General features: G+C 59.7%; 53 protein-coding genes (1 of these 53 cut by a window edge). 19 read left to right on the forward strand and 34 right to left on the reverse strand.

Going from position 1 to position 56,176, the window contains the following annotated elements; genetic code table 11:
- Positions 1-146: 146 nt before the first annotated feature.
- From KGB21_RS24385 to KGB21_RS24400, 4 genes are all read right to left on the reverse strand, one after another.
- A complete protein-coding gene (locus KGB21_RS24385; RefSeq protein WP_223506970.1) occupies positions 147-1,100 on the reverse strand; it encodes a hypothetical protein in 954 nt (317 codons plus the stop codon).
- A 17-nt stretch (positions 1,101-1,117) separates the two neighbouring features.
- Positions 1,118-2,833 carry a proline--tRNA ligase gene (locus KGB21_RS24390; RefSeq protein WP_034146790.1) on the reverse strand — a complete coding sequence of 572 codons (1,716 nt, stop codon included), beginning with the start codon at positions 2,831-2,833 and terminating at the stop codon, positions 1,118-1,120.
- A gap of 143 nt (positions 2,834-2,976) precedes the next feature.
- Complete coding sequence (locus KGB21_RS24395; protein ID WP_223506971.1) at positions 2,977-4,536, reverse strand: AmpG family muropeptide MFS transporter; 1,560 nt, start codon at positions 4,534-4,536, stop codon at positions 2,977-2,979.
- Positions 4,537-4,580: 44 nt separating this feature from the next.
- Positions 4,581-4,934, reverse strand: coding sequence for an MGMT family protein (locus KGB21_RS24400; protein WP_034146788.1), 354 nt, complete (start codon positions 4,932-4,934; stop codon positions 4,581-4,583).
- A gap of 163 nt (positions 4,935-5,097) precedes the next feature.
- Here KGB21_RS24400 and KGB21_RS24405 point away from each other — a divergent pair, with 163 nt between their 5' ends.
- On the forward strand, positions 5,098-6,105 hold the full coding sequence (locus KGB21_RS24405) for a DUF481 domain-containing protein (protein ID WP_034146787.1): 1,008 nt from the start codon (positions 5,098-5,100) through the stop codon (positions 6,103-6,105).
- 159 nt (positions 6,106-6,264) lie between these two features.
- Here KGB21_RS24405 and KGB21_RS24410 read toward each other — a convergent pair whose 3' ends face one another.
- The gene (locus KGB21_RS24410; protein WP_002554837.1) at positions 6,265-6,474 is read right to left on the reverse strand and encodes a cold-shock protein; all 210 of its coding nucleotides are present in this window, start codon (positions 6,472-6,474) and stop codon (positions 6,265-6,267) included.
- A gap of 353 nt (positions 6,475-6,827) precedes the next feature.
- Between KGB21_RS24410 and dcd the strand changes: the two genes are divergently transcribed.
- Both dcd and KGB21_RS24420 read left to right on the forward strand, forming a co-directional pair.
- A complete protein-coding gene (gene dcd / locus KGB21_RS24415; RefSeq protein ID WP_007904652.1) occupies positions 6,828-7,394 on the forward strand; it encodes a dCTP deaminase in 567 nt (188 codons plus the stop codon).
- Between the two features lie 107 nt (positions 7,395-7,501).
- Entirely contained in the window at positions 7,502-7,711 is a 210-nt protein-coding gene (locus tag KGB21_RS24420; RefSeq protein ID WP_017336784.1) for a hypothetical protein, read from the forward strand.
- A 49-nt stretch (positions 7,712-7,760) separates the two neighbouring features.
- Here the strand turns inward: KGB21_RS24420 and pdeM are convergent, their stop codons facing one another.
- A complete protein-coding gene (pdeM, locus tag KGB21_RS24425; protein ID WP_223506972.1) occupies positions 7,761-8,417 on the reverse strand; it encodes a ligase-associated DNA damage response endonuclease PdeM in 657 nt (218 codons plus the stop codon).
- Complete coding sequence (locus tag KGB21_RS24430; protein WP_223506973.1) at positions 8,414-10,903, reverse strand: ligase-associated DNA damage response DEXH box helicase; 2,490 nt, start codon at positions 10,901-10,903, stop codon at positions 8,414-8,416. Before KGB21_RS24430 ends, pdeM begins: the two co-directional genes overlap by 4 nt.
- Before the next feature lie 276 nt (positions 10,904-11,179).
- On the opposite strand from KGB21_RS24430, the gene KGB21_RS24435 reads away from it, so the two are divergent.
- Positions 11,180-11,557: a hypothetical protein gene (locus KGB21_RS24435; RefSeq protein WP_223506974.1), complete on the forward strand. Its 378-nt coding sequence runs from the start codon at positions 11,180-11,182 to the stop codon at positions 11,555-11,557.
- A 44-nt stretch (positions 11,558-11,601) separates the two neighbouring features.
- Here KGB21_RS24435 and KGB21_RS24440 read toward each other — a convergent pair whose 3' ends face one another.
- The 8 genes from KGB21_RS24440 to KGB21_RS24475 form a co-directional block, all read right to left on the reverse strand.
- Positions 11,602-12,366, reverse strand: a complete 765-nt coding sequence (locus KGB21_RS24440; RefSeq protein ID WP_034146783.1) for an ABC transporter ATP-binding protein — start codon at positions 12,364-12,366, stop codon at positions 11,602-11,604.
- A 13-nt stretch (positions 12,367-12,379) separates the two neighbouring features.
- Complete coding sequence (locus KGB21_RS24445; RefSeq protein WP_223506975.1) at positions 12,380-13,516, reverse strand: succinylglutamate desuccinylase/aspartoacylase family protein; 1,137 nt, start codon at positions 13,514-13,516, stop codon at positions 12,380-12,382.
- A 24-nt stretch (positions 13,517-13,540) separates the two neighbouring features.
- Complete coding sequence (locus KGB21_RS24450) at positions 13,541-14,251, reverse strand: ABC transporter permease (protein ID WP_223506976.1); 711 nt, start codon at positions 14,249-14,251, stop codon at positions 13,541-13,543.
- Complete coding sequence (locus KGB21_RS24455; protein WP_150704500.1) at positions 14,248-14,976, reverse strand: ABC transporter permease; 729 nt, start codon at positions 14,974-14,976, stop codon at positions 14,248-14,250. The genes KGB21_RS24450 and KGB21_RS24455 overlap by 4 nt, the downstream gene beginning before the upstream one ends.
- A 56-nt stretch (positions 14,977-15,032) precedes the next feature.
- On the reverse strand, positions 15,033-15,815 hold the full coding sequence (locus KGB21_RS24460) for a transporter substrate-binding domain-containing protein (RefSeq protein WP_034146779.1): 783 nt from the start codon (positions 15,813-15,815) through the stop codon (positions 15,033-15,035).
- Positions 15,816-16,167: 352 nt separating this feature from the next.
- A complete protein-coding gene (locus tag KGB21_RS24465) occupies positions 16,168-17,856 on the reverse strand; it encodes an ATP-dependent DNA ligase (protein WP_223506977.1) in 1,689 nt (562 codons plus the stop codon).
- Complete coding sequence (locus tag KGB21_RS24470; protein ID WP_223506978.1) at positions 17,853-18,887, reverse strand: ligase-associated DNA damage response exonuclease; 1,035 nt, start codon at positions 18,885-18,887, stop codon at positions 17,853-17,855. Before KGB21_RS24470 ends, KGB21_RS24465 begins: the two co-directional genes overlap by 4 nt.
- 161 nt (positions 18,888-19,048) lie before the next feature.
- Positions 19,049-21,499: a penicillin acylase family protein gene (locus tag KGB21_RS24475; RefSeq protein WP_223506979.1), complete on the reverse strand. Its 2,451-nt coding sequence runs from the start codon at positions 21,497-21,499 to the stop codon at positions 19,049-19,051.
- A gap of 179 nt (positions 21,500-21,678) precedes the next feature.
- Between KGB21_RS24475 and KGB21_RS24480 the strand changes: the two genes are divergently transcribed.
- Positions 21,679-22,230, forward strand: a complete 552-nt coding sequence (locus KGB21_RS24480; RefSeq protein WP_223506980.1) for a cysteine hydrolase family protein — start codon at positions 21,679-21,681, stop codon at positions 22,228-22,230.
- Between the two features lie 131 nt (positions 22,231-22,361).
- On the opposite strand, the gene KGB21_RS24485 is transcribed toward KGB21_RS24480, so the two are convergent.
- The 4 genes from KGB21_RS24485 to KGB21_RS24500 all read right to left on the reverse strand — a co-directional run bounded on the left by KGB21_RS24485 (position 22,362) and on the right by KGB21_RS24500 (position 24,154).
- Entirely contained in the window at positions 22,362-22,562 is a 201-nt protein-coding gene (locus tag KGB21_RS24485; protein ID WP_034146774.1) for an SEC-C metal-binding domain-containing protein, read from the reverse strand.
- A gap of 5 nt (positions 22,563-22,567) precedes the next feature.
- Entirely contained in the window at positions 22,568-23,053 is a 486-nt protein-coding gene (locus KGB21_RS24490; RefSeq protein ID WP_223506981.1) for an LEA type 2 family protein, read from the reverse strand.
- Between the two features lie 122 nt (positions 23,054-23,175).
- Positions 23,176-23,652, reverse strand: coding sequence for a YchJ family protein (locus KGB21_RS24495; protein ID WP_223506982.1), 477 nt, complete (start codon positions 23,650-23,652; stop codon positions 23,176-23,178).
- A 4-nt stretch (positions 23,653-23,656) separates the two neighbouring features.
- The gene (locus KGB21_RS24500; RefSeq protein WP_223506983.1) at positions 23,657-24,154 is read right to left on the reverse strand and encodes a DUF6231 family protein; all 498 of its coding nucleotides are present in this window, start codon (positions 24,152-24,154) and stop codon (positions 23,657-23,659) included.
- 190 nt (positions 24,155-24,344) lie between these two features.
- Between KGB21_RS24500 and KGB21_RS24505 the strand changes: the two genes are divergently transcribed.
- From KGB21_RS24505 to KGB21_RS24520, 4 genes are all read left to right on the forward strand, one after another.
- Positions 24,345-25,034 carry an OmpA family protein gene (locus tag KGB21_RS24505; protein ID WP_034146770.1) on the forward strand — a complete coding sequence of 230 codons (690 nt, stop codon included), beginning with the start codon at positions 24,345-24,347 and terminating at the stop codon, positions 25,032-25,034.
- Between the two features lie 89 nt (positions 25,035-25,123).
- Positions 25,124-25,840 (forward strand): OmpA family protein, encoded by a 717-nt coding sequence (locus tag KGB21_RS24510; RefSeq protein WP_034146769.1) that lies wholly within the window; start codon positions 25,124-25,126, stop codon positions 25,838-25,840.
- Positions 25,841-25,988: 148 nt separating this feature from the next.
- A complete protein-coding gene (locus KGB21_RS24515) occupies positions 25,989-26,267 on the forward strand; it encodes a DUF1145 domain-containing protein (RefSeq protein WP_034146768.1) in 279 nt (92 codons plus the stop codon).
- On the forward strand, positions 26,260-27,018 hold the full coding sequence (locus KGB21_RS24520) for a collagen-like protein (protein WP_034146767.1): 759 nt from the start codon (positions 26,260-26,262) through the stop codon (positions 27,016-27,018). The genes KGB21_RS24515 and KGB21_RS24520 overlap by 8 nt, the downstream gene beginning before the upstream one ends.
- Positions 27,019-27,140: 122 nt before the next feature.
- Here the strand turns inward: KGB21_RS24520 and KGB21_RS24525 are convergent, their stop codons facing one another.
- Positions 27,141-27,605: a CopD family protein gene (locus tag KGB21_RS24525; RefSeq protein ID WP_034146766.1), complete on the reverse strand. Its 465-nt coding sequence runs from the start codon at positions 27,603-27,605 to the stop codon at positions 27,141-27,143.
- Between the two features lie 99 nt (positions 27,606-27,704).
- On the opposite strand from KGB21_RS24525, the gene dinG reads away from it, so the two are divergent.
- From dinG to pdxH, 5 genes are all read left to right on the forward strand, one after another.
- Positions 27,705-29,849, forward strand: a complete 2,145-nt coding sequence (gene dinG, locus KGB21_RS24530; RefSeq protein ID WP_034146765.1) for an ATP-dependent DNA helicase DinG — start codon at positions 27,705-27,707, stop codon at positions 29,847-29,849.
- 95 nt (positions 29,850-29,944) lie between these two features.
- Positions 29,945-32,446 (forward strand): beta-galactosidase, encoded by a 2,502-nt coding sequence (locus KGB21_RS24535; RefSeq protein ID WP_223506984.1) that lies wholly within the window; start codon positions 29,945-29,947, stop codon positions 32,444-32,446.
- A 201-nt stretch (positions 32,447-32,647) separates the two neighbouring features.
- Entirely contained in the window at positions 32,648-33,793 is a 1,146-nt protein-coding gene (locus tag KGB21_RS24540; protein WP_223506985.1) for a serine hydrolase domain-containing protein, read from the forward strand.
- 114 nt (positions 33,794-33,907) lie between these two features.
- Positions 33,908-34,999: an OmpA family protein gene (locus KGB21_RS24545; protein WP_223506986.1), complete on the forward strand. Its 1,092-nt coding sequence runs from the start codon at positions 33,908-33,910 to the stop codon at positions 34,997-34,999.
- A gap of 25 nt (positions 35,000-35,024) precedes the next feature.
- Positions 35,025-35,672: a pyridoxamine 5'-phosphate oxidase gene (gene pdxH, locus KGB21_RS24550; protein ID WP_223506987.1), complete on the forward strand. Its 648-nt coding sequence runs from the start codon at positions 35,025-35,027 to the stop codon at positions 35,670-35,672.
- A 5-nt stretch (positions 35,673-35,677) separates the two neighbouring features.
- On the opposite strand, the gene KGB21_RS24555 is transcribed toward pdxH, so the two are convergent.
- Positions 35,678-35,914, reverse strand: a complete 237-nt coding sequence (locus KGB21_RS24555) for a hypothetical protein (RefSeq protein ID WP_034146760.1) — start codon at positions 35,912-35,914, stop codon at positions 35,678-35,680.
- A 166-nt stretch (positions 35,915-36,080) separates the two neighbouring features.
- On the opposite strand from KGB21_RS24555, the gene KGB21_RS24560 reads away from it, so the two are divergent.
- Complete coding sequence (locus tag KGB21_RS24560) at positions 36,081-36,545, forward strand: glycine zipper 2TM domain-containing protein (protein ID WP_034146759.1); 465 nt, start codon at positions 36,081-36,083, stop codon at positions 36,543-36,545.
- A gap of 64 nt (positions 36,546-36,609) precedes the next feature.
- Here KGB21_RS24560 and KGB21_RS24565 read toward each other — a convergent pair whose 3' ends face one another.
- From KGB21_RS24565 to nhaA, 3 genes are all read right to left on the reverse strand, one after another.
- Entirely contained in the window at positions 36,610-36,885 is a 276-nt protein-coding gene (locus KGB21_RS24565) for a pyocin S6 family toxin immunity protein (protein WP_317846742.1), read from the reverse strand.
- Positions 36,882-38,081: a colicin E3/pyocin S6 family cytotoxin gene (locus KGB21_RS24570; protein WP_034146758.1), complete on the reverse strand. Its 1,200-nt coding sequence runs from the start codon at positions 38,079-38,081 to the stop codon at positions 36,882-36,884. The genes KGB21_RS24565 and KGB21_RS24570 overlap by 4 nt, the downstream gene beginning before the upstream one ends.
- A gap of 121 nt (positions 38,082-38,202) precedes the next feature.
- Complete coding sequence (nhaA, locus tag KGB21_RS24575) at positions 38,203-39,390, reverse strand: Na+/H+ antiporter NhaA (protein WP_223506988.1); 1,188 nt, start codon at positions 39,388-39,390, stop codon at positions 38,203-38,205.
- Positions 39,391-39,628: 238 nt separating this feature from the next.
- Here nhaA and KGB21_RS24580 point away from each other — a divergent pair, with 238 nt between their 5' ends.
- The gene (locus KGB21_RS24580) at positions 39,629-40,723 is read left to right on the forward strand and encodes a PLP-dependent cysteine synthase family protein (RefSeq protein ID WP_223506989.1); all 1,095 of its coding nucleotides are present in this window, start codon (positions 39,629-39,631) and stop codon (positions 40,721-40,723) included.
- Between the two features lie 126 nt (positions 40,724-40,849).
- Here the strand turns inward: KGB21_RS24580 and KGB21_RS24585 are convergent, their stop codons facing one another.
- The 3 genes from KGB21_RS24585 to KGB21_RS24595 all read right to left on the reverse strand — a co-directional run bounded on the left by KGB21_RS24585 (position 40,850) and on the right by KGB21_RS24595 (position 43,974).
- The gene (locus tag KGB21_RS24585) at positions 40,850-42,463 is read right to left on the reverse strand and encodes an NAD(P)/FAD-dependent oxidoreductase (protein ID WP_223506990.1); all 1,614 of its coding nucleotides are present in this window, start codon (positions 42,461-42,463) and stop codon (positions 40,850-40,852) included.
- Between the two features lie 95 nt (positions 42,464-42,558).
- Positions 42,559-43,215, reverse strand: coding sequence for a COG3650 family protein (locus tag KGB21_RS24590; protein ID WP_034146754.1), 657 nt, complete (start codon positions 43,213-43,215; stop codon positions 42,559-42,561).
- A gap of 159 nt (positions 43,216-43,374) precedes the next feature.
- On the reverse strand, positions 43,375-43,974 hold the full coding sequence (locus KGB21_RS24595) for a short chain dehydrogenase (RefSeq protein WP_223506991.1): 600 nt from the start codon (positions 43,972-43,974) through the stop codon (positions 43,375-43,377).
- A 105-nt stretch (positions 43,975-44,079) separates the two neighbouring features.
- On the opposite strand from KGB21_RS24595, the gene KGB21_RS24600 reads away from it, so the two are divergent.
- A complete protein-coding gene (locus tag KGB21_RS24600) occupies positions 44,080-44,988 on the forward strand; it encodes a LysR family transcriptional regulator (RefSeq protein WP_034146752.1) in 909 nt (302 codons plus the stop codon).
- Between the two features lie 206 nt (positions 44,989-45,194).
- On the opposite strand, the gene KGB21_RS24605 is transcribed toward KGB21_RS24600, so the two are convergent.
- The 5 genes from KGB21_RS24605 to KGB21_RS24625 form a co-directional block, all read right to left on the reverse strand.
- The gene (locus KGB21_RS24605; protein ID WP_034146751.1) at positions 45,195-45,896 is read right to left on the reverse strand and encodes an ABC transporter ATP-binding protein; all 702 of its coding nucleotides are present in this window, start codon (positions 45,894-45,896) and stop codon (positions 45,195-45,197) included.
- Complete coding sequence (livG, locus tag KGB21_RS24610; RefSeq protein WP_034146750.1) at positions 45,897-46,664, reverse strand: high-affinity branched-chain amino acid ABC transporter ATP-binding protein LivG; 768 nt, start codon at positions 46,662-46,664, stop codon at positions 45,897-45,899.
- On the reverse strand, positions 46,661-47,917 hold the full coding sequence (locus tag KGB21_RS24615) for a high-affinity branched-chain amino acid ABC transporter permease LivM (protein WP_034146749.1): 1,257 nt from the start codon (positions 47,915-47,917) through the stop codon (positions 46,661-46,663). Before KGB21_RS24615 ends, livG begins: the two co-directional genes overlap by 4 nt.
- On the reverse strand, positions 47,914-48,837 hold the full coding sequence (gene livH, locus KGB21_RS24620) for a high-affinity branched-chain amino acid ABC transporter permease LivH (protein ID WP_034146748.1): 924 nt from the start codon (positions 48,835-48,837) through the stop codon (positions 47,914-47,916). Before livH ends, KGB21_RS24615 begins: the two co-directional genes overlap by 4 nt.
- Before the next feature lie 232 nt (positions 48,838-49,069).
- Positions 49,070-50,197 (reverse strand): branched-chain amino acid ABC transporter substrate-binding protein, encoded by a 1,128-nt coding sequence (locus KGB21_RS24625; RefSeq protein WP_034146747.1) that lies wholly within the window; start codon positions 50,195-50,197, stop codon positions 49,070-49,072.
- A gap of 349 nt (positions 50,198-50,546) precedes the next feature.
- On the opposite strand from KGB21_RS24625, the gene KGB21_RS24630 reads away from it, so the two are divergent.
- Entirely contained in the window at positions 50,547-50,852 is a 306-nt protein-coding gene (locus KGB21_RS24630) for a DUF2288 domain-containing protein (protein WP_034146746.1), read from the forward strand.
- Positions 50,853-51,161: 309 nt separating this feature from the next.
- Here KGB21_RS24630 and KGB21_RS24635 read toward each other — a convergent pair whose 3' ends face one another.
- Entirely contained in the window at positions 51,162-53,369 is a 2,208-nt protein-coding gene (locus KGB21_RS24635; protein ID WP_034146745.1) for a hypothetical protein, read from the reverse strand.
- Positions 53,370-53,567: 198 nt separating this feature from the next.
- Here KGB21_RS24635 and KGB21_RS24640 point away from each other — a divergent pair, with 198 nt between their 5' ends.
- On the forward strand, positions 53,568-54,464 hold the full coding sequence (locus tag KGB21_RS24640) for an NAD(P)-dependent oxidoreductase (protein WP_223506992.1): 897 nt from the start codon (positions 53,568-53,570) through the stop codon (positions 54,462-54,464).
- On the opposite strand, the gene KGB21_RS24645 is transcribed toward KGB21_RS24640, so the two are convergent.
- Positions 54,421-56,176 carry the 3' portion of a putative bifunctional diguanylate cyclase/phosphodiesterase gene (locus KGB21_RS24645; protein WP_411741412.1) on the reverse strand. Its footprint extends 233 nt past the window's final position, so the window shows 1,756 of its 1,989 coding nt (coding positions 234-1,989); its start codon lies beyond the right edge, outside the window; the stop codon is at positions 54,421-54,423. The genes KGB21_RS24640 and KGB21_RS24645 overlap by 44 nt on opposite strands.

Consider the following 56,176-nt stretch of genomic DNA (forward strand, 5'->3'; position numbering starts at 1 on the left):
GGTGAGACTGGAGGATTTGCGGGGTGGGTTTGAGCAGATGGAGTTGTTTGAGCGTTAAAATTCAAAAGATCGCAGCCTTCGGCAGCTCCTGCATGGGAATGCGTTTCCCTGTAGGACTGCCGCAGGCTGCGATCTTTTAGCGGGTCTTAATTCGGCCCCGGATCCGCCACCAACCGCCCGGCATCCTTGGTCAGCGACTTCAAAAACTCGGTCTGCAGTTCAGGATCGTTGCGGGTCAGTTCGATCAGGCTTTGTTCCAATTCACTGGCTTCTTCTTCCAGACCCAATTCCGACAGGCGTTTGACCCGGTGTACCCACTGGCTCACTTCGTCGTCTTCAAGGTCGTCGTAAATCAGACCATGGGCTTCGAGCAGTTTGCCACGCAGGGTGTTGCTCAGCGCCAGGGTAGAGTCGGTGTGCACATCGTCCTTGGCATCGGCGACACTGATCTGCAGCTTGCCCAGGTGATTGAGGTCATGTTCGGCGAACGGGCTGTCCAGCAGATTCAGGCGCAACACGCCGTTTTTGTCGGTGCTCAACTCGAACGTTTCCTTGCCGGCCTTGACCTCGACCGGGCGCTCGCTCCACGGCAGGCTCGAATACTCCGTGCGTTTATCGAGCTGAACTTCGTCGATACCCGCCAGGTTCTGCTGCGCACGACCGTTGGACTGCACGTTCATGAACGGGTTGAGCCCGGCAAAACCGTAGCTGAACCAGTCCTTGGTCACGGTATCCGGAAGGTTGCCGAGGGCAAACACGTTGACCACGTTCGCGCCGACAGCGCCGACCACCGCCACCGCGCCCAACGGGATCTCGTAGACCTCCCGCCAGGGTTGGTAGGGCGTGTAGCGATCGTAATGGCGGGTGACTTCGAACTCGGTGACTTCGAAAGTCTTCTGCTCGTGAATTTTCACCCGCCGTTGCGGCAGCTCAAGCACCTTGGGCTCGCCGACATCGATCTGCAGGCTGTGATCGAGCAATTTGCGCTCGACACGTTCCTCGTGCTCGCTGCGTTGTGACATGTGATTGGCACAGCCGCTGACCAGCAGGGCGCCGCACAGGGCGGCACCACCGAGGCCTAAGGTGTTTCGCTTGAACATGACGTCTCTATCTGGTTTCAGCGGCGGATACGGGCCTGCAGGAAAGACAGTACGTCAGCGACCGGCAGCGCTTGCGGCTCGGCCTCGGTACGGCTCTTGTATTCCAGGTTGCCTTCGGCGAGGCCGCGGTCACTGACCACGATCCGGTGAGGAATGCCGATCAGCTCCATGTCCGCGAACTTGATGCCCGGGCTGGTTTTCTTGTCGCGATCGTCCAACAGCACTTCGAAGCCGGCCGCAGTCAGTTCTGCATAGAGCTTGTCGGTGGCTTCGCGAACCTGCTCGGTCTCGTAGCGCAACGGCACCAAGGCGACCTGGAATGGCGCCAGGGTGTCGCTCCAGATGATGCCTTTTTCGTCGTTGTTCTGTTCGATAGCCGCTGCAACCACGCGGGAAACGCCGATGCCGTAGCAGCCCATTTCCAGGGTGACCGGCTTGCCGTTCTCGCCCAGCACTTCGCACTTCATCGCTTTGCTGTACTTGTTGCCCAGCTGGAAGATGTGCCCGACTTCGATGCCGCGCTTGATTTCCAGGGTGCCTTTGCCGTCCGGGCTTGGGTCGCCAGAAACCACGTTGCGCAGGTCAGCCACGGTCGGAACCGGCAGATCGCGTTCCCAGTTCACGCCGAAGTAATGCTTGTCGTCGATGTTGGCGCCGATGCCGAAGTCGCTCATCAATTCGACGGAACGGTCGATGATGATTGGCAGCGGCAGGTTCAACGGGCCGAGGGAGCCGGCGCCGGCGCCAATGGCGTCACGCAGCTCGGCATCGCTGGCCATGACCAGTGGACTGGCCACGCCTGGCTGGTTCGCAGCCTTGATCTCGTTGAGTTCGTGGTCGCCACGGATGATCAGGGCAATCAGCTTGCCTTCTTCCTCGGCATGCACGATCAGGGTCTTGATGGTCTTTTCGATCGGCAGATTGAATTTTTCCACCAGTGCGGCAATGGTCTTGGTGTCTGGAGTGTCGACCAGGCGCAACTCTTCGCTCGCAGCGGGACGGGAAGTCTCCCGTGGCACGGCCTCGGCCTTCTCGATGTTCGCCGCGTAATCAGAGCCGTTGCTGAAGACGATGTCGTCTTCGCCGGATTCGGCCAATACGTGGAATTCGTGGGAGCCGGCGCCACCGATGGAGCCGTTGTCGGCCTCAACAGGGCGGAATTTCAGGCCCAGACGGGTGAACACGTTGCAGTACGCCTGGTGCATCCGATCGTAGGTGACCTGCAGCGAAGGCTGGTCAGCGTGGAACGAATAGGCGTCTTTCATGATGAATTCGCGGCCGCGCATCAAACCGAAGCGTGGGCGGATTTCGTCACGGAATTTGGTCTGGATCTGGTACAGGTTGATCGGCAGCTGCTTGTAGCTGCTCAACTCGTTGCGCATCAGATCGGTGATGACTTCTTCGTGGGTCGGGCCGGCGCAGAAGTCGCGACCATGGCGATCCTTGAAGCGCAGCAGTTCAGGGCCGTACTCTTCCCAGCGACCGGATTCCTGCCACAGTTCAGCCGGTTGAGTGCTCGGCATCAACACTTCAAGCGAGCCGGCGGCGTTCATTTCTTCACGAACGACGGCTTCGACCTTGCGCATCACTCGCAAGCCCATCGGCAGCCAGGTGTACAGGCCCGAGGCGAGTTTGCGGATCATGCCGGCGCGCAGCATCAGCTGATGGCTGATCACGACCGCGTCGGAAGGCGTTTCTTTCTGTGTGGCGAGCAAAAATTGACTGGTGCGCATGGTTGGCCGTTATCGATTGCTGATGACGAGAAATGACGGAGCATTGTACGGGCGAGATCTGCTGGCGTACAGGCGTGCGGTCGGCGGTGTGGCAGGAGGGCGGGAATCTGACCGCCCTCTGCAATGTTTCCTACAGATGCTTCCTACGACTCTTCCACGACCTGGGTCGGGGCCGGTTCCTGCGAGGGTGTCGGACCTGCGCGGCGGTTCTCCTGGAACCAATGCAGGGCGATCAATAACAGCGTCGGAACGCCCAGCAGGGCGGTGATCAGGAAGAAATTGTGGTAACCGAATTTCTCCACCATGACACCCGAGTAGCCGCCGATAAGACGTGGCAGCAGGAGCATGATCGAGCTGAGGAGCGCGTATTGGGTGGCGGAGAATTTGAGGTTGGTCAGGCTGGACAAGTAGGCGACAAACGCCGAGGTCGCCAGGCCCGAGCTGAAGTTGTCCAGTGAGATGGTCACGATCAGCATGTTCAGGTTCGCGCCCATGTCGGCGAGCATCAGGAACAAGATATTGGTGCCCGCCGATGCGGCGCCGCCAATGAACAGGATCGGCAAGATGCCAAAGCGCACGATCAGCAGGCCGCCCATGCCGGCGCCCACCAGGGTCATGATCAAGCCGAAGATCTTGCTGACGCTGGCAATCTGATCCTTGGTGAAGCCCATGTCGATATAGAACACGTTCGCCATCACGCCCATGACCGTATCGGACATCCGATAGGTGGCGATCAAGCCAAGCAGAAGCAGCGCTTGCCAGCGGTAACGCAGAATGAAGTCGTTGACCGGTGTCAGCACCGGCGCGAGGCCACGGCGACCCATGGCCGAGAGGCACAAGGCGGTGAGTGTGGTGTAGAGGATCGCCCGCAGGAACGCGCGATCTTCGAGTAGCAGGTCGAGCAGGCTCTCACCTTCGAACAGCACGCTGGCGAAATCGGTGTTGTAGAGCTGGGTGAACATGGCCGGCACAGAAACCAGCAGTACGATCAGGACGAAGACCGAGGCCAGTTGATGCGCGAAACTGTAGCGCCCGGCCTGCAGTTGCGTACGCAGTGGCACCGGCGGTTCGCGCATGAACAGGGAAGTCAGCAACGCCGGGACCATCAGCGCGCCGAAGAGCAGGTAAGTGCCGGCCCAGGCGGAATGCTGGTAGTTGAAACCGGTGGAGCCGAAGCCTTCAGCGAAGAACAGCGCGCCGGCCGTCGCCAGCAGCGCGGCGATCCGATAGCCGGACATGTAACTGGCGGCCAGGGCAGCCTGGCGGCTGTCTTCGGCAATTTCCAGGCGATAGGCATCGACCGCAATATCTTGCGTTGCCGAGGCGAAGGCGACGACGACCGCGATAGCGATCAACCAGGACAAATGCTTTTGCGGGTCACAGAAACCCATGCCGATCAGGCCGAGAATCACCAGGGCCTGGGACAGGACAAGCCATGAACGTCGTCGACCGAGCTTGCCGAGCAAGGGCAGGCGCCATTGGTCGAGTAGCGGCGACCAGACCCATTTGAAGGCATAGGCCAGACCGATCAGGCTTGCGTAGCCGATCGTTTCGCGGGCCACACCGGCTTCACGCAGCCAGACTGAGAGTGTCGAGAACACCAGCATGTAGGGCAGGCCGGCGGCGAAACCAAGCAGCAACAGTACAAGCGTCGAAGGGCTGGCATAAGCGGCGAGCGCGGCGCGCCAGGTTTTACGGGGCATGGGCTGGAGTCTGCCTCAAGAAATACGGAAACAAAGCGCGCACTCTAACCGCTGTGCTCTACCGGACGCCAGCCATGGCGCTGAATATCAACACGATTATTCAGGATACTGATGCCCTCCATGCGCAAACGCGAGCGTTGTTCGTCGCCGGACGCGCTGCCCACCGGCAAGCTTATTCGTCCGCCAGCACCGAGTACCCGATGCCAGGGTAATTTGCTGTCTGGGGGCAGTTGACTCAGGGTGCGTCCGACCCAGCGGGCGGCACGTCCCAGCCCGGCCAGCTCGGCCAATTGACCGTAACTCACCACTTTGCCCTCGGGCACTTGCGCGAGCGTCGAGTACAGCGCCGTGCGTCGGATTTGTGCGGCGCTGTCGGGTTCGGTGGTTGGGTCGGTCACGTCCGGGGTTCCTGATGAAAATCGCTTTTGCGCTTGTAGAGTAAATCCTGGATGGCCAGTTGAGAAATGAACTCAATAGAAATAGTCGTGTCAGTCCTTGCTAGGGTCTTATTCCTACGGATAATGCCGACTTTTTTTCGCGAACCTGAGCCTGTATTTGCTTATGTTGTCCAGAACCCTGCTGTGCCTCGCTGTCATCAGTGCCTCCACTCCCTTGCTCGCCGACACCGTCTGGTTGAAGAACGGTGACAAGCTGAGTGGCAAGATCATCCTGTTCGACGGTGGCAAGCTGTTGGTCCAGACCGAGTACGCCGGTGCGGTGCCGATCGACTGGAAACAGGTCAAGACCCTCGAAAGCGATCAGGAGTTGCTGGTCAAGCAAGACGCCTACACCGGCGAGAAGGCCAAGTCCTTGCACGCGGCGGAAGACGGCAAGGTAACCCTGGAAAACGGTGAAGCGCCAAAGACTGTTGAGCTGGCGAGTGTCCAGCAAATCCTCAAGCCTAAACCGGTGGTCGAGGATCTGGTGTGGAAGGGCAACATCGACGCGGCGCTGGATTATCAGCGGGCGGACAAAGATACCGACGACTACGACATCGACTTCAAGACCACGGCGCGTCATGGCCGCTGGCGGCACATCGCAGAAGGCGAGTACAACCGCGAGTATCAGGACAAGGATGTCACAACGGACAATTGGCGAGCCGAGTATTCCCTCGACCGCTTCCTGACGGAAAAATGGTTCTGGCAGGGTCGCCTGGTCTACAAGCGCGACAAGGTCGAAGACCTTTCTCGTCAGCGCACGGTCGGTACCGGTCCTGGTTATCAATTCTGGGATGATGAGCTGGGTGCGTTCTCGCTCGGTTCACTGGTCAACCGCACGGATTATGAATTCGCCGATGGCAGTAAGGAAAATTTCTATTCCGTGGCGATGAAGTGGGATTACAACCGCTACCTGATCGGCAAGAAGGTGGAATTCTTCACCAATGGCGAGGTGGGCAAACCGTTGTCGGGCGTGGCGGAATATGCGCTGGATGCCGAGATGGGATTGCGTTACAAGGTGACGGACTGGGCGTCGCTGAACCTCAAGGCCGAGCGAGACATTATCGACGGGACCAGCGATGCTGATCTGGACAAGACCCGGTACACTGCTGGGTTTGGCGTGACCTGGTAACGCCTGAAAGATCGCAGTCTTCGGCAGCTCTTACATGGATTGGCATACGTCCTGTAGGAGCTGCCGAAGGCTGCGATCTTTTTTGCGCCTGCGAAAAACCTGCAGGCACAAAAAAGCCCCGCTTTTGAGGGCGGGGCTTTTTACTAAAGCGAGTACAAGTTAGATAACTTGAACTTCTTCAGCTTGCATGCCTTTCTGACCGCGGGTAGCGATGAAAGAAACCTGTTGGCCTTCTTTCAGGCTTTTGAAGCCGTCGGATTGGATAGCTTTGAAGTGAACGAACAGGTCGTCACCGGATTGTGGGGTGATGAAGCCGAAGCCTTTTTCATCGTTGAACCACTTAACGGTACCGGTTTGGCGATTAGACATGGTGTAACTCCTTGAACAAAGATAACTGCGACTCAGGAAGAACCCTGGCCGAGACTGAGTGCAAAGAGCAGGAAAAATTCTTGTAGATGGTTGGATCGAAATTCAACATATCGTGTAGAGATTCTCAGTGACACAAGCAGCACAGTGACGCCACCTTAACCCTTTTTCCGGAACGTGCCAATGCTTCTTGCGAAGGTTTCTCTATTTTAAGGATCGACGGTGTGACGGTTCGTCGCCATCGCGTGTAATTCCAGCCTGTTCGGCGAGAATTGCAGTGCGGACTTTGAACCCGGCGGCGCGCCCGGTAAGATGCCGGACAGAATTTTTCGACCTCGCTATTCAGGACACCCGCCATGAGCATCAAATCGGACAAGTGGATTCGCCGCATGGCGCAGGAACACGGCATGATCGAGCCTTTCGTCGAGCGCCAGGTGCGCGGCAGCGATGATAGCCGTGTGATCTCCTACGGCGTGTCGAGCTACGGCTACGATGTGCGTTGCACCAATCATTTCAAGGTGTTCACCAACATCAATTCGGCGATCGTCGACCCGAAAAACTTTGATGCGGGCAGCTTCGTCGATATCCACAGCGATGTTTGCATCATTCCGCCGAACTCCTTCGCCCTGGCCAGCACCGTCGAATACTTCCGCATTCCGCGTAACGTATTGACCATTTGCCTGGGTAAAAGCACCTACGCGCGCTGCGGCATCATCGTCAACGTGACGCCGCTCGAGCCTGAGTGGGAAGGGCACGTGACCCTGGAATTCTCCAACACCACTAATTTGCCGGCCAAGATCTACGCCAACGAAGGCGTGGCGCAGATGTTGTTCCTTGAGTCCGACGAAGAGTGTGAAGTCTCCTACAAGGACCGCGGTGGCAAGTATCAGGGCCAGCGTGGCGTGACCCTGCCGCGGACCTGAGTCAGCCGTCTGACAAACCGTGGGAATTCTTGAGCGAGCGTACACTCTATGGAGTGTACTGCTCCGATTCGCGCAAGGCGGATCGGGCCATCGCTCAGGAGTGCTTTATGAAGATCGACCCGCGAATAAGTGCCGAACTGGCAAGGCTCGAGCCCAATCAGGTTGGCGTCCTGGCCTGGTCCTTGTTGGCACATCCGCCGATCAGCATGGCTGGGGGCATCCCCGGTCAACCTGATCCCGATACCCCCAACGAACAACCCACCGAGCCCGGTGAACCCACCCTGCCGGATGAGCCGCCCCCTGCGCCTGTGGCCTGATGTCCTGCGCAGAAATTGAATGGTCAGTCAGCTGATGTCCTTGAAGACTTCAGCTGACTGGCCATATTTCGTTGTCACCAATGACAAAGATCCTACAGTCATCGTCGTGATGGACTTGATATCCCCCGGTAAATGCGCCGAAGGCGGGTAACAGACTGATCTCTTTCCCGAGTCTGAAGCACGGCAGGCGTAGACTTTGCCGGCCTCGACCGTTCAGCCGATAGACCGGATGCACATGACCGGCGAGTACATGCCGGCTCGGATGCAGATCGGGTTCGTGTTGCAGGGCGAAGGGCCCAAGAAGCAACGGCTCAGGCACTACGCGAATGTTCATTGAAGCAGGCGGATCACCGGCGCGCTTATCGTGGTTTCCGCGGATCAGCGTCATCGGCAACTCGCTGTGCCGCGTTCGCCATTCGGCCAAAGCCTTCAGCGTAGCAACCGCATGGGAACCGGGCCCATGGAGAAAGTCGCCGAGGAATATCAGCTGGCGACAGGGCAGGGCTGCCAGTATTGCGTCCAGCACGGCAATATTTTCAGCGGTCGTACCTTGTGGTACTGGCTGGCCCAAACTGCGATAAGCGGCGGCCTTGCCGAAATGCACGTCGGCGACCAGCAGCGCTTGTTGTGCCGGCCAGTAGATGGCTTTTTCCGGCAATAACCAAAGCTCTTCTCCTGTCAGTCGAACCGGATAAGACGTGGTCATCTGGCTTTCCTTGTTTCGGCCGTTTTCTCCAGATCGTCGACCATTCGCCTGATTCGATCCGCGAGCTTTTCCGAACTCATGCTTTCGCGCATGCGTTCCACCAGCAAGGGAAATCCGAGTGGCGTAGGACGCTTGATCGTGTGCAGATCGAGTTGCAGTCGATTGATCCGCTCCAGGGTCTGCTCCAGACGATGAATATCCAATTCCTCTCGTAGGACTTCTTCCCCGGCCTGGGCCAGCAGCAGATTCTGGGCGTCGTACTGTTTGAACACTTCAAAAAACAAACCGCTCGACGCTTGAACCTGACGCGTGCTTTTCGGCGCGCCCGGGTACCCGGTGAAAACCAGCCCGGCGATTCGTGCGATCTCGCGAAAGCGGCGTAGCGCCAGCTCACCGGCATTCAGGCTGGCGAGCACGTCAACCAACAGCTGCTGCGAATCAAACAGTTCAGGATTGAGCTGTACGTGCCAATCCACAGGCGTCGCGCTCAGCAGTTCCAGTCCGTAATCATTGACTGCGATAGAAAAGGTCAGCGACTGCCGTTGACTGACTCGCCACGCCAGCAGGCTCGCCAACCCAAGATGTACCTGACGCCCGGCAAAGGGATAGAGGAAAAGGTGCCAGCCTTCGCGGGATTTCAGCGTTTCGGCCAGCAGACTTTTTTCGGTTGGCAGGCCGGACCACTTTTGTTGCAGCTCCAGCAGCGGGCGCAACGCCCGCATTTCCGGACCGATGAATTCGCCTTTCGCCGCCGCACTGAAGCGCACAACCACAGCATTGGCCAACTCGTTGGACAGCGGCATGCGCCCGCCATTCCAGCGTGGCACCGCCGCTTTTTTCACGGTGCTGCGTTTGACGTAGGCGGTCATGTTTTCCACCCGCACCAACTCCAGCAAGCGCCCTGCGAACAGGAAACCATCGCCCGGCTTAAGGCGCGCGATGAAGCCTTCTTCGACACTGCCGAGTTGCTTGCCCCCGCCGCCCTTGCTCCAGAACTTCAACTGGAGGCTCGCGTCGCTGACGATAGTGCCGATGCTCATGCGATGCCGACGAGCCAAGCGCGCATCCGGTACCCGCCACACGCCCGATTCATCGGGTTCGACACGCCGGTAATCCGGATAGGCTGTCAGAGAAAGCCCGCCATGGCGTACGAAAGCCAACGCCCAAACCCATTCCGCCGGGCTCAGGTCGCGATACGCCCAGGCGCCGCGCACTTCTTCGTACAAGTCATCGGGCAGAAATCCGCCGCCCAACGCCATGCTGACCAAGTGTTGCACCAGCACGTCCAGTGGCTTGTGGGGAGACTCGCGGGGTTCGATGCGACGTTGCGCCACCGCATCCTGCGCCGCTGCGGCCTCGATCAATTCAAGACTGTGGGTCGGCACCAGCGTGACTCGCGAAACTCGCCCCGGTGCATGACCGGAGCGACCCGCGCGCTGCATCAGCCGCGCCACGCCTTTAGCCGAGCCGATTTGCAGCACCCGTTCCACCGGCAGAAAGTCCACGCCCAGATCCAGGCTGGAGGTGCAGACCACTGCTTTGAGTTGACCTTCCTTGAGCGCGCGTTCGACCCAGTCGCGGGTGTCGCGGGACAACGAACTGTGATGCAGCGCGATCAAGCCGGCCCAGTCCGGGCGGGCGTCAAGCAGGGCCTGGTACCAGATCTCCGATTGGGCACGGGTGTTGGTAAAAACCAGGCTGCTGGCGCAGGACTCAATCTCGGAAACCACTTGCGGCAACATCTTCAGTCCGATGTGGCCAGCCCATGGAAAACGTTCGATGGTAGGCGCAAGCAACGTATCGACCCGCAGCTCCTTGTTGGTTTGGCCCTGAACGCTTGCGCCGCCACCCTGTGGGATCAAGACCTGTTCGGCGTGGGACTGATTACCCAGCGTCGCGGAAACGCCCCAAACGATCAATTCGGGATGCCAGCGACGCAAGCGAGCAAGCGCCAATTGCAATTGCACACCACGTTTGTTGCCGAGTAATTCATGCCATTCATCAACCACCACCATGCGCAATGTCGAGAGTGCGCTTTGTGCGTCGGCACGGGCCAGCATCAGGGTCAGGCTTTCCGGCGTAGTGATCAGCGTGGTCGGCAGCCGGCGGCTTTGACGCGCCCGCTCGCTGCTGCTGGTGTCGCCGGTGCGCAGACCGATGCTCCACGGAATCTGCAAATCCTGTAACGGCGCTTCCAGTGCGCGGGCCGTGTCGGCGGCCAAGGCGCGCATAGGCGTTATCCACAACACAGTCAGGGGATCGGCGACGGGTTTGCGTTTGCGGGGCGTTTCAATGGGTGGTGAAGAGCGGGCAAAGCGATTGAGCGCGCCGAACCAGACTGCGTAGGTTTTGCCGGCGCCGGTGCTGGCGTGCAGCAACCCGGACTGCCCTTGTTTTACTGCGGCCCACACCTGTTTCTGAAAGGTGAACGGCTTCCAGGCGCGAGCGCTGAACCAGCGTTTGGCGAAGTCGGAGGTGGTTCCCATGCCGGCGGTGTGCGCTCTGAAAGTCTTCCTTCAGTGACCACGACGCACTACCAAAGGTTTAACGCGGATCTGTAGGAACTGCCGCAGGCTGCGATCTTTTGATCTTGATTTGTAGAAGCAAAATCAAAAGATCGCAGCCTTCGGCAGCTCCTACAAAAGCTCATCGCCGAGGATTCTCATATCCGGAAATAACTGTGTTTACCGTTGAAACCTATCGGCAGGTCAGGCGTGTTTTTATCGCCGCGCAGTTATCAATGAATATGAAAAGGAATTCAGATGAGTACAGATAGAACGGGGCACTTGAGTGCCGATGTGATCACGACTGAGGGCACTTTGGAGTTTCGTGTGACCGAGGGTCTCAACTACTACGACCTGCCGGGCGTCCACTTTATCGAGGCGAACAATGGTCAGGGCAAGGAGTTTTACGTCTATTTACCGGTGGAACTCGAGAGTGGCAGCTTTAGCCTGGGGCTGGGCGAAAGGTCGCCTATGGTCATCCATGTGACAGGCACCTCCGAAGCGGAACTTTATCGCGGCAGACTCGAGTTGACCGTTGGCGGAGATGCCCAGTTTTCCGGACGCTTCAGCGGACTGGATGCCGATGGTTTGGAGGTGGAGAACGGTAGCTTCAGGCTGGAGTACGAAGCGCGTTGAGTGACGGGAACCAGTCAGCCTGGCTCCCGTTTAACAGCAAGCAGTTACTTCAAGTTGCCGCTAAGAAACTGCTTCAACCGCTCGCTCTTCGGGTTACCCAGCACGTCTTCCGGCGCGCCTTCTTCTTCCACCAGGCCCTGATGCAGAAACAACACCTGGCTCGACACCTTGCGGGCGAAGCTCATTTCGTGGGTCACCATGATCATGGTCCGGCCTTCTTCAGCCAGGCCCTGGATCACTTTGAGCACTTCGCCTACCAGTTCCGGGTCCAGCGCCGAGGTCGGTTCGTCGAACAGCATGACTTCCGGTTCCATGGCCAACGCGCGGGCAATGGCGACGCGCTGTTGCTGACCGCCGGAGAGGAACGCCGGGTACTGATCGGCGACACGTGCCGGCAGGCCAACCTTGTCGAGGTAGCGTCTCGCGCGGTCTTCGGCTTCCTGCTTGCTGCAACCCAGCACCCGACGCGGGGCCATGGTTATGTTTTCCAGCACGGTCATGTGGCTCCACAGGTTGAAGTGCTGGAACACCATGGCCAGGCGGGTGCGGATCCGCTGCAGTTCATCGGGATCGGCGACGTGCATGCCGTGGTGATCCTTGACCATGCGGATCGCCTGGCCGTCGAGGCTCATCGCCCCGTCGTTGGGTTGTTCGAGAAAGTTGATGCAGCGCAAAAAAGTACTTTTGCCCGAGCCGCTGGCGCCGATCAGGCTGATGACGTCGCCGGTGTTGGCCTTGAGCGAAACGCCTTTGAGCACCTCATGATCGCCATAGCTTTTATGCAGGCCTTCAATGGTCAGTTTGTACATGGAGCATGCATCCTCAAGGCGAAAGTAGGTAGCCGCTGCGATAGGCTTCGGCGCCCGCGACGTGGGCGATCACCATGCCGGCCGTGGCCATGCGGCGCAGCGAACGGGCGTACATCAACCCGGCGGCGGTGCAGTGGACAGGCGTGACACGGTCAGAGATCGGATCGATGATTTCGGCGACAAGCTGTCCGGCTTCCAGGTATTCCCCCGGCAGTGCGGTAAATACCAGCAAACCACCGACCGGCGTGGCCACCGGCTCGACACCCGCCAGCGGCGTGGCCGGGTAGGGCAGCTCGGGCAGGGGCGCTGGTTCGCCGGCAATGGCGCCGAAGTGAATCAGGTAATCAATCAGCGCCTGGCTGTCGAGGCTGGCCAGTGGGTGATTGACGTCGCCCTGGCCGCGCAGCTCGACGGTGACCGAAAAACTGCCCGGCGCAATGTCGAATTGCTCGCCGAAGCGTTCTTTCAATTGCCACCAGAGCAGGGTGAAGCATTCGTCGAACGACTGACCGCCGGAATCGGTGGCCAGCAGGCTGGCTTCTGCACCGATGTAACGGGCCAGCGGCTCGACCTGCGGCCAGGCGTCAGGCGTGGTGTACAGGTGCGCGACGGCTTCGAAATCGCAATGCAGGTCCAGCACCATGTCGGCATCGCAGGCCAGCCGTTGCAGGGTCAGGCGCTGGGATTGCAACTGGGTGCTGGCGGTCTGCCGGGCGAGGGCGTTGCGCAGGCTGTTGCGGATCAGTTCGAGGTTGCGCTGCGGATCATCACCGAGCTGGCCTTCGATTTCGTTGCCGACCTCTTCGCTCAAATCGACGAACCAGCGATTGAAGTTCTGCCCGCTTTCCAGCTCGTAACGGCCTAGCGGAACATCCATCAACACTTGTTCCAGTCCGACCGGGTTGGCGACTGGCACCAGCACGATTTCGCTGCGCAGGCGGCCTGCGGCTTCAAGCTCCGCCAGACGCTGCTTGAGGTGCCAGGCCACCAACATGCCGGGCATTTCATCGGCATGCAGGGACGACTGGATGTAGATCTTGCGTTGGGCGCTTGTAACGGTAGGCGCCGATGTCGGCCCGAAGTGAAAACTGTGAATCTGTCGTGCGGTCCCCGGCAGCGGGGCCAGCAGGTCATGAATCTGGTGGCGCATTTTTCTTATATCCCGAAGCGGGTCTTAGTGAGTCGGCCCGAGGAAGGCCAGCCATCGACGTTCGGCGAGGCGGAACAGGCCGACCAGCGCAAAGGTGACGGTCAGGTAGATCAGCGCGGCGATGCCGAACGACTGGAAGGTCAGGAAGGTCGCCGAGTTGGCGTCCCGGGCGACTTTCAGGATGTCCGGGATGGTCGCGGTGAACGCCACGGTGGTCGAGTGCAGCATCAGGATCACTTCGTTGCTGTAATACGGCAACGAGCGACGCAGGGCCGAAGGCATGATCACGTAGGCATACAACTTCCAGCCTGTCAGACCGTAAGCCTTGGCGGCTTCGACTTCGCCGTGGTTCATGCTGCGAATCGCCCCGGCGAAGATCTCCGTGGTGTAGGCGCAGGTGTTCAGGGCAAAAGCGAGGATGGTGCAGTTCATCGCATCGCGGAAAAAGCTGTCGAGCAACGGTTGCTCGCGCACGGCGGCCAGGCTGTAGATCCCGGTGTAGCAGATCAGCAACTGGATATAGAGCGGCGTGCCACGGAACAGATAGGTGTAGAACTGCACCGGCCAACGAATGTAGAAGTGCGGCGAAACCCGGGCGATGGACAGCGGGATCGAGACGATGAAACCGATGAAGATCGACGCACTGAGCAGCCACAGGGTCATGGCCAGGCCGGTGATGTTTTGGCCGTCGGTGTAGAGGAAAGCTTTCCAGTATTCCTGCAGGAGTTCGATCATCGTACGGCCTCCCGGGTACCGGCGGCATAGCGGCGTTCGAGCCAGCGCAGAATGAAGTTGGAGGCGCTGGTGATCAGCAGATAGATCAGCGCAGCGAGCACCAGGAAGTAGAACAGTTGATAGCTGCTTTTACCGGCGTCCTGCGCGGCCTTGACCAGATCGGCGAGACCGATGATCGACACCAGCGCGGTGGCCTTGAGCATCACCATCCAGTTATTGCCGATACCCGGCAGGGCGTAGCGCATCATTTGCGGGAACACCACGATACGAAAACGCTGGCCACGCTTGAGGCCGTAGGCGGTGGCCGCTTCGACCTGACCGCGAGGCACGGCAAGGATGGCGCCGCGGAACGTCTCGGTGAAGTAGGCGCCGTAAATGAAGCCCAGGGTCAGGACCCCGGCGCTGAACGGGTTGATCTCGATGTATTCCCATTCCATGTAGTCGGTGAGCGACGTCAGCCAGGTTTGCAGGCTGTAGAAGATCAGCAGCATCAGCACCAGGTCCGGCACCCCGCGAATCAGCGTGGTGTAGCACTGGGCAACCAGGCGCAGCAGTTTGACTTTAGACAGTTTGGCACTGGCGCCGAGCAGGCCGAGCAATACGGCCACCAGCAGCGACATCGCCGATAATTTGATGGTCATCCAGGTGCCTTCCATCAGCAAAGGACCGAAGCCCTTGAGGCTGAAGGCTGAGAGCCCCAGATTTTGCAGGAGGTTTTCGAACATAAATCAGCAACCTGATCGGAAGAAAAAAGCGCCCATCGCAAGATGGGCGCCGGGCATTATTTGCCGCTGTACAGATTCAGATCGCCAAAGTGTTTCTTCTGGATGGTGGCGTAGGTGCCATCATCGTGTAACGCTTTGATACCTTTATCCAAAAGTGCTTTCAGCTCGGTGTTACCTTTCTTAATACCGACCGCAGTTTTGGCTGGCAGCAGTTCGCTGTCGACTGGCTGGCTGATTTCGTAACCTGCACCGTTTGGCGACTTCAGGAAGCCCAGCTCAGCTTGCAGCATGTCCTGGATGCCGGCGTCGAGACGACCGGAAGTCAGGTCGGAATACACCTGGTCCTGGTTCTGATAGGCCTGGGTTTTCACGCCAGCCTTGTCGAGAACGGCTTTGGCATAGGCTTCCTGGATGGTGCCTTGCTCATAGCCAACGGTTTTGCCCTTCAGCGAAGCGACGTCAGCGGTGATGCCAGAACCTTTCTTCGACACGTAAGCGGTTGGGCCGGAGAACAGCTCGCTGGAGAAGTCGATGACTTTTTCGCGGGCCGGGGTGACGGTCATCGAGGAGATCACACCGTCGAATTTATTGGCCTTCAGGCCAGGAATCATGCCGTCGAAATCGCTTTCGACCCATTTGCACTTGACCTTCAGCTCGGCACAGATTGCGTTCCCCAGATCGATGTCGAAGCCCACCAGGTTGCCGTCGGCCGCTTTCGACTCGAACGGTGCGTAGGAAGGGTCAACGCCAAAACGCAATTCCTTGTATTCCTTTGCCAGCGCAGAGCCAGCAGCTACGCACAATGCCAGTGCAGAAAGGGTCAGCAATGCTTTTTTCATTATTCAATCCCTAAGAACCAATATGAGCGCTTGTGGCGCAGAATTATTGTTACTGGTAAGCGTAAGACCTAATGAAAGTAGCAATTTCCGAACCAGAGTGGCGAACAAGCGTTTAAAAGGCGCTCGGGAAATTGCCGGAGGGGATTAGTGCACGAAAATGGGCGGCGTGGGAAGCCTGCACTGTTTCGGTTCGAACAGACATGAATCATTGTGGCGAGGGAGCTTGCTCCCGCTCGGCTGCGCAGCAGTCGTCATCGCGATTCAACGGGTTCGACTGAGGCACTGTGTGGACAGGGTTTGGGGCCGCTTCGCAGCCCAGCGGGAGCAAGCTCCCTCGCTACAGGTGGAGTGGTTAGCTGAGCAAGTCCTGCAAGGTGCCGAGGTGGTCGGCCTCATCGACGGTTTTATCCTGCCGCCAGCGCAACATTCGCGGAAACCGCACCGCAATCCCGCTTTTGTGCCGCTTGGACAGGGCAATCCCCTCAAAGCCCAACTCGAACACCAGGCTGGGTTTCACACTGATCACCGGGCCGAATTTTTCCACGGTGGTTCTACGCACGATGTTGTCGACCTGGCGCATTTCTTCATCAGTCAGCCCCGAGTAAGCCTTGGCGAACGGCACCAGTGCGCGTTCGTTGGCATCCGGTGGACCGTCCCAGACGGCGAAGGTGTAGTCGCTGTAGAGACTGGCCCGGCGGCCATGCCCGCGTTGCGCGTAAATAAGCACCGCGTCGACGCTGAACGGGTCGACTTTCCATTTCCACCACACTCCGATGTCCTTGGTACGGCCGACGCCGTATAGCGCTTCCCGCGCCTTGAGCATCATGCCTTCGACGCCGAGGCTGCGAGACGCTTCCCGTTGCCGGGCGAGGTCAAACCAATCTTTACCGGTCAGCAATGGCGAGGCGAGTAATACCGGATTGCTGGCGTGGGCGATGACCTGTTCCAGTTGCGCGCGACGCCGGGCTTGCTGCTGGTTGCGCCAGTCTTCGCCTTGCCATTCCAGCAAGTCGTAAGCGAGAACGACCACGGGGACATCGCTGAGAATTTTCTTGCTCAAGGTTTTGCGGCCAATCCGCTGCTGGAGCAGGGCGAATGGTTGCACTGAGGGTGACGTTGGCGATTGCGGGTTGAAGGCATCTTCGGTAGCGGGTTGTGCTGTCTTCCACACGACAATTTCCCCGTCGATCACTGTGCCGTCAGGCAGGCAATGAACGAGGCTTTCGAATTCGGGAAAACGTTCGGTGACCAGTTCTTCACCCCGCGACCAGATCCACAGCCTCCCGTCACGCTTGACCACTTGGGCGCGGATGCCATCCCACTTCCACTCGACTTGCCAATCACTGGCGGGCCCAAGTAGCACTTCAAACTGCTCCACTGGTTGCGACAGCGCGTGGGCGAGGAAAAACGGATAGGGCTGACCTCCGCGCTGGTCATGCTCGTCGGCAGATTCGGCGGCGATCAGTTTCAGGTAGCTGGCCGCGCTCGGGCGATTGGACAAATCGGTATAACCCACCAACCGCTGGGCCACGCGTTTGCTGTCGAGATGAGCCATCGATGCCAAGGCGCGGGTCACCAGCAACTTGGAAACACCGACGCGGAAACTGCCGGTGATCAACTTGATGCACAACATCAGGCTCGAGCGGTCCAGTTGCTGCCAGAGTTCGGGCAGTCGTTCGGCGAGCACGTCGGGGGATTCGCCACGCAATGGCAGTAGCTTGTCTTCAATCCACACCGCCAGCCCATCGTTGGAGCTATGCACCGATTCCGGCAGTACCAGTGAAATGGTTTCCGCCAGGTCGCCCACCGCCTGATAACTTTCTTCGAATAGCCATGTCGACAGCCCGGAATACGCTACCGCCAGTTCTCGCAGGACACGGACCGGCACCAGTTGCCTGGGGCGTCCGCCGGACAAAAAGTACACCGCCCACGCCGCGTCTTCGGGGGCAGCCTGAGCGAAGTAGTGTTGCATCGCCGCCAGTTTGGCGTTGCTTGAGGTCGTGGCGTCGAGCTCGGCGTACAACTCGGCGAAGGCTTTCATGGCTGCGACTCGACCCTCTCGGGTGCGGTGGGTGAGGGCTCTTCTTCATCGTCTCCGTATTCGGTGGTAAAGCCCTGGGCATCGAGGCCTTGCTCGCGCAGGTGACGCACCAGTACGGCGACAGAACCGTGGGTAACCATCACCCGTTCGGCGCCGGTCTGTTCAATGGCCCAGAGCAGGCCCGGCCAATCGGCGTGGTCGGAAAGTACAAAGCCGCGATCTACACCGCGACGCCGCCGCGTACCGCGCAGGCGCATCCAGCCGCTGGCGAAGCCGTCGCTGTAGTCGCCAAAGCGACGCATCCAGGTACTGCCGCTGGCCGAAGGTGGGGCGATGACCAGGGCTTTGCGCATCATCGGGTCGCTTTTTTGTACTTCCCCGGCATAGAGGGTTGGCGGCAGGTATATGCCGCTTTCGCGATAGACGCGATTGAGCGGCTCAACCGCGCCATGCGCCAGAATCGGGCCGAGGCTGGCGTCGATGCCGTGGAGAATGCGCTGGGCCTTGCCGAAGGAATAGCAGAACAACACGCTGGCCTTGTCCTCGGCGGCGTTGGCTTGCCACCACTGATTGATCTCGGCAAACACTTCTGCTTGCGGTTGCCAGCGATAGATCGGCAGGCCGAAGGTCGATTCGGTGATGAAGGTGTGGCAGCGCACCGGTTCGAACGGGGCGCACGTGCCGTCGGGTTCGATTTTGTAGTCACCGGAAGCGACCCAGACTTCACCGCCATATTCGAGGCGCACCTGGGCCGAGCCGAGTACGTGACCGGCAGGGTGAAAACTCAGGGTGACGCCGTGATGTAGCAACCGCTCGCCATAGGCCAGGGTTTGCAAATCGATGTCCTGGCCCAGTCGCGCACGCAGAATCCCTTCACCGGGAGCCGCCGCCAGATAGTGTTCATTGCCGGTGCGGGCATGGTCGCCGTGGGCGTGGGTGATGACCGAGCGCTCGACCGGCCGCCACGGATCGATGTAGAAATCGCCGGCGGGGCAGTACAAGCCTTCGGGACGTGCGATAACAAGATCCATGTCGTTGCCGGAATGGAGGGACTTGTTAGCTATGAGGTGGGCGCAGGGCGAGAAGTTCTATCAAATTAAAAGGCAAAAGATCGCAGCCTTCGGCAGCTCCTACAGGGTGTACGCGATCCCCTGTAGGAGCTGCCGAAGGCTGCGATCTTTTGATCTTGCCCTTATTTCCCCGGTGTCAGCGTCAAGCGCTTGGTGCCGTACACCTTGTCGTAGTTCTGCGGCTGCATCGGCAGGCTCATGTATTGGCCTTTCAGCCACGCGTCGATGCTGTTCAGATAGTTCGGACTGGCCGGGTTGCCGGACTGGCCGGTGGCGTTCTGGCCCATCAACGGTTCGGCCTGGCCGAAGTCGACGATAAAGCGCATGGCAGGTGCCAGCGTGGTGTTGAAGTCCTGGCCCCAGGCGAAGGCAGCGGTGTTGAGCGTGGTGTGATCGCCACCAGCCGCCAGCGGACCGCGAACGGTCTGGCCACTGCTGTTCTTCCATTCATAGCGGTGCAATTTGCCCCACTGCCAGGCCTTGTGGTCGCCGCCCAACTGACTGTCGCCAGCACTGATCGCTGCGGCGAGGCTGCGGGCGAGGATCGCCGGTTTGTCTTCTTTCTGCGCGGTGCGCGTGTCATCCCAGAACGGACTGTCCTCACGCCCCAGCAAGTGATCGGCCTGCGCGGCGTAGGACAACTTGCCGTTGGCGATAAAGGCTTTCCACGCCGGGCTGCTTTCCGGGCCCAGTTCATCGAGGAAGATCTGCTGGGTGCTTTCCTGCAGGAACAGCTCGTAGATCGCCGCGTCGGCAGAGCTCGGGCTGAGTTTGCCGTCGAACGCCATCAAGCGGGTCAACGCCTCGCGAGCCTTGCCTTGATCTGCCCCCGGCAAAGCCTGAATGGCCTGTTTCAGCGGCTGGGCCATGCCCGGTGCCTCGAACATTTTTTTCAGTTTGGCGGCGAAGGTGGTGGTCTGGTCGTACTGCATGGCGATCACGCTGCGGGTGTCATGCTTGCCCACGCTGGCCAGTTCCGCCAAGCGTTCGCCACGCTCCGGTGCCGACCAGGAATTGGACAGCTGCATGCCGTAGCCGTGAGGTATGACCCGCTGGTTGGCCGTGCCGAGCCAGCCTTGGGCCGGGTCCTGATCGTACGGATGCAGCATCGGGTCGGCGTAACCGTCCCAGTCGTAACGACCGTCCCAACCTGGCGAGGGCAACAGGCCTTCGCCTTCGCGGCGGTTCGGGAAACGGCCGGTGACTTGCCAGCCGATATTGCTCGCGTCGGCGAACACCAGGTTCAGGGCGATGGCACGGATCTCACGGCTGGCGTCCGAGGCCCGCTCGACGTTTTGCGCGCGGGACAGGTCGAAAAACGCGTCAAGGGTTTTATCGTCGGTGAAGTTCGGCGTCTGCAAGGCCAAACCGTAGCCACTGCCCTGTGCCAGGCCCTGGGCGCTGTTGAGCAGCGGGCCGTGGCGGGTTTCGTACACCGCTTCGCGAATCGGCCGCTGGCCTTTGACGAAATAAGTTTCGTTGCGCACGGTTGCCGCTTGCCATTTGCCGCCGACTTCGTACGCCAGGCCGTTGCCTTGGCGTTTGATTTTTTCCAGGAACACATCCTGGTTGTCGCCCATGACCGTGGTCATGCTCCACGCCACTTTGCCGTTGAACCCGCCGAGCACCATCGGCAACCCGGCAATGGTCACGCCGGACGCCTGATACTTCGGTGCGCGAATCTGCACGTAGCTGAACAACGACGGCACGCCCATCGGGCCATGGGCGTCGCTGGCCAGCAGGCTTTTGCCGCTGCGGCTGCGTTGCGGGGCGATGGCCCAGTTGTTCGATGACGTGGCGCCGAGCAGATTCAGGTCAGACAACTGGCTGGTGGCTTTGCTGATGTCCGCCAGACCCGGGACTTGCCCGTTGAGCTGGATGCCCTGAAGCTTTTCGCTTTCGGCCAACGGCAGTTTTTCGTCGGGGGCGGAAGGCGTCAGCCATGGCAGTTTGTCGGTGGTGACCGATTGGGCCAGCACCAGCGAGGAAATTTCTTCGGGCAGGTTGGCCGACTGGCTGAAGTTCAGCAGGCAGAAAATCAGCGCCGAATCTTCCGGCTTCCAGTATTCAGGCTTGTAACCCGTGGCGGCGAGGTCGGCCGGCAGTTTGTCGCGATAGCGGAACAGGTAAGCGTTGACCCCACGGGCATAGACTTCGAAGAAGCGCTTGAGGCGCGGCGACGAAGCCTTGTACAGCTCACCAGCGCTTTTCTTCAGGTTGACCGCACGCATGTAGCGGTCGGCGTCCAGCAAGTCTGAACCCTGCATCTCCGCCAAACGGCCCTGGGCCAGCAAGCGCAGGGTGACCATTTGCGTGATGCGGTCGCTGGCGTGCACGTAGCCGAGGGTGAACAGCGCGTCGTGGAAGGTACTGCTTTCGATCAGCGGCATGCCCATGGCATTGCGGCGCACCGAAACGTTTTGCGCCAAGCCCTTGAGCGGCTGTACGCCGATCGACGGCGGAACAGTGTCCTGGGTATTGAAGCTCTGGCAACCGGTCAGGCTCAAAACCCCCGCGACTGCTGCGGCAACGCCGAACCGGGGTAGAAAATGAGTAAGGGCTGGCGAGGCCATGGCAAAGCTCCTGCGGGGGTAGAGACGCAATAAAGCCGCTACGTTAGTGAGCAGGCAGTGGCCGCGCAAGCGGGGCGCAAGGTTATTTCAGGATTTGTCTGGTAATTGCCGCCTTGTAGGCGCTGCCGAAGGCTGCGATCTTTTGATCTTCAATCTGATCATCCCGGAGAAACGTCGGCATGGAGCTAAAGGCAAACGCGGCACTGATCATCATCGATCAACAAAAAGGCATCCTTCACCCCAGGCTGGGTCGGCGCAATAACCCTCAGGCCGAGGAGCGCATGCTCGAATTGTTGGCACATTGGCGACGCACCGAGCGGCCGGTCATCCACGTGCAGCATTTGTCGCGCTCGGAAGATTCAGTGTTCTGGCCGCTGCAATCGGGTGTGGAGATTCAGGAGCGGTTTCAGCCGTTGGCAGGCGAGCTACTGATTCAGAAACAGGTGCCGGACGCGTTTTGTGCAACAGGGCTTGAAGCGCGTTTGCGCGAGGCGGGGATTGGGCAGTTGATCATCGTTGGCGTGGCGACCCACAACTCGGTGGAGGCCACGGCGCGAACGGCGGGCAATCTGGGTTTTGATACGTGGGTTGCGGAGGATGCGTGCTTTACCTTCGACAAGGCCGATTTTTTTGGCAATGCGCACTCAGCCGAGGAGGTGCACGGGATGTCGTTGGGGAATTTGCATGGGGAGTATGCGACTGTTGTCAGTACCGCGCAGATTCTGAATTGATGGTGACTTTGCGGGCCTCTTCGCGAGCAGGCTCGCTCCTACAGGGACTGGCGTCGTGCACAAATCCAGTGTGGGAGTGAGCCTGCTCGCGATGGCGATTCAACAGACGAAGAAAATCTTCGCTCGAAGCATCAAGCGCCGTGGCACTTCTTGAATTTCTTGCCGTTGCCGCAGGGGCAAGGATCGTTGCGACCAACGTCTTTCAGGGCGTTGCGCACCGGTTCCTGGTGAGCGTGGCCGCAGTTCGGGCCGTGGACATGGCCATGGTCGTGATCATGATGGTCGTGATCGTGGTTGCAGTCTGGGCCATGGACATGGGGTTGCTGGGTCATCGGGGTTACTCCGGAATTAGATCGGCGGGGATTATCACGCCATTACGCGTCAGGTGCACGTAGTGGGCGATGAATAAACCGGTTTCCAGTTCACCTTCCAGACGATAGGGAATGGACTGCTCAGCGTTTTTCAGCTGTTTCACCAAGCCTTTGACCTTGGACCACAGGTTGGTGCGGATCGGCACCTTGTAGTGACGGCTGCCTTTGGGGTCCACGGTAATCCAGTGTTCGTGCTCGCCTTCGGCCAGCAGGATGTCGCCCAGATGGATGCGATATTCCAGACCGCGCACGGTCAGCTCGCTGTCACTGGGGTTGTCGATGCGAAAGTGCAGGACGAACCGCTGTTCCATCAGCTTGGCCCGCACCACTTCCACCCTGATCAGATGCACCTCGGGGTCAGGTTCATCGCTGCTGAACCACGACGCACAGCCGCCGAGCCCCAGGAACAGGGTCGCGGTGAGCAGATAGAGTGCGAGTCGCCTGGTGGTCATGGTCGTGGTTCTCCTTGAACCACAGTCTAGACGTTAAAAGATCGCAGCCTTCGGCAGCTCCAACAGGGTGTACGCCAATCCAATGCAGGAGCTGCCGCAGGCTGCGATCTTTTGATCTTGTTTCAACTACCGAAATACCCCGAACAACACTTCTTGAATTTCTGCCCGCTGTAGCAAGGGCAGGGGTCGTTGCGACCGATGTCGAGTGGCACTGTCGGGTCGATGAAGTACCAATGGCCGGCGTTCTGCACGAACGACGAGCGCTCGCGATGACTGTGTTCGCCGCTGCCATCGTGCCAGCGAGCGGTGAAGGTCACGAAGGCGTGCTCTGGTTGCCCGCCGAGGACTTCGGAGCTTTCAACCTCAAGCCCCAGCCAGGTGCTTTGCGCGCTCCAGTCGCTGATCGATTGCCGATCCAGGCCTGGTTGCTGTGCGGGCAGGGTAGTGGCCACCAGATAATCGATCAGGCCCAGCACATAGGCGCTGTAGCGCGAGCGCATCAAGGCTTCGGCACAAGGCGCCGGATGGCCTGCATGGTAATGACCGCAGCAGGCGTCGAGCAGGGTGCCGCTGCCGCAAGGGCAAATGGATGTACTCATTGCGTTACCACCAGTATTTCCCGAAATTTTCCGGATTGGCCCAGAAACGTGAATTGAGCCAATCGGGTACTTGTTTGTAGTCAAGCAGATCATAGGTAAACAGGGTCAGCACTTGTTCGTCGCGCTGGAAGCGTTCGCTGGCTTGCAGGGCCAGGGAGAAAAAATCGGTTTCCTGCCAACCGCTGGCCGGCAGGTCTGCCAGCACCGCGATGCGGCTGGCATTGAGGTTGCGAATGCCGCCCAGCAAATTCAGACCGTCGCGCTTGGGCAGATGTTCGAGGCAATCGAGCACCAGCGCCAGGTCAAACCGGCGCGCCGCCAGTTCGGCGGGCAATGGCCCGGGTGCCGCATGCGCCACCTTGCTGTCCGGGTGCGCGAGCTTGAATGCTTCAAGCGCGGGGAATTCGCTGGCGCCGATCAGCAACAGGCGCGACGGGGCGTAACGGTCCAGCAAAGCGGCGAGCGCCTGTTGCGGCGTGCGCGAAGAAATACCTGCAATCATCGAAGATCCTCAATCAGATCTGCCAAGACTAGCCTGCCCGCCAGTTCGAGCCTAGAGCGGGTTTACCGTAAAAATGACGATCAGTCGTGAACGTCGGATAAAACTGCAATGGCCTATTGCTGGCGGAGATTAAAAGTCCGGTCTTTACTCCGTGAATCGGTTCTAAGCCGATCCTTCAGGAGAAAACTAGATGAGCATAGTTCGGACAGCATTACCCCTGGTTCTGCTAACCAGTGTGTTGACTGGTTGTGCAGGTTTGCAGAAAACCGACTGGCCGACCTGTGCGGCGGTCGGTGGTGTCGTAGGTGCGGGTCTCGGTGCGACCGAGAGTTCCTCATGGGCAGGCTATGGCGCGCTGGTGGTCGGTGCTACGGCAGCAGCCTATTGCTGGGTTCACGGTGATGGCGACGAAGACGGCGATGGCGTGCTGGATAGCCGCGACAAGTGCCCGGGTACGCCTAAAGGCGTGAGGGTCGATGCCGATGGTTGCCCTCCACCTGCTCCAGTGGTTGAAGAAGCCGTAGTGGTCAAGGAAGAAGTCATCGTCATCCGCGATGTCAACTTCCAGTTCGACTCGGCCAAGCTCACAGCTGCCGATAAAGACAAGCTCAACACCATTGCGACTCGCCTGAAACAGGAAGCCGCCAGTGCCCGGTTGACCGTAACCGGTCACACCGACAGCGTCGGCAGTGATGCCTACAACCAGAAACTGTCGGATCAACGCGCCCACTCGGTGGTGGAATATCTGATCGAAAGTGGTGTGCCACGCAGCAGCTTCGTGTCGGTGTCCGGTGCGGGTGAAAGCCAGCCGGTTGCAGACAACTCAACGGCTGATGGTCGTGCGCAAAACCGTCGCACGGAAATCAAAATCAACCGCTAGATCCCTCGCATCCGCGGCTTGTGCAGTCGCGGATGCGGGTCTTTACTCCTGTGTGACCGGTATGGGCCGGTAACACAGGAGTTTTCAACATGACCAAACTCACACGGACCGTCTTGCCGGTTCTGCTGCTTGGCAGCCTGTTGACCGGCTGCGCTACTCACAGCGATGGCACTGCCCCCCTCAATCAACGTACCTGGCCTATCTGCAGCCTCATCGGCGGACTGGTCGGCGGCGGCCTTGGCGCTATCGAAAGTGCCGGTTGGGCGGCTGGTGGAGCGGCGCTCGGTATTTTATCCGGTGGTTTGATCTGCTATGCCCAGGATGGTGATGAAGATGACGATGGCGTATTCGACCGTCGTGATCGCTGCCCTGACACACCTGCCAACACCCCTGTCGAACACCACGGTTGCCCGCTGCCGCAATATCCGGCCAGCGTGGAACCTGAACCCGTGCAAGCCGAAGTCATCACCCTGAGCGATGCCGACGATGTGCTGTTTGCCTTCAATAAATCCGAGTTGACCCCCGCCATGCAGAGTCAACTGGATGCGGTCATGGGCAAACTGCTGGACGCCAGCGTCGTGAGCATCAAGGTGGTCGGTCATACCGACAGCGTCGGATCGGATGCTTACAACCAGGGGCTGTCGGAACGACGTGCCAGCAGCGTCGCCGAATACTTGCTGAGCCAGCACGTTGCGCCGAGCAAAGTCACCAGCGAAGGCAAGGGTGAAAGTGAGCCGGTTGCCGATAACGAAACCGATGCAGGGCGGGCGAAAAATCGTCGCGTGGAATTGCACATCAATCGTTGATCCGCGAAATAGAGCTGTCGGGTCGATATTTGCATCGATCCGGCGGCCATTCGGCGATCTTCATGAAGAATTTTCGGTTGCCCTCTGGCTAATCCCGCGCGGAAGCCGTTACTGTGCGCCCAAAGAATAATTCTCATCGGGGGCGCGTATGAAGGTGATATGGGGGCTGGGGAGGCTGTTGACCCTGGTGTTCTGGTTGGTGGTGCTGGTCAATCAGCTCATGCCTTTCATCCATCCGCTGCACCTGCTGGTCAATCTGGCAGGCGGCCTGCTGGCGGGTCTTCATCTGTTGGAGGCAGTGTTCTGCTACCGCAGCCTCAGGGGCCGCGCCCACCCTTGGCTAGATCGCTTGAAAGTCCTCGTTTTCGGCGTTTTCCACCTGCAAACCATTCCGGCTCCGACCGCATCTAAGGCTTCCCATGCGTAAACTCTGTCTGCTCGCTGCACTTATCAGCCCATTGGCCTGCGCCCAAGTGGTCAGCGTTGAAACCAACTCGCTGATGCGCTTGCCCAACACCGCCAGCACGTTGCAGCTGGAACGCCTGGAAGTGGCCGATTACGGCACGCTGCTGATCCCCTCCAACGTGACCGAAGTCACTGTCAGCGAACTGCACCTGGGCCGTGATGCGCGGATCGCCATTGTGCCCAGCGAGCAGCCGCTGGAGCTGAAGGTCAGTCGTGCGGACTTGTCCGAGGGCAGCCAGATCACCGCGCGAGGTGCGCCAGGCACGTACCAGAAGGCTGCCCGTGCCGGGCGAAATCTGAATTTGCAGATCAAGACGCTGAAGGCACCGCAATTGATGGTGGACGCTCGCGGTGGTGCAGGTGCGCCGGGGTTTGTCGGCCTCGACGGGGCCAACGGCCAGGCACCAGGTTGCGCCTGGGGCCAGGCGGGTCGCGGTGCCGATGGCAGCGATGGCAGTGACGGACAACCAGGCGCGCCGGGCGCGTTGGTGCGATTGACCGTGCCACACGATTTCCCGGCAGACCAAATCAAGGTTCAGGTAGCCGGCGGTGCCGGTGGCGTGGCTGGTCCGGGCGGCAAGCCGGGGGCGGGTGGCAAAGCCAAGGGCTGTCTGGTCTACAAGGCCGACGGCGGCAAGAGCGGCAAACCGGGTGTCGACGGGCAACCGGGAGTTGCCGGAGCGGCGGGCTCTGTGACAGTACAGCGGTTGTAAAAACAATCAACAACCTGTGGCGAGGGAGCTTGCTCCCGCTGGGTCGCGAAGCGGCCCCAAAAGATGGGCCTGCTGCGCAGTCCAGCGGGAGCAAGCTCCCTCGCCACAAGGGCAGTGTCACTTCAAAATATTGGTCGTGCCGCCGCAATCGCCACCAGCACCAATCCCACAATCAAATTAATCCCCACCAACCGACGAATCCTTCCCAGCACCGCAGCTCCCGCTGGCCAATCCTCGGCCGTTACCGCCGTGCGCAGCTCCGGCAACATCAGCGCCTGGATCCGGATGAACAACGCAGTCATCACCACATACAACCCCATCATCACCTGCACATAACGCGGCGCGGTTTCAAACCCGGCGTATTGCAGATGGATCATGCCGACTCCGCTGATCGGCAACAGCAGCACCGCCACCCAGACCCAGCGAAAAAAACCTTGAAACACTTCTACCCACAGCTTTAACCGGGCAGGGCCTTCCAGCGCCTTTATCGCCGCGGGGCGCAAGACCATCCAGGCGAAAAACATGCCGCCCACCCACACCAGTGCGGCGAGGACATGCAAGCTATAAACGAGGCTAAAAGCGGTCATTCGGGTACTCCGTTCTGCGCGGGATTAATTAGCGGGGTATGATAGCCGCCGAACCGAACCACTGAAAATTTATCCAGCGTTTTTTGCGCCCGACAATCCATGATCAGCACCGAACTCAAAACCACGATCCAGGGCGCCTATTCGCGTTTTCTCGAAGCCAAGAGCCTCAAGCCGCGCTACGGCCAACGTCTGATGATCGCCGAAATTGCCAAGGTCCTCGGTGACATCGACACCGACGACGAAGGCCGGCGCAGTGGCGACCCCGCGATTGTCGCGGTGGAAGCCGGCACCGGTACCGGCAAGACCGTGGCCTACAGCCTCGCGGCGATCCCGACGGCGAAAGCCGCTGGCAAACGCCTGGTGATCGCCACGGCCACCGTCGCCCTGCAAGAGCAGATCGTCTACAAGGACTTGCCCGACCTGATGCGCAACAGCGGGCTGAATTTCAGTTTCGCCCTGGCCAAGGGCCGCGGGCGCTACATGTGCCTGTCCAAGCTCGACATGTTGCTCCAGGAAGGTCACGCACAAACCGCCACGGCGCAGTTGTTCGAGGAAGAAGGCTTCAAGATCGAAGTCGATGAGGCCAGCCAGAAACTGTTCACCAGCATGATCGAAAAGCTCGCCGGCAATAAATGGGACGGCGACCGCGACAGTTGGTCCACCGCGCTCGAAGACGCCGACTGGGCGCGCCTGACCACCGATCACAGCCAGTGCACCAACCGTCATTGCCCGAACTTTGGCCAGTGCGCCTTCTACAAGGCCCGTGAAGGCATGGGCAAGGTCGACGTGATCGTCACCAACCACGACATGGTCCTGGCCGACCTGGCGTTGGGCGGCGGCGCGGTGCTGCCCGATCCGCGCGACACCATCTACGTGTTCGACGAAGGCCATCACCTGCCGGACAAGGCCATCGGCCACTTCGCCCATTACACGCGGCTGCGTTCCACCGCCGACTGGCTGGAAACCACCGCCAAGAACCTTACCAAATTGCTCGCCCAACACCCGTTGCCGGGCGATCTGGGCAAGTTGATCGAGCAAGTGCCGGAGCTGGCGCGGGAGATCAAGACCCAGCAACAATTCATGTTCACCGCTTGCGAGCAGGCCGCCGATTTCAAACCCGGCGAAGACGTTGAAGGTCGCGAGCGACCGCGTCACCGTTTCGTCGGCGGGGTAATTCCCGAGCACATGCGCGAGATGGGCATTGAACTGAAAAAAGGCTTCGCCCGCCTGACCGACTTGTTCACGCGTCTTACTGAATTGCTCAAGGAAGGCATGGACGGCGAGGTCAACATTGGCATCGCCAGTAATCAGGCCGAAGAGTGGTACCCGTTGTTCGGCAGCCTGTTGTCCCGCTCTTCGGGCAACTGGGAGCTGTGGGTCGCGTTCACCGCTGAAGACCCGGAAGACAACCCGCCGATGGCGCGGTGGCTGACCCTGGCCGAAAGCGGCTCGCTGTTCGACATCGAGGTCAACGCCAGCCCGATCCTCGCGGCCGAAATGCTCCGGCGCAATCTGTGGAACGTGGCCTACGGTGCGCTCGTCACCTCGGCAACCTTGACTGCCCTCGGCACCTTCGACCGTTTCCGCATGCGTGCCGGCCTGCCGAAGAAAGCCGTGACCGCCGTGGTCCCGAGCCCGTTCCATCACGCCGACGCCGGCGTGCTGCGGGTGCCGAACCTCAACGCCGATCCCCGCGATGCAGCCGCGCACACCGCCGCGATCATCCGCGATCTGCCGGACCTGGTCGAAGGCTCGCGCGGCACGTTGGTGCTGTTCTCTTCGCGTAAACAGATGCAGGACGTGTTCGACGGTCTGGATCGCGACTGGCGCAAGCAAGTGTTCATTCAAGGCAACCTGTCGAAACAGGAAACCCTGAACAAGCACAAGGCACGGGTCGATGGCGGGGATTCCAGCGTGCTGTTCGGTCTGGCGAGTTTTGCCGAGGGCGTCGACTTGCCCGGTGCTTATTGCGAGCACGTGGTCATCGCGAAGATACCGTTCTCGGTGCCGGACGATCCGGTCGAGGCGGCGCTGGCCGAATGGATCGAGGCCCGTGGCGGTAATCCGTTCATGGAAATCTCGGTGCCGGACGCCTCGCTGAAACTGGTCCAGGCCTGCGGTCGTCTGCTGCGCACCGAAGAAGACCGCGGCACCATCACTCTGCTTGATCGGCGTCTGGTGACCCAGCGCTATGGCAAAGCGATCCTCAATGCGTTGCCTCCTTTCCGTCGTGAAATTTCCTGAAACACCGGTGGGCAGTTTTGCCCGCCGCGTTGTCTATCTCTCTGTCATCGCTTTTCCATTGGCCCACCGAGGTCGTTAGGGAGAATTTCGTTCTCATGATTCGCCGTTCGCTGCCTGCTGTTTTTGCCCTGTTGTTCGCAACGCCCTTGCTGGCCGCTCCCGCGGGCCAGCAGACGCTGTTCAACTTTGTGCGCCCTGCCGACGTGGTTCAGGTGGCGACCCAGGACGCCAGCCTGCCGCAATCCAACGCCGAGCAAACTGCCGAAGGTGAAGTGCTGCGCCGGGTGACGTTCAACCCGGTAGCCCGGCCCACCCTGCGCCTGACCCCGCAGACCGGGGCGTGGGACTGGTCGCAGTCGGGTGCCATGAGCCTACGGGTGCAAAGCGCCATGAACTGGGCCGTGACCTTGTACGTGACCATCCAGAGCAACGACGGCAAGACATTGGTCAGCCGCGTCGATCTGCCGGCCGGCCCGGCGCAAACCCTATTGGTGCCATTGCAACCGACGTCGTCGCTGAGCCAGGGCATGAAGGCCGGCCCACCAATGCCGATGACGGTGGACGGCCAGCGCATTTTGCTGGCCAGCAGTGTCGGTGAACTGGATCGCGGCCAAGTGGTGTCGGTGAGCATTTCGATGGATCAACCGAAAGTGGCCCAGAGTATTCTGCTGGAGCGCTTCGGCGTGCAGGATGCCGAGGCCGTGACCCAGGCCGTGTACGGCGGGTTGGTCGATGCTTATGGCCAATCGTCCCGGGCGAAATGGCCGGAGAAGGTCAGCAGCGACGAACAACTCAAAAGCGCCGCGGCCAAGGAACAGCAACAACTGAAAACCTGGCTGGCCGAGCGCGAAAAGGCCTCCCTCGATAAGTTTGGCGGTTCGACCAAGGGGCCAACGTTCAAGGCCAGCGGCTTTTTCCGCACCGAGAAACGTGACGGTCGTTGGTATCTGGTAACGCCGCAAGGGCATCCGTTCTATTCGCTGGGGGTCAACACCGTCACGGCGGACGTCAACCAGACCTACATCGCCGGTCGCGAATGGATGTTCGAATCCCTGCCCAAGGCTGAGGAACCGCTGGCCAGTCACTTCGGTGAAGGCGATAACCGCGGTGGCAACGGCGTCGATCAGGGCCGGGGCTTCAATGCCGGGAAGTGGTATGACTTCTATGGCGCCAATCTGCAGCGTCTGTATGGCGATCCTTGTTCTTTGGGCAGCGACACCAAGGCCGGCGTTGCTGAAGCGGCCAAGGCCGATGCGGTAGAGGCGACGGCGGAGAAGGCCGCCGAGCAACCCGTCGCGCCATCTTCGCCTGAATCCGGTGTCGCCGAAGCCGCCAAGGCTGGTGCCGCCGATGCGACGGTGGCGAAAGCTGCCGAGCCAACACCTGCCGAACCCTGCAAAGCGACGTTTGATGAGCAGCGCTGGACCCGTCACACCCTCGATCGCCTGCAAGCCTGGGGTTTCAACACCCTCGGCAACTGGAGCGCGTCGGCACTGGGTGACGCTGAACGCGTGCCGTATACCTTACCGCTGTCGATCGTCGGCGATTACGCCAGCATCAGCACCGGCAGCGACTGGTGGGGCGGCATGCCCGATCCATTTGACCCGCGTTTCGCCATGGCGACCGAACGTGCTGTGGCCATCGCCGCCCGCGACCATCGCGATGATCCCTGGCTGATCGGTTACTTCGCCGACAACGAACTGGCGTGGGCCGGTCCCGGCGATGATCCGAAAGCCCGTTACGCGCTGGCCTACGGCACCTTGAAAATGACCACTGACGTGCCGGCCAAACGCGCATTCCTCAAGCAATTGCGCGACAAGTACCGCAATCAGGCGGGGCTTTCCAAGGCATGGGGCATTGATTTGCCTGCGTGGGAATTGATGGAAGATCCCGGTTTCGTGCCGCCGCTGCCAAGCGCCGAACACCCGGAAATCGAGGCTGACTTCAAATACTTCCAGAAGGTATTTGCCGACACCTACTTCAAGACCATTTCCGATTCACTCAAGTGGCACGCGCCGAACCAGCTGTTGCTCGGTGGCCGCTTTGCCATCAGCACCCCGGAAGCGGTCGATTCCTGCGCCCAGTATTGCGACGTGCTGAGCTTCAACATGTATACCCTGCAACCGCAGGATGGTTACGACTTCGCCAAACTGCGCAGCCTCGACAAACCGGTGCTGATCACCGAATTCAATTTCGGCTCGACCGATCGCGGCCCGTTCTGGGGCGGCGTGACGCAACTGGCGAAGGAAGAAGACCGTGGGCCGGCCTACGCCAACTTCCTGAAACAGGCGCTGAGCGAACCGTCGATAGTCGGCGTGCACTGGTTCCAGTACCTCGACCAGCCCGTCACCGGGCGCCTGCTGGATGGCGAAAACGGTCACTTTGGTCTGGTGGGTATTACCGATCTGCCGTTTCAGGGCTTTGTCGACAGCGTGCGCAAGAGCAATTTGGCAACGGTCGATCAATTGGGCAAAGAGGCCGAGAAGGCCGCCGCCGAGGTCGACAAAGCGAGCCATGACGCTGAGGGCGGACGCGAAGCCCAAGCCGGCAAAGGTCCGGGGAAGGGCGCTGGTGGGCACTCCGGCAAGGGTCACTAATTTTTGAGGCCGCCAAGATCGCAGCCTTCGGCAGCTCCTACAGGGGAAATGTGAACACTTTGAAGGAGCTGCCGCAGGCTGCGATCTTTTGATTTTCATCCTGATCTTGAATTGACCGCCCAGCCCGCCCCTGTTCCCAAAACTCTCAGGGGCTGGAACAATGCGGCCCACTTTACAGAACGTTTTTCCGGGGAGTTGCGGGTGCAGATTCAGGGTCATTACGAGCTTAAGTTCGAGGCAGTGCGTGAAGCGTTCGCGGCGCTGTTCGACGATCCTCAGGAACGCGGCGCGGCGTTGTGCATCCAGATCGGCGGCGAAACCGTCGTCGACCTGTGGTCCGGCACCGCCGACAAGGATGGCGCCGAGGCCTGGCACAGCGACACCATCGCCAACCTGTTCTCCTGCACCAAGACCTTCACCGCCGTCACCGCCCTGCAATTGGTGGCCGAGGGCAAACTGCAGCTGGATGCCCCGGTTGCCCGCTTCTGGCCCGAGTTCGCCGCCGCTGGCAAAGAATCCGTCACCCTGCGCCAACTGCTCTGCCATCAGGCCGGTCTGCCGGCGTTGCGCGAGTTGCTGGCCCCCGAAGCGCTTTACGACTGGCAAACCATGGTCGACGCCCTGGCCGCCGAAGCACCGTGGTGGACACCGGGTGAAGGCCACGGGTATGCGGCTATCACCTACGGCTGGTTGGTCGGTGAGTTGCTGCGCCGAGTCGACGGTCGCGGGCCGGGCGAATCCATCGTGGCGCGGGTCGCCAAGCCACTGGGTCTGGATTTTCACGTCGGCCTGGCCGATGAAGAGTTTCACCGCGTGGCGCATATCGCCCGTGGCAAGGGCAACGTCGGCGATGCGGCGGCCCAGCGTCTGCTGCAAGTGACCATGCGCGAACCAACGGCCATGACCACACGTGCGTTCACCAACCCGCCGTCGGTCCTGACCAGCACCAACAAACCCGAATGGCGGCGCATGCAGCAACCGGCGGCCAACGGCCACGGCAATGCGCGCAGCCTGGCCGGGTTCTACGCCGGTTTGCTCGACGGTAGTTTGCTGGAAGGCGAAATGCTCGACGAATTGACGCGCGAGCACAGCGTAGGCGAGGACAAGACTTTACTGACCCGGACCCGTTTCGGCCTGGGTTGCATGCTCGATCAGCCGGATGTGCCTAACGCGACATTCGGCCTGGGCCCGCGAGCGTTCGGTCATCCGGGCGCGGGCGGCTCCATCGGTTTTGCTGACCCGGAGCACGACGTGGCCTTCGGTTTTGTGACAAATACACTGGGGCCGTACGTCTTGATGGATCCGCGCGCACAAAAGCTTGTGCGGGTACTGGCCACTTGTCTGTAAATCACGCCCAAGGGTTCCGGAGCTGGAACCCGAAAGCCTTTTCAGTTTCCAAGCGTCTGTTTATACGTGCCGATACGGCCTGATTTTTTATTACTTCATTTTTGTGGATATCCAATGTCAACCAAACCCACCCTCGCTTTGGCACTGTGCTTCGCTATTACCGGTTGCGCGCAGACTCCTAAAAATGATGCAGACGGCGGCAGTTGGTGGCCGTTCGGTTCCTCCGACAAAGTCGCAGCCAAAGAGCCGGCTCCGGCACCCTTGAAACCTGCCGCGACCGCCCCGGTGGCCAAGGCTGAAAGCACCAGCCCTTGGTACTGGCCGTTCGGCGCCGAGGAAGTGCTCGACAAAAAGCCAGAGGTAAAACCTGAAGCCAAGCCGGTCGAAGTTGCCAAGGCTGAGGCAAAGGAAAGTGGCAATTGGTGGTGGCCGTTCGGCGGCAAAGAGCAGAGCACCGCCAAAGCCGTGCCGATGCCGGATCCGAAAGTCACCCAGGCCTGGCTCGACGACTACGAGCCGCGTCTGCGTGCAGCGATCAAGGACAGCAACCTGCAACTCGAACGCCGTGAAAACGTGTTGGTCGTCACCGCGCCGGTCGAAGGCTCGTTCAACCCGGATCGCCCGGCCATGTTGCTGCCCGTGACCCTCGGCCCGTTCACGCGCGTCGCGAAAATCCTCGAAGTCGATCCAAAAACCGCCGTGCTGGTACTTGGTCACAGCGATACCTCGGGCGCCGCGCCGGCCAACGTCAAGTTGAGCCAGGAACGTGCGCAAGCCGTGGCTGCGATCTTCCGTCTCAGCGGTCTGCAGCGAGATCGCCTGATGCTGCGCGGCATGGGCGGTGAAGCTCCGCGTGCCGCCAACGACAGCGTTGAAGGTCGCGCCTTGAACCGTCGCGTGGAACTGCTGGTGACGCCGCAAAACACCATGGTCGCGCTGCTGAGCAAGTACAACATGCCGGCTCCGGCACCGGTGCGCATGGTTGCGGCCCAGGACATCAAGCCAGTCGCCAAGCCAGTGACGCCAGCGCCGGCCGATGCTAAAAAAGCGGCTGCACCGGTGGCGAAAAAGGCCCCGGCCAAAAAAGCGGCCAAGGCTCCAGCCAAGAAAGCCCCGGCTAAAACCGCGACGCCAGCGAAAAAGACTACACCGGCCAAAGCGACTGCCGAGGCAACGAAAGTCGCCGCCGATACCACAAAGAAGTGATTCGTTAACCCAAAAGGAATGCGCCATGACCAAGGCCCTGGCTGATATGCGCCGTGACTACACCCGTGATGGCCTGACCGAGGCGCAAGCCCCGGCCGAGCCGTTCGCGCTGTTCCATCAGTGGTTCGCTGATGCGGTGAAAACCGAGCAGGCGCCAGTCGAGGCCAATGCCATGACCCTGGCCACGGTCGATCAGGACGGCCGGCCGCATTGCCGCATTCTGCTGCTCAAGGGCCTGGACGCACAGGGCTTCACGTTCTTCACCAATTACGACAGCGCCAAGGGCCAGCACCTGGCCGCGAACCCGTTCGCGGCCATGACCTTTTTCTGGCCTGCCCTGGAGCGTCAGGTGCGCATCGAGGGGCGGGTGGTCAAGGTCACGCCGCAAGAGTCTGACGCTTACTATCAGGTTCGCCCGCTGGGCAGCCGCCTCGGTGCCTGGGCTTCGCCGCAGAGCCGGGTGATTGCCGATCGTGGAGAGTTGGAGGCGCTGCTCAAGGACACCGAGCAACGTTTCAGCGACACCCAGCCCCACTGCCCTGAACACTGGGGTGGTTATCGCTTGCTGCCGGAGCGCATCGAGTTCTGGCAGGGCCGTCCAAGCCGCCTGCACGACCGCCTCAATTACCGTTTGCAGGGCGCCGACTGGATTCTTGAACGTCTGGCACCCTAAGCAGTCTACCGATCGGGATACCCTGCCGCAGCGGCCTCCAGCCACTTCGGCAGGTCTCGACGCCTGATCTTCTGCGCCTGCGCGCTCGCCAATCGTTCGAGCATGAACGCTTTTTTCTGCTCATCCTGACCGGCCAGGGCCAGCGCCAGATCGCGGTCCATCCAGCGTTTGATACGCACGTACAGCCACCAGTGGAAGTACAGTCCGGCAACGGTAGTGACGACAATGATAAAGTAATCCATGAAAATCCCGTGTCAGCAGCGCAGATCATTGAATTTGCCGCGTTCGCCCGTCAGCTTGCGGCAGCGCCTGTACTGGAACTGAATGAAACCATTTTTATCCGGGCGATGCCGTGACAGGCGTCAAGCTGCGGAGTTTAATGATTACCTGTCCTTTGGAGTTGATGCTATGCGTAAGTCTGTTCTGCTGGTTGCTTCCTTTTCCACGATGGCGATGTTGCTCACTGGCTGCCAATCGAGCTTGACCGGTGACTCCTATTCCCGTGACGAAGCGCGTCGGGTGCAGACGATTCGCATGGGCACCATCGAAGCCCTGCGTCCGGTGAAAATCGAAGGCACCAAAACCCCGATCGGCGGCCTCGCCGGTGCAGCGGTTGGTGGCGTGGGTGGTAGCGCCATCGGTGGCGGTAAAGGCAGTATCGTTGCTGCGGTCATCGGCGCAGTCGCCGGCGGCCTCGTCGGTTCGGCGGCCGAAGAAGGCCTGACCCGTACCCAGGGCGTGGAAATCACCGTCCGCGAAGACGACGGCAGCATGCGCGCCTACGTGCAACAGGTTCAAGAGAACGAAGTGTTCCGTGTTGGCGAGCGTGTGCGGATTGCTACCGTTGACGGCACGAGCCGCGTTTCGCACTAAGCGGGAAAATGGGTAAATGAAAACCCCGATCAGGTGACTGGTCGGGGTTTTTGTTTGTGCATAATTACTGGGCGCTAAAGCGCGTCCCGATGAAGTATTCCAGCCCAGTTGGGAAATTCGTTTTGAGTAAATCTGCAACCTGCCGGATCTGCTGTTCAGTAAGTTCCAGTTCACCGGGCTCCAAGTCTTCAAGTGGCTTTGATTCGGTCAATTGAGCCAGAGCCTGGTTTAGCTTGTAGTCTTTGATAGCTAATTCGAACTGCAATGCATCGTTCTGCTTCTCATCTGGGTAAAAACCGGTAATGGAAAGGTAGCGCATGTTTTTTATCTCTTGGGTCACTTTGGAGTCCTTCTTCCCGGCTTAGCGTCCTTTGTTCGCTCCCCCGTCAAATGATTGAATTCGCCTAGATGTTCTCCTAATTTATCGTACTTTTCGACTGCGCCGCTTTTGGAGTCCCACTCGTATATCCTTCCTTTGCGGTCAACCCAGCGAGCTCGTTTTTTACCGCCACCCTGGACTGAAGATTTCGATTTCACTCGGGTAACGTCAGGGAAAGCTGGAAGTGTTTCAGGATCATCGTAGTACTTATGATCCCCCGGCAGACTCATTACAATGTAAACCGGCTTCACCCTCGACCCCACCGGAAACACAAGAATGAAATCCTTGTAATCAGGCGGATAAACCGGGTTCACGATGATGCCGTCCGCCTGTTTCGTCGGCGGATAAACCCAGATGTGCGGGGCTTGCGGGGCGGCTTCCAGTTTGGGGATGCCGAGGATGTCGGAAGCGTCTACTGCCGGGGTCCAGATCAGTTCGATGCCTTCACCTAGGTCGGCGACGTAGTGGCTGCCTCGCCAAGCAATCTGCACCACATCGACCATTTCCCAATCACGGTTCTTGCCTGTGTAAAAGGCGTAGCCCTTGAGGCTGCCGTCAGCCTGTTGTTCGATTTGCAGCCGCATACGCGTGCGGGCCTGCTTGAGGGCGCGAAGTTGGTCTTCGGTGTAGAGGGCGCTGTCGCCCAGGCTGGGTGTCCAGAATACGGCGACCAGCCCGGTCAATGTCGCGGCGCCAGCCGTACCGAGAGCAACGCCTGCGCTAACGACCGGAGCGACGAGAGCCGGCGCGCGAAGTGCCAGTTGACCGAGGCCGAGTGAAAGGGTGGAGCCGCTGATCGTTTTCAGATTCAGCAGACCGCTTTCATCTACGTCGCGAGCACCCAGCCAGGCGATTTCGCCGTAATCCTCGAGGCTGTCGGTGGGCACCATTCCCGAGGGGGTGGAGTAATCGATGATTGAGTCTGGCAAGTTGCAGGATTTGGCGAAGACGCAGCCGGCCCGAAAGGGCTCTTGTGCTGCCTGGATGACCGGACGTTTACGTTCGAAGGCATCTTGCCTGGCGAGCATGGCCTCATAGGCGCTTTGCCTGCTCTCGCGAGCTGCCAGTTCGGAATCCGTCAAGAAGCGGTAGGTTATGTGATGTCCGTCGCCTGACGGTGGGTTTGGCACCCGTGGAATGTCCTTTTGCCCAGCCACTGATTGTCCTTGTGCATTCGTCGATCGGCAGCCCCGGGAAGGGGCTGCGCGACGTTAACGAACGCGACGGAGCGTGGCTGTAGGACGGGTCTTGAATGACCCTAAGAATTGTCTCTGTTTCTCAGGACGGCAAAGCGGTGTTCTTGCGACTCGCCATCGCCGTCACCGCATAACCGATCAACGCCGCCAGTATCGAACCGGTCAAAATCCCCATCCGGTCCATCCCTGCGTAGTCGCTGGCGCCCGGCACAAACGCCAGGGAGCCGACGAACAGGCTCATGGTGAAGCCAATGCCGCATAGAATCGCGACGCCCAATATCTGACCCCAGTTGGCGCCTTGGGGCAGGGCGGCGATGCCGATTTTCACCGCCAGCCAGGTCAGGCCAAACACGCCAACGGTCTTGCCCAGCAGCAGGCCGACCGCAATGCCCATCGGTACGTCGTGGGTGAAACTCTCGACGGTGACGCCACTCAGGGACAGGCCGGCGTTGGCGAAAGCGAACAGCGGCAAGATGCCGTAGGCGACCCATGGGTGCAGCGCATGTTCGAGAGTCAGCAGTGGCGAAGGCTCGGCGTTTTTCGTGCGCAGCGGGATGCAAAAGGCCAGTGTTACACCGGCCAGCGTGGCGTGCACGCCGCTTTTTAGCACGCAGACCCAGAGAATCAAACCGATGATCATGTAGGGCCCGAGCTTGACCACGCCAAGCCGGTTCATCCCGATCAGCGCCGCGATGCAGGCTGCGGCCAATGCCAGGGACAGCGTCGACAATGCACCGGAGTAGAAGATCGCAATGATGATAATTGCGCCGAGGTCGTCGATGATTGCCAGGGTCATCAGGAACAGCTTCAGCGACACTGGCACGCGTTTGCCCAGCAGCGCCAGGACACCTAGGGCGAAGGCGATGTCGGTGGCGGTTGGAATCGCCCAGCCGCCCAGGGCTGCCGGGTTGTCACGGTTGAGGAACCAGTAGATCAGCGCCGGCACCACCATACCGCCGATGGCGGCGGCACCCGGCAGCACGATCTGCGACGGTTTGGACAGCTGGCCGTCGAGGACTTCGCGCTTCACTTCCAGGCCAATCAGCAGGAAGAACAGCGCCATCAGCCCGTCGTTGATCCACAGCAGCAACGGCTTGGCGATTTTCAGGGCGCCGACCTGGGCCACCACCGGCGTGTCCAGCAAGCCGTTGTAGAGCCATGACAGCGAGGAGTTGTTGATGACCAAAGCGAGGACAGCCGCGGCGATCAATAACAGACCGCTGGCAGCTTCCAACTGAAAGAAACGCGTGAAAGTGCTACGCAGAGGCAAGGTCGCTCTCCATCGATGAGTTCAAAAGGTGGGACACCCTAACCCGTACCGTTAGTTGTTAAAACAAAAGTTATATTCTTTTTTGTTATATGTCGTTACAACGTGATTGTCCCGCACGGACCTGAGCCTAGCAGTTGCCGAGCGTATTGAAGCTCAGCTGTACCTGTGCTGGATGTAGGTTTTTTCCTAAGCTTGATTATTGAGGCAGATTCCTGGCCGATCCAACGAGAAAATCACCATGAGCGACAACCGACAGTGGGCCCGCGAAGCCATCCGGATTATTGAAGCCGACTTTCAGCGCAGCGCCGACACCCACCTGATCCCATTGCCGCTCCCGGGTTTTCCGGGCATCGAGTTGTACTTCAAGGATGAGTCGAGCCATCCCACCGGCAGCCTCAAGCATCGGTTGGCGCGCTCGTTGTTTCTTTACGCGTTGTGTAACGGCTGGCTCAAGCCCGGCGCGCCGGTGATCGAGGCTTCAAGCGGCTCGACTGCGATTTCCGAGGCGTACTTCGCCCGTATGCTGGGCTTGCCGTTTATTGCGGTGATGCCGGCGACCACCTCCAGGGAAAAAATCGCACAGATAGCCTTCTACGGTGGACAGAGTCATCTGGTGGAGGATCCGACGCAGATCTACGCCGAGTCCGAGCGCCTGGCCCGGGAACACGACGGGCACTTCATCGACCAGTTCACCTACGCCGAGCGCGCCACCGACTGGCGGGCGAACAACAACATCGCCGAATCGATATTCCAGCAGATGCGTTTCGAGCAGCATCCGGAGCCGAGCTGGCTGATTTCAAGCCCCGGCACCGGCGGCACCACGGCAACGCTGGGACGTTACGTGCGTTATCGCCAGCACCGCACTCGCGTGTTGTGCGCCGATGCCGAGCGCTCGGTGTTTTTCGACCACTACCAGACCGGCGATGCCAGCCTTCGCCTGGATCACGGTTCGCGAATTGAAGGTATTGGCCGACCGCGGGTGGAAGCGTCGTTCCTGCCCAAGGTGATCGATGCGATGGTCAAGGTGCCGGACGCATTGTCGCTGGCGGCCATGCATTACCTGGCCGAACGTTTGGGACGACATGTGGGCGGATCGAGCGGGACCAACCTGATTGGCGCATTGATGGCGGCGCAACAGATGGCGTCAGCGGGGGAGGCGGGGTCGATCGTGGCGATCTTGTGCGATGGCGGCGAGCGCTATGCCACGACGTATTACGATCAGGCTTGGCTCAAGGCTGAGGGGTATGAGTTGAGTGGGTTGATCGATGCGGTAGCAGCGACCGTCGAGCGCGGCGAGCCGCTGCCGGCCTCGGTTCTGCGGGCCAATATCTAGGATCTTTCAAACAATGATGGCCCCCTGTAGGAGCGAGCCTGCTCGCGATAGCGGTAGATCAGCCAACATTTTTGTTGAATGGTAATCCGCGATCGCGAGCAGGCTCGCTCCTACAAGGGGTTGGCGTTAAGCCTCCAGGCCGAGAATGTCGCGGGCCACGGCTTCCGCAATGCGAATCCCATCGACACCCGCCGACAAGATCCCGCCCGCATAACCCGCGCCTTCACCCGCCGGGAACAGGCCTTTCACGTTCAGGCTCTGCATCGACTCGTTACGGGTAATGCGCAGCGGTGACGAGGTGCGGGTCTCGATCCCGGTCAATACCGCGTCGTGCAGCGAGTAGCCGCGAATCTGCTTCTCGAACGCCGGCAAGGCTTCGCGAATCGCTTCGATGGCGAAGGCCGGCAAGGCCAGCGCCAGGTCACCCAAGGCAACGCCCGGCTTGTAGGACGGTTCAACACTGCCCAACTCGGTTGACGGCTTGCCAGCGATAAAGTCGCCGACCAGTTGCGCCGGCGCTTCGTAGTTGCTGCCGCCCAGCACAAAGGCGTGGGATTCCAGGCGTTCCTGCAACTCGATACCGGCCAGCGGTCCGCCCGGATAATCGACTTCCGGGGTGATGCCGACGACGATTCCGGAGTTGGCGTTACGCTCGTTACGCGAGTACTGGCTCATGCCGTTGGTGACCACGCGATTCGGCTCGGACGTCGCCGCGACCACCGTGCCGCCCGGGCACATGCAGAAGCTGTAGACCGAACGGCCGTTCTTGGCGTGGTGCACCAGTTTGTAGTCGGCGGCGCCGAGTTTCGGGTGGCCGGCGTACTTGCCCAGGCGCGCGCGGTCGATCAGCGACTGCGGGTGCTCGATGCGAAACCCCACCGAGAACGGTTTGGCTTCCATGTAAACGCCACGGCCGTGGAGCATGCGGAAGGTGTCGCGGGCGCTGTGGCCGAGGGCCAGGATCACGTGTTTCGAGTGGATCTGCTCGCCGCCATCGAGTTCGACGCCGACCAGTTGGCCGTCTTCGATCAGCACGTCGGTGACCCGTTGCTGGAAGCGAACTTCGCCGCCCATGGCGCGAATCTGCTCACGCATGTTTTCCACGACGCCGGTCAGACGGAACGTACCGATGTGCGGTTTGCTGACGTAGAGGATTTCTTCCGGGGCGCCGGCCTTGACGAACTCATTGAGGACTTTGCGCCCGATGAATTTCGGGTCCTTGATCTGGCTGTAGAGCTTGCCGTCGGAGAATGTCCCCGCGCCGCCCTCGCCGAATTGCACGTTGGACTCGGGGTTGAGCACGTTTTTACGCCACAGGCCCCAGGTGTCCTTGGTGCGCTGGCGCACTTCGGTGCCGCGTTCGAGGATGATCGGCTTGAAGCCCATTTGCGCCAGCAACAGCCCGGCAAAGATCCCGCACGGCCCGAAGCCGACGACGACAGGGCGCGCGTTCAGATCAGCTGGCGCCTGGCCGACCATTTTGTAGCTGACATCCGGTGCCACGTTGACGTTACGGTCATCGGCGAACTTGTGCAGCACTGCCGCCTCATCGCGAACGTTGAGGTCGATGGTGTAGATGAAGCACAGTTCGGAGGACTTCTTGCGCGCATCGTAGCTGCGCTTGAACAAGGTGAAGTCGAGCAAGTCATCGCTGGCAATGCCCAAGCGCTGCACGATGGCAGGGCGCAGGTCTTCATCGGGATGGTCGATCGGCAGCTTGAGTTCGGTGATTCGTAACATGACGGGATCCGGGTTCGCGGGGCGCACAACTGCGCCAGGGCGTTTGAAGCCGGCAATTATAAGCCGCAAAGGCCGGTCCCGTGAGGCAAAAACGATCAGTCGTCGCGGGAACCGCCGAAATACCCGCAGCCACGCTGGACCTGACCGTTGACGCGCAGTTCGGCGCTCATGTGCGCAATGCTGCCGGTGCTGCTGTCGACGCAACGTTGCGGCGCGACCCACAGTTCGATGTGTTGATTGTTGGCTTCGGTGCTGAGGTTGAAACGGCCATCGCCCAGCTGTTCTTCAACGTAGGGCAGCGCCAATGCTGGTTGGCCGGCGCGTTCGACAACCATGCCTTTGCCGCTGACTTTCACGCTCCACTCGGGGGCGTGGCCGGCAGCGCGCAGGATCAGCAGTTTGAAATTGGGATCGTCACATGCGGTGCCCGAACGTTCGACGCGGTAGAGGGTTTCCAGGTCAAGTTGGCCGTCGCCAACGATCCGCCCGCGCACATCGGCAAACAACTTGCCTTGGGCATCGGCCAGAGTGGCTGCCTGTTGCAGGACGCTGGTGCCGCCGGTGTCGTTGACCACATAACGACGCGTGTCGCCGCATGGCTGGAACAACAGCTTGCCGTCGGCTGCGCTCAATTGGCCCTGCATGCGGGTTTGGCCCACATGGGAGGCACTTTCACGCGAGCCATCGAACAACTGGCAAGCGGCGAACAGCGGAAGCAGGGCAACGAGGACTAGGGAACGGGCAACACGCATCTTGGGGTCTCCTGACAAGTGCCGCCACGTTACTCAGCCTGACCGTTCATCACAACCCCAGTGATGGTTGTCGTTTAACCCGTAGGAGCCGGCTTGCTGGCGATAGCGATCTGGAGGGCGCCATCGCCAGCAAGCCGGTTCCTACGGGTTAGTGGTGGTTTAACCGACGTGGAATGTCTGGCCGGTCTGCAAGCCTTCGACACTTTTGGCGTAGGCCAATGCTACATCTGCCGCAGGAACCGGTTTAAAGCCGCGGAAGTACGGCGCGTATTTGCCCATGGCTTCGACCAGCACGTTCGGGCTGATCGAGTTCACCCGCAGGCCGCGCGGCAGTTCGATGGCGGCTGCACGGACGAAGCTGTCCAGCGCCCCATTGACCAGCGCTGCCGAGGCGCCGCTGCGGATCGGGTCGTGGCTGAGCACGCCGGTGGTGAAGGTGAACGATGCGCCGTCGTTGGCGAACTCGCGGCCAATCAGCAGCAGATTGACCTGGCCCATCAGTTTGTCCCTCAGACCAAGTGTGAAACTCTCGTCAGTCATTTCCGCCAATGGCGCGAACGTCACATTGCCGGCTGCGCAGATCAGCGCGTCGAATTTGCCGGTCTGCTCGAACAGTTTGCGAATCGAGGCGCTGTCGCTGATGTCCACCTGAAAATCACCGCTGTTGCGGCCGATGCGGATGATTTCGTGGCGCTGGGAAAGCTCCTTGTCGACCGCCGAACCGATGGTGCCGCCTGCGCCAATCAAAAGAATTTTCATGCTGCCGTTACTCCATTGGGTTGAAAGTGGCTTCAGTTTAGAGTGGTTTTTTCCGTCGATAAGCGCGCTAATAGGCAACCTTTGGTTTTCAAATGGAAACAATCCATGAGCGAAATGGATGATCTGGCGGCGTTTGCGGTGTTGGTCGAGGCGGGGAGTTTTACCTTGGCGGCGCAACAACTGGGTTGTAGCAAGGGGCAATTGTCCAAGCGCATCAGCCTGCTCGAAGCGCAGTTTTCTGTGGTGCTTCTGCAACGCACAACGCGGCGTTTGAGCCTGACGGCCGCGGGCGCTGCTTTGTTGCCACAGGCGCAGGCCCTGGTCGTTCAGGTCGAAAGGGCGCGTCAGGCGCTGGCGCGATTGAAGGATGACATGGCTGGCCCGGTGCGTATGACGGTTCCGGTTTCGCTGGGGGAAACCTTCTTCGATGGTTTGTTGCTGGAGTTTTCGAGCCAATACCCCGAAGTGCAGATCGAACTGGACCTCAGCAATAATTATCGCGATTTGTCCCGTGACGGTTTTGACCTGGCGGTTCGCTCCGACGTGGCCAATGACGAACGCCTAGTTGCGCGGCCATTGCTGGCGTGGCACGAAATGACCTGCGCCAGCCCGGCCTATCTCGAACAGTACGGTGAGCCGCTCACGCCCCAGGCGTTGGCTGAACATCGCTGCCTGCTTAACAGCCATTACAGCGGTCGCGAAGAATGGCTGTATCACCAGCAGCACGAATTGTTGCGGGTGCGGGTCTCGGGACCGTTCGCCAGCAACCACTACAGCCTGCTGAAAAAAGCCGCATTGGCTGGCGCCGGCATTGCCCGCTTGCCGTCCTATTTGTTACCGACAGAATTGGCTGACGGACGTTTGCGCTGGCTCCTGCGTGACTATCAGACACGGAGCATGCCGATGTACCTGGTCCATCCGTATCAGGGCGGTTTGCCCAAGCGCACGCAGGTGTTGGCGGATTATCTGATTGGCTGGTTCAAGCGCAGTGGGGAGGCGCTGGATCGTCTCTGAGCGATAGCTCCCACTGTATGCGTGGGAACGATCACACACCCTTGTAGGCGCCGGCTTGCTGGCGATCACGGTGTTACATTCAAAAAGGATGTTGGCTGATCCACCGCCATCGCCAGCAAGCTGGCTCCTACAAGGGAGGTTTCATTGCCGTTTCTGGAATGCATAAAAAAACGGCCCGAAGGCCGTTTTTTGTTTACCGCAACGGCTTAGCCACCGAGGTACGCTTCGCGCACTTTCGGGTCGGTCAGCAGGGCTTCACCGGTGCCTTGCATCACTACCCGGCCGTTCTCGAGAACGTAGGCCCGGTCAGCGATTTTCAGCGCCTGATTGGCGTTCTGCTCCACCAGGAACACTGTCACACCGTCCTTGCGCAGCTGTTCGATGATGTCGAAGATCTGCTGGATGATGATCGGCGCCAGACCCAGCGACGGCTCGTCGAGCAGCAGCAACTTGGGTTTGCTCATCAGCGCACGGCCGATGGCGAGCATTTGCTGTTCGCCGCCGGACATGGTGCCGCCGCGTTGGCTGAAGCGCTCTTTCAGGCGTGGGAAAAGTCCGAGGACCTTGTCCATCTGTTCCTGATAATCGCCCTTCGCCGTGAAGAATCCGCCCATGGACAGGTTCTCTTCCACGGTCAGACGGGAAAACACCCGACGACCTTCCGGCACCACAGCGATGCTCTTGCGCATGATCTGCGAGGAGTCCTGGCCGACCAGTTCTTCACCCATGTAGCGGATGCTGCCGCTGTGGGCGCGCGGCGAACCGCACAACGTCATTAGCAGCGTGGACTTGCCGGCACCGTTGGCGCCGATCAGCGTCACGATCTCGCCCTGGCGGACCTCGACGTTGACGCTGTGCAGGGCCTGGATCTTGCCGTAGAAGGTGGAAACGTTTTCGAACTGCAGCATTTACGCTTCCCCCAGGTAGGCTTTGATCACTTCAGGATTGTCGCGGATCTGTTCCGGCGTACCGTCGGCCAGAGGGGTGCCCTGGTTGATCACGACGATGTGGTCGGAAATGCTCATGACCAGTTTCATGTCGTGTTCGATCAACAGCACAGTAACGTTGTGCTCTTCACGCAACACGCTGATCAGCGCTTTCAGGTCCTCGGTTTCCTTCGGGTTCAGGCCGGCGGCCGGTTCGTCGAGCATGAGGATCCGCGGGCGGGTCATCATGCAACGGGCGATTTCCAGGCGACGTTGCTGACCGTAGGCCAGGGTGCCGGCCGGACGGTTGGCGAACTCTTTCAGGTTGACCTTTTCCAGCCAGTACTCGGCGAAGTCCATGGCCTCGCGTTCGCTTTTGCGGAAGCCCGGAGTCTTGAACAGGCCGGCCAGGAAGTTGGTGTTCAGGTGACGGTGCTGGGCGATCAAGAGGTTCTCGACCGCGGTCATGTCTTTGAACAACCGCACGTTCTGGAAGGTACGCACCACGCCTTTGAGGGCGATCTTGTGGCCCGGCAGGCCTTCGATCGGCTCGCCGTCCAGCAGGATGCTACCGCCGCTCGGCTTGTAGAAACCGGTCAGGCAGTTGAACACGGTGGTCTTGCCGGCGCCGTTAGGGCCGATCAGCGCCACAACCTGCTTCTCTTTCACGCTCAAGGCTACGCCGTTGACCGCCAGCAAGCCGCCGAAGCGCATGCTCAGGTTTTCTACTTTAAGGATCTCGCGGCTCATTTGCGCAGCTCCATGTGAGGACGTTGCATGGGCAGCAGACCCTGAGGGCGCCAGATCATCATCAGTACCATCAAGGCACCGAACATCAACATGCGGTACTCACTGAACTCTCGCATCATTTCCGGCAGCAGGATCATCACCACGGCAGCGAGGATCACGCCCAGTTGCGAGCCCATGCCACCCAGTACGACGATGGCGAGGATGATCGCCGATTCGATAAAGGTGAAAGACTCGGGAGTGATCAGGCCTTGTCGGGCGGCGAAGAAGCTACCGGCGAAACCGGCGAAGCTGGCACCCAGGGTGAAAGCCGAGAGTTTGATGATGGTCGGGTTCAGGCCGAGGGCGCGGCAGGCGATCTCGTCTTCACGCAAGGCTTCCCAGGCCCGGCCCAACGGCATGCGCAGCAGGCGGTTGATCACAAACAGCGCCGCCAGTGCCAGGAGCAATGCCACCAGGTAGAGGAAAATCACCTTGTTGATCGAGTTGTATTCCAGGCCGAAATACTCGTGGAAGGTTTGCATCCCTTCCGCGGCCTTGCGTTCGAAGGTCAAGCCGAAGAACGTTGGCTTCTCGATGTTGCTGATACCGTTCGGGCCGCCAGTGAGGCCGGTCAGGTTGCGCAGGAACAGACGGATGATTTCACCGAAGCCCAGGGTCACGATCGCCAGGTAGTCACCGCGCAGACGCAGCACCGGGAAGCCGAGCAGGAAGCCGAAGGTGGCTGCCATCAGGCCGGCGATCGGCAGGCAGATCCAGAAGCTCAGACCGAAGTAGTGCGACAGCAGCGCATAGCTGTAGGCGCCGACGGCGTAGAAACCGACGTAGCCGAGGTCGAGCAGGCCGGCCAGGCCGACCACGATGTTCAGGCCGAGGCCGAGCATCACGTAGATCAGCACCAGCGTCGCGATGTCCACCGCGCCGCGAGAACCGAAGAACGGCCAGACCAGCGCACCGGCGATCAGGGCAATGATGAACCAGCGCTGAGTAGTCGGCAGGGTCAGGAAATTACTGGCCTTGGCTGGAATCAGCGGCATGCCTGGCGACGAGCGCCAGGCTGAACTGATTTGCTGGTCGAACAGCACGCGCAGGAACATCAGTACCGAGCAGACGGCGATGGTGATCAACGTGGCGGTGCTGGTGCCGTGGACTTCGAGGTTGATGCCGACGATGGTCAGCTTCAGACCGAGCACCGGGTAGGCAACTGCCCACACCAGCAAGGCACTGAACAGCGCCTGTTTAAGATTCCTAGTCATACTTTCTCAACCTCCGGGCGGCCCAGCAGGCCGGTTGGCCGGAACAACAACACCAAAACCAAGAGACCGAAAGCCACGACGTCCTTGTACTGGTCGCCGAAGATATCGGCACCGAAGGCTTCAGCTACGCCCAGCACCAGACCGCCAAGCATGGCGCCCGGAATACTGCCGATACCGCCCAGTACCGCTGCGGTGAAGGCCTTGAGGCCGACGAGGAAACCGGCGTTCGGGTTGATAACGCCGTATTGCATGCTCAGCAGCACAGCGGCGATGGCCGCCAGGGCGGCACCGATGACGAAGGTCAGGGCGATGATGTTGTTGGTGTTGATACCCAGCAGGTTGGCCATCTTGATGTCTTCGGCGCAGGCGCGGCAGGCGCGACCCAGGCGAGAGCGGGAGATGAACAGCGTCAGGCCGAGCATGGCGACCAGGGTCACCACGAACACCACGATTTGCATGTAGGAAATCAGCACTTCTTGTGCGCCACCTGGCCCGAATGCAATGTTGCCCGGAATCAGGTTGGGGATGGATTTGTCCTTGGAGTCTTGCGCCAGCAGAACCGTGTTCTGCAGGAAGATCGACATGCCGATGGCGGAGATCAGCGGAATCAGACGGTTGCTGCCGCGCAGGGGGCGGTAGGCGATCCGTTCGATGCTGTAGCCGTAGGCACTGGTCACGACGATGGTCGCGAGGAAAGCGGCGGTCATCAACAATGGAACACTGTCGAGTCCCAGCATGGCCAGCCCGGCGATGGCGATGAACGCCACGTAGGAGCCGATCATGTACACCTCGCCGTGGGCGAAGTTGATCATTCCAATGATGCCGTAAACCATCGTATAGCCGATGGCGATCAGGGCATACGTGCTGCCAATGGTCAGACCATTAACCAGCTGTTGGAAGAAGTGATAGATGTCAGGCATTACAGCGCTCCTAAAAACCTGATACGCATTTCACTGGTGGAGTCATTTTCCCGCTCGAGCCCCGTGGATCTGCATCCACTTCGAATTCGAGGTTTGCCAGCGAACCGCTGATGACGGTTTTGAGATTTTCAGGTGGGGAGACTAGCGGATCACGCCAGCGCGGCCCAATACGTTCGTAAAACAAAGCCCACGGCACGCCGTGGGCTTTATTGGCAGTCAGTCAGGCAAAGCCTTACTGAGGCTTGGCTTCAGTTTTTGGTTTGCCGAAGTGCCACTCGTAAACCACAAATTTGAAGTCTTTCAGGTCGCCCTTGTCGTCGAAGCTCAGGTCGCCGGTAGGGGTCTTGAAGGTGCCTTTGTGGATTTCTGCAGCCACTTTGGCAGTGTCTTCGGACTTGGCAGCCTTGATGCCGTCGGCGATCACGGTCACAGCCGAGTAAGCCGGGAACACGAACGGACCGCTTGGATCTTCTTTCTTGGCTTTGAACGCATCAGCCAGGGCAACGTTGGCCGGATCCTGGTCGAAGGACTTCGGCAGGGTCACCAGCAGGCCTTCGGAAGCGTCTTTGGCGATCTGCGAAATGGAGTCGTTACCCACGCCTTCCGGACCCATGAACTTGGCTTTCAGGCCTTTTTCCTGGGATTGACGCAGGATCAGACCCAGCTCCGGGTGGTAGCCGCCGTAGTAGACGAAGTCGACGTTGGCTTGCTTGAGTTTGGAGATCATCGACGAGAAGTCTTTGTCTCCGGCGTTGATGCCTTCGAACACGGCAACCTTGACGCCTTTCTTCTCGAGAGTCTGTTTCACGGCGGTGGCGATGCCTTCACCGTATTGCTGTTTGTCGTGCAGGACAGCAACGATTTTCGGTTTTACGAAGTCGGCAATGTAGTTACCGGCGGCAGGGCCCTGGGCGCTGTCCAGACCGATGGTGCGGAACACCATTTTGTAACCACGGGCGGTGATGTCCGGGCTGGTGGCAGCCGGGGTGATCATGATCACGCCTTCGTCTTCGTAGATGTCCGAAGCCGGTTGGGTGGAGCTGGAGCACAGGTGGCCAACGACGAACTTGACGCCGTCGTTGACGACTTTGTTCGCGACCGCTACCGCTTGTTTTGGATCACAGGCGTCATCGTATTCAACGGCTTCGAGCTTCTTGCCGTCTACGCCGCCTTTGGCGTTGATCTGTTCAATGGCCATTTTGGCGCCGCTGAACTGCATGTCGCCGTATTGGGCTACAGGACCGGTTTTAGGGCCGGCGATGCCGATCTTGATGGTGTCAGCTGCGAACGAATGGCTGGCAACCCCGGCCAGAACCATAGCGGCAAACAGTTTGGAAATCTGCTTAGTAGCCTTAGTCATAGTGCTCCACTCTTACTGTTGTAGTTTTTATAGTCCTGGCGCCTCAGGGCGGCAGAACCGGGTCAGATATCGACGACATCCCCGGAAAAGCCCCTCGGCAACTGTACCGGTACAGTGTAGAGCGCCGATTGTCAGCCTGGGAAGCTGGCGCCGGGGGGCAAAACTTGGGGGTGTCGCGTTTTTGAATGAAAAAGACAGAATTGCGGCGGGGCTTTGACGGGCTTATAGCCAGATTCCGTGCATTCCTTGGCTTTCCTGCTCTTTTCGTTCAGTTATACAAATTGCATCCGGGTTTTTCTGCCAGACCACCAACGTTATCATTGCGTCGATTTCTTTTCGGACAGGACCCATGAATCAAGAACCTAGCACCCTCTATGCCAAGCTGCTTGGTGAAACCGCATCTATTACCTGGAAAGAGCTGGAGCCGTTCTTCGCCAAGGGTGCCCTATTGTGGGTCGATCCTGGTCTGGATTTGATCGCCGCCGCTGAAGCCATAGCCACGGATGACAGCGAGAAAGTGGCCGCCTGGCTGGCCGCCGACACAGTCGCCAAGCTCTCTGAAACGCGGGCGCTGGATCTCTTCGAACGCGATCCTGAGCTGTGGGCGGTGGTGGTTTCGCCGTGGATTATGATCCAGGAACGAGCGCAAGCTTGACGGGTTGCACCTGATTGGTGCGCAGGTTTGTCGATGGAAAGTGTGTAGCCGAGTAGCGTGATGGCACGTTGCCGTAGAGAAAGGCCACAGCCTCACGGTGACGTAAACGTAACGGGAACAGTTGAGAGGGCAGCCTGAGGGCTGCTCAATTGTTTCTGGATGTTGGAGTGGCTGAAATCTTCAGTGAATTTCAGGGCCTCATCGCTGGCAAGCCAGGCCCCACAATGCCCCGGAGCGTTCACGAATAATGTGTACGCCACGAACCAGTGGGAGCTGGCTTGCCTGCGACTGGGGCAACTCGGTTCTGGATCAGACCGAGAAAGTCTTGCCCGTATGGTTATTCAGCGAAATAACCTTGGTCTTGCCGATGCGATGACGGTAGATCTCACGCAGGTACTTGATCGCTTTCTTCACGCAATCCCGGGACAGGCGGATGTCGTTGATCGAGACGAACTTGTCTTTGTCGTTGATCAGCTCGCGGTACTTCTTCTCGTACATCGGTTTGATCGCGTACCAGTTGGTATCGAGAATCTTCGCCGGGTTCTCGAATTCGTTGAGCAAGTCGTCAATGCGGTCTTCGTCGAATTCTTCATTGATGATGAAGTCCAGCATCGAATTGTCCAGGGTCTCGTCGAAACGGTACGGGCTGCGCGCGAAGCAACGCTTGATGAAAGCTACGATCAGCGTCAGGAAATCGTCGGACAGGCACGGGCTCTTGGCGATCAGGGTAGTCAGCGACAGGTTGGCCGAGGCGCCGATCACCAGCGCATAACGCTTGAGCGTGGTGTTGGGGAACAGGTTGTTGAGGTGCGTCTTCAACCGGTTCAGGTCCATGTAGGACAGTTTGTAGTCCTTTGGCAGCGAAACGATCGACACCACCGACGAGCAGTTCTTGAAGAAGTGCAGGTCGTGCAGGGCTGCCGCGTCATAGCCAGAATTCTTGTACTGCTCCAGCGATGCGCGATAGCGCTTGGATTCGATCGGCAGCAGGCTGATGCCTTCGATGGCCTGAGTGACTTTGTTGAAGTGCGGCAGGTCGATGGAGCGGAAGAACAGGTCGTCGATGTTCAGGCGCTGCGGCTCTTTTTCGAACACCTTGAACTTGTCGCTGCTCGGCGGCGGGGTTTCCGGTACGACGGATTCAGCGTAGGCAATCGCCACCGGGCCGGCCAGACTCATGAACAGGTCGTTGGCATCCAGGCGAATGGTTTCGCCGATGTCGATGCCGGCACGACGGAAATAGTTCTGATCGTAGTCAGTCGTGACCGCTTGCGCTGTCAGAATGTTGAAGATCTGCTGCGAGATGTATTGGTTGGCGTGCTTCTCCATCGCATTGACATCAATGTTCTGGATGTTGCCGTCATCGCTCTCTTCGGCGTAACGCATGATGTCGTTGGAGATCAGCATCATCGCGTTCCATGGGCGGATACGGCCCATGACGCTGGCTTCGCTGCTGTCTTCATTGGCGAAGTTGTAGGAGAAGTCCCACTCCTCCGACAGGTATTTGCACAACAGGCGACCGGCGTTGATGTGCAGCGCTTCGGACATTTCACTGCGATGATCGGAAATGTTCGGCAGCACGCAGATGCCGCTGGTGAAGATCGGCTCGAAAACGAAGGAGTGGCCGCTTTTGCTGTCGTGCTCGTCCATCGGCTTGGTGTCGAACGTCTTGTTCATGTACGAGTGCTGCTGGGCCAGGCCGAACTCGGAAGCCATGCCCGAACCGGTACCGCCGCCGGCACTGAAGATCGAGAAATACAGGCGGGATTGGTTGGCCTTGATGCCGCAGCTGTCGATCAGGTACGAGTGGATCATCTTCCAGTCAGGGCTGGAGAAACGCTGGGTGTCCTTGTTCAGGATGATCTTCGCCAGGTACTGGCCGAGGATCGGCGCGTTACCGGCGCCACCGGCGTGGACTTCCGACAAGTCCATGATTTTCATTTTGCTGTAGTCGCGCAGGAAGCCGCTCTTTTCGCCCTTGCGCGAGAAGCGGATGCGACCGGCGATGTCTTTGTCCAGGTCGCCGAGCATCACCAGTGGCTCGACCAGAAACACCGGTTTGGTGGCCTTGTTCTGCCCCAGACGCAGGTTGTTGCGAATCCATTGCGCCGGGCTGTAGCCCTTTTCGGCGTAGCGTTTGTCCGGCGACAGGCGATCTTCGTTGTTGAATTCGTTGAGGTAGAACTTGCGGGCGTTGTACACCAGCTCCGCGACATCCAGTGCGATGTTCGAACCGCAGCGGCCGAGACCGATCAGGCACACCGACGGGAATTCCTGATCGTTATGCTGCTCGTTGTCGCCGTCCAGATGCGGTGGGCGCGGAAATACCATGTCACGCAGGCCGTCGAGGTTATCGAGGATGCGGTCGGTGTTGGTTTCGGTGAAATACAGGTATTGCTGGGTCGCCAGCGGGCGTGACGGGGGCAATGGCTTCGACGGTGTCAGGGCAGGGCTGTTGGCCGCAGGGCTCAAAGTCAGGTCGGGTACCGCAGTCGCCGGGTTATTTTTAGAAGTCATTGTTCGCCATGTACCTGGGCTGGTTGGTTGGCCGACATGCAGTCGTCGAACCGTCACGGAATGAGAAATCGCGTCTTTTAGCAGCGCGTATTTGTCCCGAGCGTCAGCACTTTGGCCTGAACGTCGCTCGGGGGAATCCTTTCCTAAGTCATGATGAATCGGCCACTATTCAGCGATCTTTAATCAAAAGGAGGCCAAATGATGTCAACGCTACCTTCGTTGGGGTTCGCCGGAATCGGGCTGATGGGCTTGCCAATGTGCCGGCGTTTGCTCGCGGCGGGTTATCCGCTGACGGTGTGGAACCGTAACCCGGACAAATGCGCGCCACTGGTGGATGCCGGTGCACGGCAGGTCGCCACACCGGCCGAGTTGTGCCAGAACGCCGATGTGGTGATGTTGTGTCTGGCCGACACGGCGGTGGTTCGTGAGGTGGTTTTCGGCAAGGCGGGCATTGTCAGCGGTGCGAAAAGTGGTCAGTTGCTGGTGGATTTTTCCAGCCTGGAGCCTACTGCGACGCGGGAAATGGCAGCAGAGCTTGTCAGCAAATCAGGCATGGGCTGGCTGGATGCACCGGTTTCCGGCGGCGTGGTCGGCGCCGAGGCTGGCAGCCTGGCAATCATGGTCGGTGGTATTGCGACGGATCTTGAGCGGGTCAAACCGGTTTTGTTGAGCCTTGGGCAGCGAGTGACCCACATGGGCGCTGTCGGCGCCGGTCAGGTGACCAAGGCGTGCAATCAGATGATCGTCGCCTGCAATGCACTGGTGATTGCCGAAGTGGTGGCGCTGGCGGAGCGATCCGGAGTCGACGCAAGCCTGATCGCCGAGGCGCTGGCCGGAGGTTTTGCCGATTCAAAACCCTTGCAGATCCTCGCCCCGCAAATGGCCGAGAGCCGTTTCGAACCGGTCAAGTGGCACGTGCGAACCTTGCTCAAGGATCTGGATACAGCGGTGAAGTTTTCCCGCGAACAAGGATCGGCAACACCGATCAGCGGCTTGGCCGCACAACTGATGCGACTGCACGGGAGCCAGGGATTCCTGGAAAAAGACCCTTCTACATTAGTGCAGATGTACCGTGAACCAGACTCAATGGCATGACCGTGTACGACTGCTTGCGCTGGTTGATTTCGTTCAGGACAGGATGCAAGTCAACCAGCGGCACCGGCCGACTGAGCAGGTAACCCTGGACGAAATCGCAACCCTGGTGTTCCAGAAACTGGTACTGCTCAAACGTTTCGACGCCCTCGGTCACCACCTGTAAATGCAGGGTGTGGGCCATGGCGATAATGGCCTGGACGATTTCCATGTCCTGGATGGACTTGGGGATCTCCTGAATGAATGAGCGATCGATCTTCAGCGTGTTGAGCGGCAGGCGCTTGAGGTAGGCCAGGGATGAATAGCCGGTGCCGAAGTCGTCGATCGACAGCGAGACGCCGAGGTCACGAATCTGGCGTAGCAGCACCAACGTATCGGCGATGTTGCCCATCAGGGCGTTTTCGGTCACCTCCAGCTCCAGCCGCTGGGGTGCCACGCCGGCGTTGCGCAGCGCCCGCTCGATCTCATCGGCCAGTTCTTCGCGGGCCAGGTTCAGGGGCGAGCAATTCACCGCAATCTTCAGTTCCTCGCAGCCCTGACGAGACAACTCGGCCAGGTCTTCGCAGGCCTTTCGCAGCACCCAGTTGTCCAGCTCGGCGATCAGGCCGTTGGCTTCGGCGATGGCAATGAAGCGGTCCGGTGTCAGGAACCCATGCACGGGGTGTTGCCAGCGAATCAATGCTTCAAGCTTGTTGACCTGGCCGGTTTTCAAGTCGTAAATCGGTTGGTAAAAGAGCATCAGGCCGGTGTCTTCGTGCAGTGCGCGGCGCAGTTCCTCTTCCAGTTGCAACTCCAGCGTGGCCCGTACCTTGAGATTGGCACTGAAGAAATTCAGGCCATTGCGGCCGTTGCCCTTGGACTGGTACAGCGCCAGATCGGCGTTTTTCAGCAGCTCTTCGCAGGTCCTGCCATCGTGCGGAAACAGGCTGATGCCAATGCTGGTGGTCATCACCATGCGCCGGCCGGCCAGCTCAATCGGGGCCTTCATTCTCAGCATGATGCGCTGGGCCAGCTGGCGAGCCTCTTCGCGATCTTGCAGGTTGATGAGAAGGCAGAACTCATCGCCACCGAAGCGCGCCACCACGTCTTCGTCGCTGCGTATGGACGCTTTGATGTGGTGGGCGAGCACCTTGAGCAGTTCATCGCCAGCGTCATGGCCGAGGCTGTCGTTGATCCGTTTGAAATGGTCGATGTCGAGGAAAAGCACGGCGAGCATGCCACCTTCGCGGGATTTCTCGGCGAGCTTCTCGGCGAAGATCTGGTTGAAGCCGCGGCGGTTGATCAGGTTGGTCAAGGCGTCGTAGTGCGCAACCTGTTGCAGCGACAGGCGCGCCTGGTCCAGTTGACTCAGCAGCGAATTGACCCGCTGCAGGTCGCGTTCCTTGTTTTGCAGCTTCTTGTCCGCCAGGGCGGCGCTGATGCTGCTGCCGATGATCAGCAGGGTCATGACCGCGACCGTCAGCCCCAGTTGCAGGTGATTGTTTTCCCCCGGTTGCGTCATGAGGCTGCCGGGGGGCAATACCAGGTTGAAGGCGGCCATGCCGGTGAAATGCATGCTGACGATGCCTGCCCCGAGCACCAGGCTGGCGCTGTACTTGAGCAATTGATGGAACATCCCGGCGCCCTTGCGCAAATAGCTCGCCAGCAGCAGCGCCGCAAGGCTGGCAAACATTGCGATCACGACGGAGAGGGCAAACAACGCCGGCTGATAATAG

The sequence above is a fragment of the Pseudomonas sp. GL-RE-29 genome, assembly GCF_019947275.1.
Taxonomy (GTDB): domain Bacteria; phylum Pseudomonadota; class Gammaproteobacteria; order Pseudomonadales; family Pseudomonadaceae; genus Aquipseudomonas; species Aquipseudomonas fluorescens_A.

What these genes read in the sequence shown, in the direction of transcription:
- KGB21_RS24385 (WP_223506970.1), bottom strand. Translation starts at nt 1,100, where the DNA reads ATGTTCAAGCGAAACACCTTAGGCCTCGGTGGTGCCGCCCTGTGCGGC.
- KGB21_RS24390 (WP_034146790.1), bottom strand. Translation starts at nt 2,833, where the DNA reads ATGCGCACCAGTCAATTTTTGCTCGCCACACAGAAAGAAACGCCTTCC.
- KGB21_RS24395 (WP_223506971.1), bottom strand. Translation starts at nt 4,536, where the DNA reads ATGCCCCGTAAAACCTGGCGCGCCGCGCTCGCCGCTTATGCCAGCCCT.
- KGB21_RS24405 (WP_034146787.1), top strand. Translation starts at nt 5,098, where the DNA reads ATGTTGTCCAGAACCCTGCTGTGCCTCGCTGTCATCAGTGCCTCCACT.
- KGB21_RS24410 (WP_002554837.1), bottom strand. Translation starts at nt 6,474, where the DNA reads ATGTCTAATCGCCAAACCGGTACCGTTAAGTGGTTCAACGATGAAAAA.
- dcd (WP_007904652.1), top strand. Translation starts at nt 6,828, where the DNA reads ATGAGCATCAAATCGGACAAGTGGATTCGCCGCATGGCGCAGGAACAC.
- KGB21_RS24420 (WP_017336784.1), top strand. Translation starts at nt 7,502, where the DNA reads ATGAAGATCGACCCGCGAATAAGTGCCGAACTGGCAAGGCTCGAGCCC.
- pdeM (WP_223506972.1), bottom strand. Translation starts at nt 8,417, where the DNA reads ATGACCACGTCTTATCCGGTTCGACTGACAGGAGAAGAGCTTTGGTTA.
- KGB21_RS24430 (WP_223506973.1), bottom strand. Translation starts at nt 10,903, where the DNA reads ATGGGAACCACCTCCGACTTCGCCAAACGCTGGTTCAGCGCTCGCGCC.
- KGB21_RS24435 (WP_223506974.1), top strand. Translation starts at nt 11,180, where the DNA reads ATGAGTACAGATAGAACGGGGCACTTGAGTGCCGATGTGATCACGACT.
- KGB21_RS24440 (WP_034146783.1), bottom strand. Translation starts at nt 12,366, where the DNA reads ATGTACAAACTGACCATTGAAGGCCTGCATAAAAGCTATGGCGATCAT.
- KGB21_RS24445 (WP_223506975.1), bottom strand. Translation starts at nt 13,516, where the DNA reads ATGCGCCACCAGATTCATGACCTGCTGGCCCCGCTGCCGGGGACCGCA.
- KGB21_RS24450 (WP_223506976.1), bottom strand. Translation starts at nt 14,251, where the DNA reads ATGATCGAACTCCTGCAGGAATACTGGAAAGCTTTCCTCTACACCGAC.
- KGB21_RS24455 (WP_150704500.1), bottom strand. Translation starts at nt 14,976, where the DNA reads ATGTTCGAAAACCTCCTGCAAAATCTGGGGCTCTCAGCCTTCAGCCTC.
- KGB21_RS24460 (WP_034146779.1), bottom strand. Translation starts at nt 15,815, where the DNA reads ATGAAAAAAGCATTGCTGACCCTTTCTGCACTGGCATTGTGCGTAGCT.
- KGB21_RS24465 (WP_223506977.1), bottom strand. Translation starts at nt 17,856, where the DNA reads ATGAAAGCCTTCGCCGAGTTGTACGCCGAGCTCGACGCCACGACCTCA.
- KGB21_RS24470 (WP_223506978.1), bottom strand. Translation starts at nt 18,887, where the DNA reads ATGGATCTTGTTATCGCACGTCCCGAAGGCTTGTACTGCCCCGCCGGC.
- KGB21_RS24475 (WP_223506979.1), bottom strand. Translation starts at nt 21,499, where the DNA reads ATGGCCTCGCCAGCCCTTACTCATTTTCTACCCCGGTTCGGCGTTGCC.
- KGB21_RS24480 (WP_223506980.1), top strand. Translation starts at nt 21,679, where the DNA reads ATGGAGCTAAAGGCAAACGCGGCACTGATCATCATCGATCAACAAAAA.
- KGB21_RS24485 (WP_034146774.1), bottom strand. Translation starts at nt 22,562, where the DNA reads ATGACCCAGCAACCCCATGTCCATGGCCCAGACTGCAACCACGATCAC.
- KGB21_RS24490 (WP_223506981.1), bottom strand. Translation starts at nt 23,053, where the DNA reads ATGACCACCAGGCGACTCGCACTCTATCTGCTCACCGCGACCCTGTTC.
- KGB21_RS24495 (WP_223506982.1), bottom strand. Translation starts at nt 23,652, where the DNA reads ATGAGTACATCCATTTGCCCTTGCGGCAGCGGCACCCTGCTCGACGCC.
- KGB21_RS24500 (WP_223506983.1), bottom strand. Translation starts at nt 24,154, where the DNA reads ATGATTGCAGGTATTTCTTCGCGCACGCCGCAACAGGCGCTCGCCGCT.
- KGB21_RS24505 (WP_034146770.1), top strand. Translation starts at nt 24,345, where the DNA reads ATGAGCATAGTTCGGACAGCATTACCCCTGGTTCTGCTAACCAGTGTG.
- KGB21_RS24510 (WP_034146769.1), top strand. Translation starts at nt 25,124, where the DNA reads ATGACCAAACTCACACGGACCGTCTTGCCGGTTCTGCTGCTTGGCAGC.
- KGB21_RS24515 (WP_034146768.1), top strand. Translation starts at nt 25,989, where the DNA reads ATGAAGGTGATATGGGGGCTGGGGAGGCTGTTGACCCTGGTGTTCTGG.
- KGB21_RS24520 (WP_034146767.1), top strand. Translation starts at nt 26,260, where the DNA reads ATGCGTAAACTCTGTCTGCTCGCTGCACTTATCAGCCCATTGGCCTGC.
- KGB21_RS24525 (WP_034146766.1), bottom strand. Translation starts at nt 27,605, where the DNA reads ATGACCGCTTTTAGCCTCGTTTATAGCTTGCATGTCCTCGCCGCACTG.
- dinG (WP_034146765.1), top strand. Translation starts at nt 27,705, where the DNA reads ATGATCAGCACCGAACTCAAAACCACGATCCAGGGCGCCTATTCGCGT.
- KGB21_RS24535 (WP_223506984.1), top strand. Translation starts at nt 29,945, where the DNA reads ATGATTCGCCGTTCGCTGCCTGCTGTTTTTGCCCTGTTGTTCGCAACG.
- KGB21_RS24545 (WP_223506986.1), top strand. Translation starts at nt 33,908, where the DNA reads ATGTCAACCAAACCCACCCTCGCTTTGGCACTGTGCTTCGCTATTACC.
- pdxH (WP_223506987.1), top strand. Translation starts at nt 35,025, where the DNA reads ATGACCAAGGCCCTGGCTGATATGCGCCGTGACTACACCCGTGATGGC.
- KGB21_RS24555 (WP_034146760.1), bottom strand. Translation starts at nt 35,914, where the DNA reads ATGGATTACTTTATCATTGTCGTCACTACCGTTGCCGGACTGTACTTC.
- KGB21_RS24560 (WP_034146759.1), top strand. Translation starts at nt 36,081, where the DNA reads ATGCGTAAGTCTGTTCTGCTGGTTGCTTCCTTTTCCACGATGGCGATG.
- KGB21_RS24580 (WP_223506989.1), top strand. Translation starts at nt 39,629, where the DNA reads ATGAGCGACAACCGACAGTGGGCCCGCGAAGCCATCCGGATTATTGAA.
- KGB21_RS24585 (WP_223506990.1), bottom strand. Translation starts at nt 42,463, where the DNA reads ATGTTACGAATCACCGAACTCAAGCTGCCGATCGACCATCCCGATGAA.
- KGB21_RS24590 (WP_034146754.1), bottom strand. Translation starts at nt 43,215, where the DNA reads ATGCGTGTTGCCCGTTCCCTAGTCCTCGTTGCCCTGCTTCCGCTGTTC.
- KGB21_RS24595 (WP_223506991.1), bottom strand. Translation starts at nt 43,974, where the DNA reads ATGAAAATTCTTTTGATTGGCGCAGGCGGCACCATCGGTTCGGCGGTC.
- KGB21_RS24600 (WP_034146752.1), top strand. Translation starts at nt 44,080, where the DNA reads ATGAGCGAAATGGATGATCTGGCGGCGTTTGCGGTGTTGGTCGAGGCG.
- KGB21_RS24605 (WP_034146751.1), bottom strand. Translation starts at nt 45,896, where the DNA reads ATGCTGCAGTTCGAAAACGTTTCCACCTTCTACGGCAAGATCCAGGCC.
- livG (WP_034146750.1), bottom strand. Translation starts at nt 46,664, where the DNA reads ATGAGCCGCGAGATCCTTAAAGTAGAAAACCTGAGCATGCGCTTCGGC.
- KGB21_RS24615 (WP_034146749.1), bottom strand. Translation starts at nt 47,917, where the DNA reads ATGACTAGGAATCTTAAACAGGCGCTGTTCAGTGCCTTGCTGGTGTGG.
- livH (WP_034146748.1), bottom strand. Translation starts at nt 48,837, where the DNA reads ATGCCTGACATCTATCACTTCTTCCAACAGCTGGTTAATGGTCTGACC.
- KGB21_RS24625 (WP_034146747.1), bottom strand. Translation starts at nt 50,197, where the DNA reads ATGACTAAGGCTACTAAGCAGATTTCCAAACTGTTTGCCGCTATGGTT.
- KGB21_RS24630 (WP_034146746.1), top strand. Translation starts at nt 50,547, where the DNA reads ATGAATCAAGAACCTAGCACCCTCTATGCCAAGCTGCTTGGTGAAACC.
- KGB21_RS24635 (WP_034146745.1), bottom strand. Translation starts at nt 53,369, where the DNA reads ATGACTTCTAAAAATAACCCGGCGACTGCGGTACCCGACCTGACTTTG.
- KGB21_RS24640 (WP_223506992.1), top strand. Translation starts at nt 53,568, where the DNA reads ATGATGTCAACGCTACCTTCGTTGGGGTTCGCCGGAATCGGGCTGATG.